Origin of the sequence: Streptomyces odontomachicola, assembly GCF_039605595.1 — a bacterium.
In the GTDB taxonomy this organism is placed as follows: Bacteria; Actinomycetota; Actinomycetes; order Streptomycetales; family Streptomycetaceae; genus Streptomyces.
Genome location: NZ_JBCFOK010000014.1, coordinates 53,295 through 108,918, shown reverse-complemented (window position 1 = coordinate 108,918; position 55,624 = coordinate 53,295). Strand labels below are relative to the sequence as shown.

Annotated in this window: 52 protein-coding genes and 5 pseudogenes (1 of these 57 running past the window's edge); 31 read left to right on the top strand and 26 right to left on the bottom strand. The window is 70.1% G+C overall.

All coding sequences use genetic code 11. The annotated features are described in order from the left end of the window. Positions 1 to 39: the start of an HD domain-containing protein gene (locus ABEE00_RS24665; RefSeq protein WP_345747839.1), read on the bottom strand. The gene continues 636 nt to the left of window position 1, outside the view; 39 of the gene's 675 nt are visible here — the first part of the coding sequence; it begins with the start codon at positions 37 to 39; its stop codon lies off the left edge, out of view. Positions 40 to 110: 71 nt separating this feature from the next. On the opposite strand from ABEE00_RS24665, the gene ABEE00_RS24660 reads away from it, so the two are divergent. Further along, positions 111 to 1,094, top strand: coding sequence for a GlxA family transcriptional regulator (locus ABEE00_RS24660; protein WP_345747838.1), 984 nt, complete (start codon positions 111 to 113; stop codon positions 1,092 to 1,094). 127 nt (positions 1,095 to 1,221) lie between these two features. On the opposite strand, the gene ABEE00_RS24655 is transcribed toward ABEE00_RS24660, so the two are convergent. After that, positions 1,222 to 1,881, bottom strand: a complete 660-nt coding sequence (locus ABEE00_RS24655) for a DUF4360 domain-containing protein (RefSeq protein ID WP_345747837.1) — start codon at positions 1,879 to 1,881, stop codon at positions 1,222 to 1,224. A gap of 927 nt (positions 1,882 to 2,808) precedes the next feature. On the opposite strand from ABEE00_RS24655, the gene ABEE00_RS24650 reads away from it, so the two are divergent. From ABEE00_RS24650 to ABEE00_RS24640, 3 genes are all read left to right on the top strand, one after another. Further along, positions 2,809 to 4,188: an MFS transporter gene (locus ABEE00_RS24650; RefSeq protein WP_345747836.1), complete on the top strand. Its 1,380-nt coding sequence runs from the start codon at positions 2,809 to 2,811 to the stop codon at positions 4,186 to 4,188. Positions 4,189 to 4,623: 435 nt separating this feature from the next. Further along, on the top strand, positions 4,624 to 5,817 hold the full coding sequence (locus ABEE00_RS24645) for a low temperature requirement protein A (RefSeq protein ID WP_345747835.1): 1,194 nt from the start codon (positions 4,624 to 4,626) through the stop codon (positions 5,815 to 5,817). Between the two features lie 266 nt (positions 5,818 to 6,083). Continuing rightward, positions 6,084 to 8,117, top strand: a complete 2,034-nt coding sequence (locus ABEE00_RS24640) for a glycosyltransferase family 2 protein (protein WP_345747834.1) — start codon at positions 6,084 to 6,086, stop codon at positions 8,115 to 8,117. Between the two features lie 84 nt (positions 8,118 to 8,201). Here ABEE00_RS24640 and ABEE00_RS24635 read toward each other — a convergent pair whose 3' ends face one another. Further along, the gene (locus tag ABEE00_RS24635) at positions 8,202 to 8,765 is read right to left on the bottom strand and encodes an alpha/beta fold hydrolase domain-containing protein (RefSeq protein ID WP_345747833.1); all 564 of its coding nucleotides are present in this window, start codon (positions 8,763 to 8,765) and stop codon (positions 8,202 to 8,204) included. A gap of 309 nt (positions 8,766 to 9,074) precedes the next feature. Between ABEE00_RS24635 and ABEE00_RS24630 the strand changes: the two genes are divergently transcribed. Further along, positions 9,075 to 9,236, top strand: a complete 162-nt coding sequence (locus ABEE00_RS24630) for a hypothetical protein (RefSeq protein WP_345747832.1) — start codon at positions 9,075 to 9,077, stop codon at positions 9,234 to 9,236. 155 nt (positions 9,237 to 9,391) lie between these two features. Here ABEE00_RS24630 and ABEE00_RS24625 read toward each other — a convergent pair whose 3' ends face one another. Continuing rightward, positions 9,392 to 9,637, bottom strand: a complete 246-nt coding sequence (locus tag ABEE00_RS24625) for a hypothetical protein (RefSeq protein ID WP_345747831.1) — start codon at positions 9,635 to 9,637, stop codon at positions 9,392 to 9,394. A gap of 440 nt (positions 9,638 to 10,077) precedes the next feature. Then, positions 10,078 to 10,710, bottom strand: a complete 633-nt coding sequence (locus ABEE00_RS24620) for a TetR/AcrR family transcriptional regulator (protein WP_345747830.1) — start codon at positions 10,708 to 10,710, stop codon at positions 10,078 to 10,080. A gap of 144 nt (positions 10,711 to 10,854) precedes the next feature. Here ABEE00_RS24620 and ABEE00_RS24615 point away from each other — a divergent pair, with 144 nt between their 5' ends. The 3 genes from ABEE00_RS24615 to ABEE00_RS24605 all read left to right on the top strand — a co-directional run bounded on the left by ABEE00_RS24615 (position 10,855) and on the right by ABEE00_RS24605 (position 15,175). After that, positions 10,855 to 12,411, top strand: coding sequence for an acyl-CoA synthetase (locus ABEE00_RS24615; RefSeq protein WP_345747829.1), 1,557 nt, complete (start codon positions 10,855 to 10,857; stop codon positions 12,409 to 12,411). Between the two features lie 19 nt (positions 12,412 to 12,430). Continuing rightward, positions 12,431 to 13,633 carry an acyl-CoA dehydrogenase family protein gene (locus tag ABEE00_RS24610; protein ID WP_345747828.1) on the top strand — a complete coding sequence of 401 codons (1,203 nt, stop codon included), beginning with the start codon at positions 12,431 to 12,433 and terminating at the stop codon, positions 13,631 to 13,633. A gap of 177 nt (positions 13,634 to 13,810) precedes the next feature. Then, a complete protein-coding gene (locus ABEE00_RS24605; RefSeq protein WP_345747827.1) occupies positions 13,811 to 15,175 on the top strand; it encodes an MFS transporter in 1,365 nt (454 codons plus the stop codon). 18 nt (positions 15,176 to 15,193) lie between these two features. On the opposite strand, the gene ABEE00_RS24600 is transcribed toward ABEE00_RS24605, so the two are convergent. Next, positions 15,194 to 15,529, bottom strand: coding sequence for a GyrI-like domain-containing protein (locus ABEE00_RS24600; protein WP_345747826.1), 336 nt, complete (start codon positions 15,527 to 15,529; stop codon positions 15,194 to 15,196). Between the two features lie 398 nt (positions 15,530 to 15,927). On the opposite strand from ABEE00_RS24600, the gene ABEE00_RS24595 reads away from it, so the two are divergent. The 5 genes from ABEE00_RS24595 (at position 15,928) to ABEE00_RS24575 (ending at position 20,397) form a co-directional block, all read left to right on the top strand. Next, positions 15,928 to 16,380, top strand: coding sequence for a hypothetical protein (locus tag ABEE00_RS24595; protein WP_345747825.1), 453 nt, complete (start codon positions 15,928 to 15,930; stop codon positions 16,378 to 16,380). A 9-nt stretch (positions 16,381 to 16,389) separates the two neighbouring features. Next, positions 16,390 to 17,580 (top strand): hypothetical protein, encoded by a 1,191-nt coding sequence (locus ABEE00_RS24590; protein WP_345747824.1) that lies wholly within the window; start codon positions 16,390 to 16,392, stop codon positions 17,578 to 17,580. 1,331 nt (positions 17,581 to 18,911) lie between these two features. Beyond that, positions 18,912 to 19,211 (top strand): hypothetical protein, encoded by a 300-nt coding sequence (locus ABEE00_RS24585; protein WP_345747823.1) that lies wholly within the window; start codon positions 18,912 to 18,914, stop codon positions 19,209 to 19,211. A 10-nt stretch (positions 19,212 to 19,221) separates the two neighbouring features. Beyond that, entirely contained in the window at positions 19,222 to 19,521 is a 300-nt protein-coding gene (locus tag ABEE00_RS24580; RefSeq protein ID WP_345747822.1) for a hypothetical protein, read from the top strand. A 255-nt stretch (positions 19,522 to 19,776) separates the two neighbouring features. Beyond that, positions 19,777 to 20,397, top strand: a complete 621-nt coding sequence (locus ABEE00_RS24575) for an isochorismatase family protein (protein WP_345747821.1) — start codon at positions 19,777 to 19,779, stop codon at positions 20,395 to 20,397. A 59-nt stretch (positions 20,398 to 20,456) separates the two neighbouring features. Here the strand turns inward: ABEE00_RS24575 and ABEE00_RS24570 are convergent. Next, a pseudogene (locus ABEE00_RS24570) lies at positions 20,457 to 20,771 on the bottom strand (ABATE domain-containing protein); the annotation flags it as partial. Between the two features lie 213 nt (positions 20,772 to 20,984). Between ABEE00_RS24570 and ABEE00_RS24565 the strand changes: the two are divergent. Further along, the gene (locus tag ABEE00_RS24565) at positions 20,985 to 21,611 is read left to right on the top strand and encodes a LysE family translocator (RefSeq protein WP_345747820.1); all 627 of its coding nucleotides are present in this window, start codon (positions 20,985 to 20,987) and stop codon (positions 21,609 to 21,611) included. Between the two features lie 74 nt (positions 21,612 to 21,685). Here ABEE00_RS24565 and ABEE00_RS24560 read toward each other — a convergent pair whose 3' ends face one another. Next, positions 21,686 to 23,125 (bottom strand): sugar porter family MFS transporter, encoded by a 1,440-nt coding sequence (locus ABEE00_RS24560; protein WP_345747819.1) that lies wholly within the window; start codon positions 23,123 to 23,125, stop codon positions 21,686 to 21,688. A 569-nt stretch (positions 23,126 to 23,694) separates the two neighbouring features. On the opposite strand from ABEE00_RS24560, the gene ABEE00_RS24555 reads away from it, so the two are divergent. Both ABEE00_RS24555 and ABEE00_RS24550 read left to right on the top strand, forming a co-directional pair. Beyond that, complete coding sequence (locus ABEE00_RS24555; RefSeq protein WP_345747818.1) at positions 23,695 to 24,723, top strand: LacI family DNA-binding transcriptional regulator; 1,029 nt, start codon at positions 23,695 to 23,697, stop codon at positions 24,721 to 24,723. An 88-nt stretch (positions 24,724 to 24,811) separates the two neighbouring features. Next, positions 24,812 to 25,634: pseudogene (locus tag ABEE00_RS24550) on the top strand (IS5 family transposase). A gap of 14 nt (positions 25,635 to 25,648) precedes the next feature. On the opposite strand, the pseudogene ABEE00_RS24545 reads toward ABEE00_RS24550, so the two are convergent. The 4 genes and pseudogenes from ABEE00_RS24545 to ABEE00_RS24530 form a co-directional block, all read right to left on the bottom strand. Further along, positions 25,649 to 25,831, bottom strand: a pseudogene (locus ABEE00_RS24545) (NAD-binding protein); the annotation flags it as partial. Between the two features lie 60 nt (positions 25,832 to 25,891). Further along, complete coding sequence (locus ABEE00_RS24540) at positions 25,892 to 27,103, bottom strand: serine hydrolase domain-containing protein (protein ID WP_345747965.1); 1,212 nt, start codon at positions 27,101 to 27,103, stop codon at positions 25,892 to 25,894. A 275-nt stretch (positions 27,104 to 27,378) separates the two neighbouring features. Continuing rightward, complete coding sequence (locus tag ABEE00_RS24535) at positions 27,379 to 28,044, bottom strand: response regulator transcription factor (RefSeq protein ID WP_345747817.1); 666 nt, start codon at positions 28,042 to 28,044, stop codon at positions 27,379 to 27,381. Then, positions 28,037 to 29,236: a sensor histidine kinase gene (locus tag ABEE00_RS24530; RefSeq protein WP_345747816.1), complete on the bottom strand. Its 1,200-nt coding sequence runs from the start codon at positions 29,234 to 29,236 to the stop codon at positions 28,037 to 28,039. The genes ABEE00_RS24535 and ABEE00_RS24530 overlap by 8 nt, the downstream gene beginning before the upstream one ends. A 794-nt stretch (positions 29,237 to 30,030) precedes the next feature. On the opposite strand from ABEE00_RS24530, the gene ABEE00_RS24525 reads away from it, so the two are divergent. Beyond that, positions 30,031 to 31,662, top strand: a complete 1,632-nt coding sequence (locus tag ABEE00_RS24525; protein ID WP_345747815.1) for a glycoside hydrolase family 32 protein — start codon at positions 30,031 to 30,033, stop codon at positions 31,660 to 31,662. A gap of 282 nt (positions 31,663 to 31,944) precedes the next feature. On the opposite strand, the gene ABEE00_RS24520 is transcribed toward ABEE00_RS24525, so the two are convergent. Then, positions 31,945 to 32,550, bottom strand: a complete 606-nt coding sequence (locus ABEE00_RS24520; protein ID WP_345747814.1) for a dihydrofolate reductase family protein — start codon at positions 32,548 to 32,550, stop codon at positions 31,945 to 31,947. Positions 32,551 to 33,092: 542 nt separating this feature from the next. Between ABEE00_RS24520 and ABEE00_RS24515 the strand changes: the two genes are divergently transcribed. The 6 genes from ABEE00_RS24515 to ABEE00_RS24490 all read left to right on the top strand — a co-directional run bounded on the left by ABEE00_RS24515 (position 33,093) and on the right by ABEE00_RS24490 (position 39,043). Beyond that, positions 33,093 to 34,739, top strand: a complete 1,647-nt coding sequence (locus ABEE00_RS24515; protein WP_345747813.1) for a flavin monoamine oxidase family protein — start codon at positions 33,093 to 33,095, stop codon at positions 34,737 to 34,739. 323 nt (positions 34,740 to 35,062) lie between these two features. Next, complete coding sequence (locus ABEE00_RS24510) at positions 35,063 to 35,551, top strand: hypothetical protein (protein WP_345747812.1); 489 nt, start codon at positions 35,063 to 35,065, stop codon at positions 35,549 to 35,551. A gap of 90 nt (positions 35,552 to 35,641) precedes the next feature. Beyond that, positions 35,642 to 36,982: a hypothetical protein gene (locus tag ABEE00_RS24505; RefSeq protein WP_345747811.1), complete on the top strand. Its 1,341-nt coding sequence runs from the start codon at positions 35,642 to 35,644 to the stop codon at positions 36,980 to 36,982. Continuing rightward, positions 36,982 to 37,572 (top strand): hypothetical protein, encoded by a 591-nt coding sequence (locus ABEE00_RS24500; RefSeq protein ID WP_345747810.1) that lies wholly within the window; start codon positions 36,982 to 36,984, stop codon positions 37,570 to 37,572. Before ABEE00_RS24505 ends, ABEE00_RS24500 begins: the two co-directional genes overlap by 1 nt. 18 nt (positions 37,573 to 37,590) lie before the next feature. Continuing rightward, a complete protein-coding gene (locus ABEE00_RS24495) occupies positions 37,591 to 38,319 on the top strand; it encodes an ATP-binding cassette domain-containing protein (RefSeq protein WP_345747809.1) in 729 nt (242 codons plus the stop codon). A gap of 514 nt (positions 38,320 to 38,833) precedes the next feature. After that, the gene (locus ABEE00_RS24490; RefSeq protein ID WP_345747808.1) at positions 38,834 to 39,043 is read left to right on the top strand and encodes a hypothetical protein; all 210 of its coding nucleotides are present in this window, start codon (positions 38,834 to 38,836) and stop codon (positions 39,041 to 39,043) included. Between the two features lie 4 nt (positions 39,044 to 39,047). On the opposite strand, the gene ABEE00_RS24485 is transcribed toward ABEE00_RS24490, so the two are convergent. From ABEE00_RS24485 to ABEE00_RS24465, 5 genes and pseudogenes are all read right to left on the bottom strand, one after another. After that, positions 39,048 to 39,227, bottom strand: coding sequence for a hypothetical protein (locus ABEE00_RS24485; protein ID WP_345747807.1), 180 nt, complete (start codon positions 39,225 to 39,227; stop codon positions 39,048 to 39,050). Between the two features lie 347 nt (positions 39,228 to 39,574). Then, positions 39,575 to 39,805, bottom strand: coding sequence for a hypothetical protein (locus ABEE00_RS24480; RefSeq protein WP_345747806.1), 231 nt, complete (start codon positions 39,803 to 39,805; stop codon positions 39,575 to 39,577). A 26-nt stretch (positions 39,806 to 39,831) separates the two neighbouring features. Beyond that, positions 39,832 to 40,184 (bottom strand): annotated as a pseudogene (locus ABEE00_RS24475) (XRE family transcriptional regulator); the annotation flags it as partial. Positions 40,185 to 40,208: 24 nt separating this feature from the next. Further along, positions 40,209 to 40,649, bottom strand: a complete 441-nt coding sequence (locus ABEE00_RS24470; protein ID WP_345747805.1) for a translationally-controlled tumor protein — start codon at positions 40,647 to 40,649, stop codon at positions 40,209 to 40,211. Positions 40,650 to 40,871: 222 nt separating this feature from the next. Beyond that, a complete protein-coding gene (locus tag ABEE00_RS24465; protein WP_345747804.1) occupies positions 40,872 to 41,363 on the bottom strand; it encodes a hypothetical protein in 492 nt (163 codons plus the stop codon). 131 nt (positions 41,364 to 41,494) lie between these two features. Here ABEE00_RS24465 and ABEE00_RS24460 point away from each other — a divergent pair, with 131 nt between their 5' ends. Further along, positions 41,495 to 41,929, top strand: coding sequence for a hypothetical protein (locus ABEE00_RS24460; RefSeq protein ID WP_345747803.1), 435 nt, complete (start codon positions 41,495 to 41,497; stop codon positions 41,927 to 41,929). A gap of 138 nt (positions 41,930 to 42,067) precedes the next feature. Here the strand turns inward: ABEE00_RS24460 and ABEE00_RS24455 are convergent, their stop codons facing one another. Further along, positions 42,068 to 42,688 (bottom strand): dihydrofolate reductase family protein, encoded by a 621-nt coding sequence (locus tag ABEE00_RS24455; protein ID WP_345747802.1) that lies wholly within the window; start codon positions 42,686 to 42,688, stop codon positions 42,068 to 42,070. A 466-nt stretch (positions 42,689 to 43,154) separates the two neighbouring features. Beyond that, a complete protein-coding gene (locus tag ABEE00_RS24450; protein WP_345747801.1) occupies positions 43,155 to 43,763 on the bottom strand; it encodes a TetR/AcrR family transcriptional regulator in 609 nt (202 codons plus the stop codon). A 91-nt stretch (positions 43,764 to 43,854) separates the two neighbouring features. Between ABEE00_RS24450 and ABEE00_RS24445 the strand changes: the two genes are divergently transcribed. Continuing rightward, positions 43,855 to 44,601 carry an SDR family oxidoreductase gene (locus ABEE00_RS24445; RefSeq protein ID WP_345747800.1) on the top strand — a complete coding sequence of 249 codons (747 nt, stop codon included), beginning with the start codon at positions 43,855 to 43,857 and terminating at the stop codon, positions 44,599 to 44,601. Positions 44,602 to 44,902: 301 nt separating this feature from the next. Here the strand turns inward: ABEE00_RS24445 and ABEE00_RS24440 are convergent, their stop codons facing one another. After that, positions 44,903 to 45,478, bottom strand: a complete 576-nt coding sequence (locus tag ABEE00_RS24440; protein ID WP_345747799.1) for a PadR family transcriptional regulator — start codon at positions 45,476 to 45,478, stop codon at positions 44,903 to 44,905. Positions 45,479 to 45,629: 151 nt separating this feature from the next. On the opposite strand from ABEE00_RS24440, the gene ABEE00_RS24435 reads away from it, so the two are divergent. Next, a complete protein-coding gene (locus ABEE00_RS24435; RefSeq protein ID WP_345747798.1) occupies positions 45,630 to 46,073 on the top strand; it encodes a nuclear transport factor 2 family protein in 444 nt (147 codons plus the stop codon). 16 nt (positions 46,074 to 46,089) lie between these two features. On the opposite strand, the gene ABEE00_RS24430 is transcribed toward ABEE00_RS24435, so the two are convergent. Beyond that, positions 46,090 to 46,296 carry a tautomerase family protein gene (locus tag ABEE00_RS24430; protein ID WP_345747797.1) on the bottom strand — a complete coding sequence of 69 codons (207 nt, stop codon included), beginning with the start codon at positions 46,294 to 46,296 and terminating at the stop codon, positions 46,090 to 46,092. 187 nt (positions 46,297 to 46,483) lie between these two features. On the opposite strand from ABEE00_RS24430, the gene ABEE00_RS24425 reads away from it, so the two are divergent. Beyond that, positions 46,484 to 47,377 (top strand): helix-turn-helix transcriptional regulator, encoded by an 894-nt coding sequence (locus ABEE00_RS24425; protein ID WP_345747796.1) that lies wholly within the window; start codon positions 46,484 to 46,486, stop codon positions 47,375 to 47,377. 44 nt (positions 47,378 to 47,421) lie between these two features. On the opposite strand, the gene ABEE00_RS24420 is transcribed toward ABEE00_RS24425, so the two are convergent. Further along, positions 47,422 to 48,075: a YceI family protein gene (locus ABEE00_RS24420; RefSeq protein WP_345747795.1), complete on the bottom strand. Its 654-nt coding sequence runs from the start codon at positions 48,073 to 48,075 to the stop codon at positions 47,422 to 47,424. 313 nt (positions 48,076 to 48,388) lie between these two features. Further along, a pseudogene (locus tag ABEE00_RS35870) lies at positions 48,389 to 49,276 on the bottom strand (Vgb family protein); the annotation flags it as partial. A 363-nt stretch (positions 49,277 to 49,639) separates the two neighbouring features. Between ABEE00_RS35870 and ABEE00_RS24410 the strand changes: the two are divergent. From ABEE00_RS24410 to ABEE00_RS24400, 3 genes are all read left to right on the top strand, one after another. Continuing rightward, positions 49,640 to 50,668: a polyprenyl synthetase family protein gene (locus ABEE00_RS24410; RefSeq protein ID WP_345747794.1), complete on the top strand. Its 1,029-nt coding sequence runs from the start codon at positions 49,640 to 49,642 to the stop codon at positions 50,666 to 50,668. Between the two features lie 403 nt (positions 50,669 to 51,071). Continuing rightward, a complete protein-coding gene (locus tag ABEE00_RS24405; RefSeq protein ID WP_345747793.1) occupies positions 51,072 to 51,998 on the top strand; it encodes an SAM-dependent methyltransferase in 927 nt (308 codons plus the stop codon). 20 nt (positions 51,999 to 52,018) lie between these two features. Beyond that, positions 52,019 to 52,954: a hypothetical protein gene (locus ABEE00_RS24400; RefSeq protein WP_345747792.1), complete on the top strand. Its 936-nt coding sequence runs from the start codon at positions 52,019 to 52,021 to the stop codon at positions 52,952 to 52,954. A 49-nt stretch (positions 52,955 to 53,003) separates the two neighbouring features. Here ABEE00_RS24400 and ABEE00_RS24395 read toward each other — a convergent pair whose 3' ends face one another. Both ABEE00_RS24395 and ABEE00_RS24390 read right to left on the bottom strand, forming a co-directional pair. Then, positions 53,004 to 53,717, bottom strand: coding sequence for an MSMEG_1061 family FMN-dependent PPOX-type flavoprotein (locus ABEE00_RS24395; RefSeq protein WP_345747791.1), 714 nt, complete (start codon positions 53,715 to 53,717; stop codon positions 53,004 to 53,006). A gap of 59 nt (positions 53,718 to 53,776) precedes the next feature. Further along, complete coding sequence (locus ABEE00_RS24390) at positions 53,777 to 54,820, bottom strand: PDR/VanB family oxidoreductase (RefSeq protein WP_345747790.1); 1,044 nt, start codon at positions 54,818 to 54,820, stop codon at positions 53,777 to 53,779. Between the two features lie 71 nt (positions 54,821 to 54,891). On the opposite strand from ABEE00_RS24390, the gene ABEE00_RS24385 reads away from it, so the two are divergent. Next, positions 54,892 to 55,605, top strand: a complete 714-nt coding sequence (locus ABEE00_RS24385; protein WP_345747789.1) for a TetR/AcrR family transcriptional regulator C-terminal domain-containing protein — start codon at positions 54,892 to 54,894, stop codon at positions 55,603 to 55,605. Positions 55,606 to 55,624: the final 19 nt, after the last annotated feature.

Sequence of the window (55,624 nt, the reverse complement as noted above, 5' to 3'; positions counted from 1 at the left end):
GATCGGAGCGGCGGTCGCCCCGTGGGCAGGTCCTGTCATGTCTTCAGCCTGGCGGCGACCGGCCTGACCTGGTGAGAGGCAAAAATTCCTTACTTCGCTAGAATCTTGCCATGGCAGTCCATCGCGTCGCGGTCCTGGCGCTGGACGGGGTCACCCCGCTCGACCTGGCGATCCCGACGCAGATCTTCACCGCCCGGCCGGAAACCCCGTACGAGATGACCCTGTGCGGGCTGGCGCCGAAGGTGGCCACCACCGCGGGCTTCGGCCTGGTCGCCGACGGGGGTCTGGAGCAGGTGCGTAGTGCCGACACCGTGATCGTGCCGGGATTCGAACCGGTCCCGTCACAGGACGCCGCGCCCGACGCCGTACCGGAATCCGTACCCGAAGCCGTGCTCGACGCACTGGCCGAGGCCCGCGACCGGGGCAGGCGTGTGGTGTCGATCTGCACGGGCGCGTTCGCGCCGGCCGCGGCGGGCGTACTGGACGGGCTGCGCGCCACGACCCACTGGAAGCACATCGACGACTTCGAGCGGGGCTTCCCGGCCGTCACGGTCGAGCGGGACGTGCTCTACGTCGACGAGGGCGACGTGCTCACCTCGGCCGGGGTGTGCTGCGGCATCGACCTGTGCCTGCACATCGTGCGCCGCGACCTGGGCGCTGAGGTGGCCAACGAGATCGCCCGCGGCCTGGTCGCCGCCCCGCACCGGGACGGAGGGCAGGCCCAGTACGTACCGGCTCCCGTCGCGGTGGCCGGCGAGGCGTCGCTGTCCGGTACGCGCGAATGGGCCCTGCACCGGCTCGGCGAACCGCTCACGCTGCGCGTGCTCGCCCGGCACGCGGGCGTTTCGCAGCGCACCTTCATGCGCCGGTTCGCCGAGGAGACGGGTACGACCCCGTTGCAGTGGCTGCTCAACGCCCGGCTCGGCAGGGCGCGGGAACTGCTGGAGACCACCGACCGCTCGGTGGAGCAGGTGGCGCGGGACTGCGGGCTGGGCACGGCGGCCAACCTGCGCCTGCACTTCCGTCGCGCACTGGACACCACCCCCACCGCGTACCGCCGCACCTTCGCACGCTCCCTCAACCGCCAGGCGTGAGGGCCGAGTTCGTACGCGGGCGGCAGCGGCGCACCAGTGCTCAGCGGGTGAAGCGGCGGGCGGCCCGCCTCCCTGGGCCGCCCGCTCCTTCATGCGTGCCGGTCATGCCGCCCGCGCGGGGCCCTCCTCACGCCCGTTGCGGGCACTCCTTCCACTTGAGGCGGTAGACGGTGCTGAGGTCGCCGTCGGTGGAGTCCATGGTCATGAAGCTGGTCGTCTTCGGGTCAGAGGTGCCCGCGTTGACCCGCAGCTCGGTGTTGATGTTGAAGTTGCGCCGCTCCCCGCAGGGCGCGTAGACGATCGTGCCGATCTCGGCGACGTCGCTGGCCTGCCAGTTGTCGCTGTACTGCCCGGTGTACCTGTGGCTCGTCGGCCTCGTCTGCGAGGAGCCCTGGAAGTAGTACGACGCCTTCTGCTCGGCGCTCGCGCCCCGTTCGAGATGGGCGAATCCGCGGTAGTCGGCCGAGGCGATCGCGTACGTGAAGCCCTGCGGGACATGCACGATCAGATTCAGCTGGCAGTTCTTGCGGAAGTCGGTGGGGGAGGCCCCCGCGCCAGCCTTGGCGAGGTAGTCGCTGTAGGTCACGGTGAAGGCGGTGTTGTCCGGGGAGACGGCCACCGCGGCGGTTCCCGCCGGACAGCCGGAGCCGTTGACCGTCGCGACCTCGATCCGCATCTTCTCCGGCGGTACGGAGGAGCGCGGCGCCTGCGCCGTCGCGCTCTGGGCGGAGAGGGTCGAGGCGCATAACGCCGCCAGTGCGGCGCCTGCGAGCAGGGTGCGGGACATGGCTCTCCCATCGTGGTGGAGGAAGCGGCGCCGGGCCCCGGCTGTGGCGGGAGCCCGGGTGGTGAGCCCGAGTCGGGCGCCGGGCCGAACACCCCGGCAGGGAGTACGGGTACGAGGCGGGAGCGTCCTGTGGGCGCCGTGTCCGGCTCGGGCGCCGCGCAGCGTACCGGGGGCGAGCGGCGTACCGGCACACCTCGGCGAGGCCCCGGAGGTCGGCAACTTCCCCTGGCTCGTGCTCAGTTGGCCCCGCCGCGCAGGGGGCTTGCCCTCGTACGCGTCCGTGTGGGCCCCGCATCGCGCGGCGACGCCCCGGCGCCCCCGTGCAAAGGTGCGCCCAGGCCGGGAAGTTGGCTGATCAGGGCGCCGCCGTACCCCCACCCTCGCCCCGCCGGGGTGCAGCGGGCGCGGTGTCGTCCGGGTCTCCTGGCCGTACGAAGGGTGGGGGAGGGGGACGCGGAGGGGGGTGTGGCGGAAGGCGCGCCGGGGGCGGCGTCGGAGTTGCGGGAGCGGAAGACCGGCAACGGGCACGAGCACGCTCTACCGCACGCGTCCGATGCGTCGTACCGCAGCACAGCGGCACACCCGGTAACGGACGTACCCCGCTCACCCCCTCCCGCGACGGCGTCGTCGCAGGGCGCAGATCATGGCGTCGACGAGGCCGGACCACCGCGGACGTCCACCGCCGGCGGCGCGGATGCGGTGGCTGTCGCCGGGCGGGTGGTACGTGGCAGGGCCTGGCATTTGACGGTGATCGGGCACGGCTGACATGTTCTCGGACGCTGCGTTCGAATGCCGGACGCCCTGTCGTGTTCTCGTGACCCGGCGAAGCGGCGGAGCCGTGTGCTCCCTCCCACGCCCGGACCGCGAACCCCGAACCCCGGACCGTCCCCGGCGCAGCCTCTCCTCACCCCCGGACCAGGAATTACCTTGACCCAGACCGCTGTCCCTACCACCGCTGTGCCCGAAGGCGGGACGGCTCCGCTGTCCCCCAAGAAGGCGCGGTTCCTCAAGAAACTCAGTGTCGTGATCGCCGGCGGCATGTTCATCGACGGGTTCATCCTCGGCGGCATCGGTCTGGTGATGCCCGCCATCACGAAGGACCTCGGCCTGTCGGCCACATGGGAGGGCCTCATCGGGGCCTCCGCGCTGATCGGCATCTTCATCGGCGGGCCGCTCGGCGGCTGGCTCGCCGACCGGTTCGGCCGCCGCCCCATGTTCACGGTCGACCTTCTCGTCTTCCTCGCCGGTTCCGTCGCCCAGTTCTTCGTCGGCGAGGCGTGGGAGCTTTTCCTGGTCCGGGTCGTGATGGGCATCGCCATCGGCGCCGACTACTCGATCGGCTGGCCGCTGCTCGCCGAGTTCGCACCGGCGCGGCTGCGCGGAAAGCTGCTGGCCTTCCAGGAGGTCGCCTGGTACATCGGCTATCTCCTCGCCTATTCCGCCGGTTACGCGCTGCAGACCTCGACCTCGGTCGACTGGCACCTCATCCTCGCCCTCAGCACGATTCCCACGGTTCTCGTTCTGCTGCTGCGCCTGGGCATTCCGGAATCCCCGCGCTGGCTCATGAGCCAGGGCAGGACCGAGGAGGCCACGGCGGTGGCGCGGGAATTCATGGAGGAGGCGGAGCAGCGCGACCTGGAGACCCAGACGCCGTCCGAGGCCAAGGGCTTCAGCAGGATCTTCTCGCGTGACCACCTCAAGACCACGGTGTTCATCTGCACCTTCTGGATCTGCAACGTCACCCCGTACTTCGCCATCGGAACGTTCGCACCGAGCGTCCTTGAGCAGATGGGCATCAAGGACGGGCTGACCGGTGCGCTGGCCATCAACGGGGTCGTGGTCATCGGCGCGATCATCTCCGTGCTGCTCGTCGAGCGTGTCGGCCGCCGCAAGCTCGCCGTGCCGCCGTTCTGGATCTGCGCCGTCGCGCTGGCGGTCGTGGGTCTGCTCCCGCACCCCACGGCCGCCGTGATCCTGGTCTGCTTCCTCGTCTTCTCGGTCGCGAACGCGGTATCCACCACGCTCGCGGGCGTCTACCCGGGCGAGGTCTTCCCCACCGGGATCCGCGGAGCCGGCGTCGGCTTCGCCACGGCGGCCTCGCGCGTCGGCGCCGCCGCCGGCACCTTCCTGCTGCCGCTTTCCGTCGGGGCGCTCGGCATGGCGGGCACCGTGCTCATCGCGGCGGCCATCAGCCTCGTCGGCGGCATCGTCTCCCACCGCCTGGCCCCGGAGACGAAGGGGCTGCAGCTCAGCGCGGCCTCCGCCGCCGGTCGCGTGGGCGGCGGCGACGGCGGGTCGTCGCAGTAGCAGGACCGTGCACTGCCGGAGGCTGCTCGGCGGAGCCGCCTCCGGCAGTGCACGCTCTGCGCGCGTGGCGCCAGGGGGTACGCCCTGCGCCGTGGAGGATCCGCCAACGGCGGCAGACACCGGCGCGGCCACCTGCTCGCGGCGCTCGGCCTCGCAGGGCGGCGCGCAGCCGCCCCACCGCGACGGACTCTCCGCTGAACAGCGAGCTGAAGAGGACGCCCACGAGGGCACCCTCGTACGCGGTTCGCCCCGCGCCCGGATCCGCGAGCCGGCCCGCGAAGTCGGCCGTGAGCGCGGCCGCCGCGAACCCGGACGAATTCGAGGGGCCGGCGGAAGGCCCGCTGGCCCGCATGAGTGGGGCCTGAATCCGTACTGCGGCCGGCGTTCCTGCGCGTTGTCCGCAGCGCAAAAGAGAGCGCTGGCTAGCATTCCCGCATGGCTTTCGAGACCATGCGGCGTTCGCTGCTGCGTGAGCGGGCGCACGGGGAGGCTCCCGAGGTCGGCGCCATCGAGCTGTTCTTCGACCTGGTCTACGTGTTCTCCGTGATCCAGCTCTCCGGCGTTCTGCTGGAGCACCGTTCGGGTACGGGCATCGCGCAGGCGGTCGTGTTGTTCGCGGCCGTGTGGTGGGGCTGGAACTACACGGCGTGGGCGATGAATTGGCTGGAGCCGTGCAATGCGGCGGTCCGCGTCCTGACGGCATTCCTGATGCTGGCCGGGCTCGGCATGGCGGTGGCACTGCCGAAGGCATTCGGCGAGGAGGCCGTCCTTTTCGCCGTCTGCTATGTGTGCCTGCAATGGGTGCGGAGTGCCTTCATGGTCTGGGCCTGTCGCGGGCAGGTGCTGGGAGGCAATTACGCGCGCCTGCTCGTCTGGAGCGCGGCGGCCGGAGCGCTGTGGGTGGCGGGTGCCGTACTGCCCCAGGAGCAGCGGCTGTGGTGGTGGATCGCGGCCGTGGTGGTCGACTACGCAGCCCCCATGGTCAACTTCTGGGTGCCGGGCCTGCGTTCGGCGCCCATGCACACCTGGCCGCTGCACCGGGAACACCTCGCGGAGCGCAACCGGCTCGTGTTCATCATCGCGCTGGGCGAATCCATCCTGGTCATGGGCTTCACCCTGGACAAGGTGGAGCTGACAGGGCCCGTGCTCGCGGCCACCGTCGTCGGCTTCGCTGGCCTCGTACTGCTGTGGTGGAACTACTTCGGCTTCCGGATCGTTCAGGAGCGCGAGGAAGACCCCGAAGGGAGTCGGCAGACCGCCATCGCGCGCTCGGGCTTCGCCTACGCGCACGCGATCATGATCGCCGGGGCGATCGTCGTCGCCGTGTCGATCGAGCAGGTGACCCAGCACCCCACCGGCACCGTGGAACCGGCCGTCGCGGGCTGTGTGACCGGAGGGCCGGTGCTCTATCTGCTGGGCAACCTCCTCTACATCTACGCCCGCACCGGCTCCGTCGCGCGCTCCCGGCTGACCGTCGCCGGAGTCCTGGCCCTGCTGGGCGTGTTCGCCGCGACGACCGAGACGCTGTCCCCGCTCGCCCTGGCCGCCCTGGCCGTTGCCTGCATGTTCGCCCTGGCTGTCTTCTCGGGGCGGGTCCCGGTGCGGTGCCGTGCCGCGGCGATGCCTTGATGCCTTGACCCCCTGATGTCCTGACGCGGCCCGCTCCCCGGAAAGTCTGCCTCGTACGTCGTACAACCCTTCGTCCCCTTCGCGGGTCTTCGCATGCGGCAATCCGGATATAGGGCGTCTGCGCACACTTCGGAGCGCCCGCCGTGCGAGGCGCGTTCGCCCGCGCAACACGAAGCCACGAAGTCACGAAGCCACGAAGAAGGGCATGTCCGGTGCGTCCCCATGCACCGATCGCCGCCCACCCCGGCCACACCCAGGAGACACCCATGCCCGCAACTGGCGCCCCCGCGACGCCAGACGTGTCCGTCATCGTCGGCGCGTACAACGCCATGCCGTACCTGCCCCGTTGCCTCGCCTCGCTCGCGGAGCAGAGCATCGGGCACGCGCGGATGGAGATCATCGCCGTCGACGACGGGGCGACGGACGGTACGGGCGCCGAGCTCGACCGCTTCGCCGCTGAGCACGGACCGCTCGTCCAGGTCTTCCACCAGGAGAATTCCGGCGGCCCCTCCGCGCCCCGCAACCTCGCGCTCGACCACGCGCGCGGACGGTACGTCTTCTTCCTCGACGCGGACGACTACCTGGGCCCCGAGGCGCTGGAGCGGATGGTGGCCGCCGCGGACGCCAACGGGACCGACGTCGTGCTCGGCCGCACCGTCGGGGTCGGCGGACGCCGCGCGCCCGACGGCGTGTTCCAGCGCGGCCACCAGCGCACCGACGTCTTCAACTCGCCGGTGTACTGGACGCTCAACCCCATGAAGCTCTTCCGCCGCGAGCTGGTCGAGCGGCACGGGCTGCGCTTTCCCACCCACCACACCGTCGGCGAGGACCAGCACTTCGTCGCCCTCGCCTACCTGCACGCGCAGGGGATATCCGTCGTCGCCGACTACGACTGCCACTACTGGGTGGCGCGTGAGGACGGCGGCAACATCCTCACCACCCACCGCGACCTCCACGAGCGCGTCCAGGTCGTACGCAGCATGCTCGACCTCCTCGAAGAGCACGTGGAACCCGGCTCGGGTCGTGACAAGCTGATGCGCCGTCACCTGGTCGTCGAGCTGCGCGAAGCCCTCGTGCACCTGCACCGCGAGCCGGACCGCGCCGAGCGCGAGAAGGCCCTGGTGCAGCTCAGGGAGACCCTGGAGCGCAGCTACCATCCCCGACTGGCCGCCACCCTGCCCGCGTTGGTGCGGCTGCGCTGCCATCTGGTCGTCCACGGCACGGTGGACGACCTCCACGAGCTCATCGCGTACGAACTGGGCCACGGCACGCTCACCGAGGGCATCACCGTCGCCGACCGCGCGCTCCCCGCGCCCGCGGTCCTGGTCGAGGGGGAGCGCGCCTACGCGCAGTACCCCTTCTTCCGCGACCCGCGGCGCGCCGTCCCCGAGGACTGCTACGACATCACCGAGGAGCTCAAGCCCCGCCACCACCTGGCGGCGGCCGAACTCCACGGCACCGCACTGCGCGTGAGCGGCCACGCCTCCCTGCCGGGCCTCGACGGCGCCGGTTTGCGGGCCGAGTTCGTGCTGCGGGAACACCACCGTGGTACGGAGCACCGGCTGGTCACGAGCCCTGCTCCCGTCCCGTACGACAGCCCCGGCGCGGTCGGGTTCGCCGCGGCCGCGGACCTCCTCGCGCTGCCCGGCGGCGGGCGGCTCGACCACGGGATGTGGGACCTGTATCTCGAGCTCGGGACCGGGCAGTTGACCCGCGAGGCACGTTTGGGCAGCCAACGCGCTCCCGAGATACCCCGTACGCCCGCGACCCACCTGCTCGCGGCGGAGGACGGCCTCCTCCCCGTCACCCTCCACACCACCCCGTACGGGAACCTCACCCTCGACGTCGGCGAGCAGAAGCACGGCGTGCGGAAGTCGCTGCGTCCGACGACGGCTGCCTGGGCCGAGGACCGGCCCGCCACCTTGGAGATCTCCGGGAGCTGCGGGCTCGCCGCACTCCCGCCCGGCGCGCTTCACCTGCGGCTCCGGGACCGGTACGGCACTGTCCGGGATCTCCCGGTGCCCCACGGTGGGGAGTTCACCGTGGCAGTGCCCCTCGACGACCTTCCTGCCGGCGAATGGGCCCTCTTCCTGCACGTCGGCGAGCAGGAAGGGTGGGAGAGCCCCGTACCCGCGCAGCCGGCGCTTCCCGTCGCCCGCTGGCGCCGCGGCTTGGCCCGCTGGTACGCGAAGCCGCTCGCCCCACAGGGCCCGAAGAAGCAGAGGGCGGACGCGCCGCTGACCTTGCGCATCGACCGCGTACGGGTGGGCAAGGCGCTGCTGGCGCGGGTCAGACGCTAGGCGGGGTGGGTCTCGTAGCGAGCTGGTGCCGTTGCTGCGCGAGTGGCGGATGCGGTCACCACGCGGGCCGAGCTTGCGGGAGTGCTACCGGGTGGCGGCGTGGCCGCCCCGCGCGAGCTTCTCCAGGAACTGCCGCTGGCCGTCCAGGAATCCGTCCGCGAAGAGCGAGCGCGGGGAGAAGAGGGCGGTGAGCGTGAGCTTTGCTTCGGACTGCTCGATGCTCTGCTGGAGTAGGGAATGGGACGCGTCCGGGTAGTGCGCGACCCTCAGCGCGCCGCCCGCGCCCAGCACCCTGCGGTAGACGCGCTCCGTATCGGCGGTGTCCACGTTGATGTCGTGGCCGGCGAGGGTCAGCAGGACCGGTACGCCGCGCAGGGCGCTGAGGTCCCGCGTGGCGTCAACGGTGTAGTTCTTGGAGATGAAGCCCCAGCGGTCGGCGGTCATGCCGTGCGCGTCGCCGCCCATCGCCCTGACGTACTCCGCGAAGCCCGCGTGCCGCTCGAGCAGCCGGCGGGTGGCGTCGCTCCGGGCGACCTCCGCCTTGGTGCGGGCCGCTGAAGCATGCTCGGCGCGCAGCTCCGCGAGGAGGTTGTAGCGGCCCTGCCGGAGCCAGTTGACCGCGGGCGAGACGGCGATGACGAAGTTCACCGGCGTCCTGGCGGCGACCTTCGGCAGAACCCAGCCCGCCTGGCTGGCGCCCCAGAGCCCGATACGCGCGCCGTCGATGTCCGGGCGGGCGCGCCCAGGCGATCGCCGCGGCCGCCTCGTCGGCCCGGTCGTCCATGGACTGACCGAGCCCAGTCGCCGGGCGCGCCCGCGACGCCCGGCTTGTCCCAGGACAGGGTGGCGTACCCGGCCTTGGCGTTCGCCTCCCACATGGGCTTGTAGCCGTCGTCGTGAGTGGCGTCGACGGGGCCGTCGCCGTGGACGTAAACGACTCCCGCCGGGGCCGGAGCGGTGACCGTGCGGCCCCAGCCCTGGCCCGGCGCCGAGGCCCGGGAACTCACCGCCCAGTGCTGGGCGGCCCTGCACGAACGCGACCGGGGCGAACCCCGCCCGGCCCTCTTCCGCCGCTACGCCGACATCACCCGGGGAGCAGCGGAGAGGGCCAGGCGCTGAAGGCGGGGCAACGGACCGAGCCTGTGCGCTTCGATCCGTACCGGCCGACGGCTGTTCCGGTCTACGGCGGCAGGAGCCGGGGCGGGTGCTCGCGCTGGAACTGGGGCACTCGCCGCTTCGTGGCGGAGAAGCGCGGGCGTCATCCGGGCAGCGGCCTACGCGCTACTCGGCCCCGTCGCCTCGCTGCGCTGTATGCGGCAGGCGTTCAGGGCGCTCGCGACCGACGCCAGGTGCTCCCGGTGTTCCCGCCGCATGCGCCGCAGGTCACGGAGCAGGCTCCGGAGCATCTGAGTCCCGCCGACGGCCAACAGCACCAACAGCAGCACGTTGCCGTCGATGGCGGAGCCGATCAGCAGGATGGCCAGGCTGAGCCCGTAGACGACCGTCGCCACTCGCATCATGCGAATCCTTCGCCGGGGCGTCGCGGGCCACAGGGCTATGCGGTGTCGTCCGTCGGTCACGGTGCGTGTTCCTCTCCATATGGGACCCCGGTGACCCTAGGCGCCCACCCGCCGCCACAGAAAAACGATCAAGGCGCTCAGCCAGGCGCCCGGCGACCGGCCCCCCGGGCCGGGCCCAACCCGCCGCCCACAGCCCCGCTCACCCCCGAAGCCGCACCCCCATCTTCAAGAACGCCTGCACCAGGGGCGCTCGAGGCGCCGCAGGGGACACCACCTGGGGGCCCAGGCCGGGTCGGTGTACCCGCGCGCCCAGACGAGGTCGGCCAGGGGAGGCGTACTGGTCATGGAACCGCTCCGCTCGTGATCGCTGTCCCCGTGGAGCTCGTTACCGTACACAGTGTTCGGAAATGAGGCCAGGGTGAGCGGAGGCGGGCGCGCTCTCAGGAGGTGAGGTCGACCGCTCCGGGGGCGTCGGAGGGTGCCAGGCCCGTGGCCCACACGCGGCCGTAGACGGACAGGTCGCGCAGGTGGGTGGTGATCTCGGCGGCGCTGTAGCCGGTGTCGTTCTCGACCCACCAGGTGAGCAGGCCGAGGAGTTCGCCGGTCCACGCGCGGGCGACCACGTCGAGGGGGATGCGCGGGGTGACGCCGAGCTCCCGGGTGCGCGCGCGGAAGGAGTCCTCGGCGTGCGCGCAGACCAGGTCGGTGAATTCGCGCAGGGCCCGCCCGTCGCCCTCGCCGCGCAGGATGACCTGGTAGAGGGGTTTCTCCTGCTCGGCGTGCTCGAAGATGTACTTCACCGGCAGCCCGGTGAAGCCCTCGGCGCGCGCCTGCCGGAGCGCGGGCAGGAGGCGTTCGCGGTCCTCGGCGAGGTCCCGTACGGCGCCGATCAGCAGGTCCTCCTTGTCGCGGTAGTGCGCGTAGAAGGTGGCGCGGCCGATGTCGGCGCGCTCGATGATCTCCTCCACGGTGATCGCCTGGAACCCTCTGTCCAGGACCAGTTCGACCAGCGCCTGGCGCAGCGCGGCGCGCGTCCTGCGTACGCGGCGGTCTCCCGCGGGCTTGGTGTCCACTTCGCTTCCTTCGTCTCCCGACCCTGCGGGTCCTGATGGCGTGTCCGGCTCCTGCGAGGCCGTTGACCAGACCCTAACGCTGCCCTTACGTTTCCGAACTCCAAGATAGTTACTGAACAACTCGTTCGGAAACTCGGAGGCGCAATGAACCTCGGGCGCTATGTGCGCAGGTCGGCCCAGCACCATCCCCATGCCGAGGCCGTGGTCTGCGGACCGACCCGGCTGACCTACGCGGAGCTCGACGAGCACAGCGACCGCCTCGCGACCGCGCTGCGCCACAGGGGCCTGGAGCGCGGCGACCGCGTGGCCACCCTCGCCGCCAACCGCGCCGAGCTGGTGGTCACCGAAGTCGCCCTCTACAAGGCGGGGTTGACCCGCGCACCCATCAACGCGCGGCTGGGCACCGCGGAAGTCCACCACCTGCTCACCGAGTCCGGGGCCCGCGTACTGCTCGCCGACGCCGACCACCTGGAGGCGGCCCGCGCCGCGATCCCCGGGGCCAAGGTGGACACGGTGCTGGGATACGACGGGGCCACCGACCTCGGCCCCGGCTACACCGAAACCCTCGCCGCCACAGAACCCGAGCCCGTGGAAGCGGACTGCGCCGAGAGCGACATCGCGGTCCTGCACTTCACCTCGGGATCCACCGGCCGGCTCAAGGCGGCGACCCAGACCTACGGCAACCGGCTGGCGCTGCTGCGCAAATCCGTCATGAGCCCCGCCACCCGCATCGGCCCCGGCGACCGGCAGATCCTCGCGGGCCCGGTCACGCACGCCTCGGGCATGCCGCTGATGGGCATCTTCTTCGCCGGCGGCTGCGCCGTCGTCCTGCCGCGCTGGGACGCCGAGGACTTCCTCGCGACCGTCCAACGCGAGCGCGCCACCCACGCGTTCGTCGTCCCCACCATGGTCAACGCCCTCCTCGCGCTGCCGGACGCCCGCGCGTACGACACCTCCAGCCTGCGCCAGCTCATGTACGGCGCCGCGCCCATGTCACCGGCCCGCATCCGGGCGGCGTGGGAGCTGTTCGGGCCGGTGCTCGCGCAGGGCTTCGGCTGCGGCGAGACCACCTCGGGCGTGCTCTCCCTCTCCACCGAGGACCACCGGCGAGCGATCGAGGACGGCGATGAGGAACTGCTGCTCTCCTGCGGCCGGCCGCTCGCCGAGGCGGAGGTGGAGATCGTGGGCGAGGACGGCACGCCCGTCACCGAGGGGGAGATCGGCGAGATCGCCGTACGCGGCCCCGATGTGGTCCCCGGCTACTACAACGCGCCGGAGTTGACGGCCGAGTCCTTCCGCGAGGGCTGGTTCCACACCGGGGATCTGGCCCGTCGCCGCTCCGACGGCTACGTCTTCATCGTCGACCGCAAGAAGGACATGATCATCTCCGGCGGGTTCAACATCTACGCCGTCGAGGTCGAATCCGTCCTCCACCAGCACCCGCAGGTGTACGAGGCCGCCGTGATCGGCGTCCCCGACGAGCAGTGGGGCGAGGCCGTGCACGCCGTGGTCGTACCCCGCGGCGACGCGCCCCTGGACGGCCCCGAGCTGATCGGCTTCTGCGCCGAGCGGCTGGCCCGCATGAAGAAGCCCCGCTCCGTGGAGTTCGCCGACGCCCTGCCCCACAACCCCAACGGCAAGATCGACCGCCGCGCGCTCCGCGAGCGCCACTGGACCGGCGCCGAGCGCCGCGTCCACTGACCCCCTCCAAGGACCCCTCATGACCTACACCCTCACGCCTTCGTACGAGGACAACTCCCGCCTCCAGGAGCTCGTCGACCGGCTGCGCGCCTATCTGAACGACGAACTCCTCCCGTACGAGCAGGCCCGCGGCATCACCGCCGAGAGCCCCCTGGACCGCGCCACGCTGGAGCACGTGTGGAAGCGCAGCGCGGAACTGGGCTTCTACGGCATCAGCCTCCCGCCCGAACTCGGCGGCCAGGGGCTGGACTTCACCGAGCTGTGCGCGCTCAAGGAGGAACTCACCGCCTCCGGCGCCGCCCTGTCCCACTCGGTACTGGGCGACATGGGAGGCCCGCTGCGCGTCGGCGCGATCGTCAAGTACGCCACCGAGCACCAGCGTGAGACCTATCTGATGCCCGTCATCCGCGGCGAGCGCGCCTGCTGCTTCTCGGTCACCGAGGAGGACGCGGGCTCCGACGTCCGCAGGATGCACACCACCGCGACCTGGGACGGGGAGGCGTACGTGCTCGACGGGCACAAGGTGTTCTCCTCCGCCGCGCCCATCGCGGACTTCGCGATCGTGGTGGCGCGCATGGCCGCGAGCGGCGGGGATGACGGCGCTGAGGAGGGCGGTGCCGAGGAGTCGTACAGCGCCTTCATCGTCGACCTCGACACCCCCGGCGTCCGCGTGCTGGAGGGCGAAGTGCCCATGTCCGGGCAGCAGATGGAGGGCGACCTCGTCTTCGAGGGCTGTCGCGTCCCCGCCGCCAACCTCCTGGGCGAGATCGGCCAGGGGCTGCGCATCGGCATCGGGCGCATCACCCTCAACCGGCTGCTGCACTGCCCCTCGCTGATCGGCGGGGCGCGGCGCGCCTGGGACCTGTCGGTGTCGTGGTCCAAGAGCCGCATCGCCTTCGGGCAGCCGCTGCTCGCCCTCCAGGCCGTCCAGCACAAGCTCGCCGAGATGGCCACCGACCTCTACGCGGCCCGCTCCATGGTCATGGCCGCCGCCGCGCGCGCCGACCGGGGCGAGAACATCGCGGTCGAGGCCAACATGTGCAAGCTCTTCACCTCCGAGGCGTGCTTCCGCGTCGCCGACCAGGCCGTGCAGATCCACGGCAAGGCCGGCCTGACCCGCGGCCACGAGGTCGAGCGGATCTTCCGCACGCTGCGCATGTTCCGGATCGTCACCGGCACCACCGAGATCCACAAGAACGCCGTCGCCAAGGCCCTCGTCTGAGCCGGGCCCTCGTCTGAGCCGGGCCCTCGTCTGAGCCGGGCCCTCGTCCGTGCCGGGCCCGCATCCGACCCGGGTCCTCCGTCCGAGCTCGCGTCCGGCCCAGGTCCCCGCCTGTCCTAGGCCCGCGTCCGGCCCAGGTCGCCGCACGGAGCCAGGCCCTACCCGCAGGAGTCACCCATGGCTTCCCAGCCTTCCGCGCCGCCCGCACGTCTGCCAGGCGACGAGGCAGCCGCCCCTCCCGCGTACCGGCGGGGAAGGGCCTGGCTCATCACCGCCATGATCGTCACCTTCATGGTCGTCAACTTCGCCGACAAGGCCGTCCTCGGCCTCGCCGCCGTACCGATCATGGAAGAACTGCACATCAGCCACGGCACCTACGGACTGATCTCCAGCTCCTTCTTCCTCCTCTTCAGCCTCTCCGGGCTCGTCGTCGGCTTCTTCTCCTCCCGCGTCACCAGCCGCACCCTGCTCTTCGTCATGACGCTGACCTGGGCCCTCGCCCAACTCCCCGTGCTCATCGTGGCCGCCGTCCCCACACTGATCGCGGGACGCGTGCTGCTCGGCGCCGCCGAGGGGCCCGCGGCGTCGATGTCCATGCACGCCCTGTACAAGTGGTTCCCGCCGCACCGGCGCGGCTTCCCCTCGGCGCTCCAGATCAGCGGCGCCGCGCTGGGCACCCTCATCTCCGCGCCCGTACTGACCTGGCTCATCACCGACCACGGCTGGCGCTCCGCCTATCTCGCGCTCGCCGTCGTCAGCGCGGCCTGGGCGCTGATCTGGTGGTACGTCGGCCACGACGGCCCCTTCGACGACACCCGCGCGGCGCCCGAGGGGACGGCGGGGGAGGCGCCTGGGGGGAGTGCGCGGGCCGGCGCCGCGCGGCTGCCGTACCGCAGGCTGCTGTCGGCCGGCACCGTGGTGGGCAGCATCTCCAGTGCCTTCGGCGCCCACTGGGCCCTGTCGCTGAGCCATGCGTGGCTGCCGTCCTACCTGCGTACCGAGCTCGGCATGGCCCCGGGGGTCGCCGCGAGCACCATCAGCGCCGTCGCCGCGCTCAGTTTCGTCCTGCTGCTGACGGTGTCTCCGCTCATGGACCTGCTCAAGTCCCGTGGTGTGAGCAGCCGTTGGTCGAGCGGTGCCGCGCAGGGGATCGCGGTGTGCGTGGCGGGCTGCGCCATGATCGTGTTCCCCTTCGTCGACGCGACCGCGCCGCGGCTGGTGCTGATCGCGATGGCCTTCGCCGTCGGTACCGTCACCGTGCCGCTGCACTACATGACCGCCGCCGAGGTCACGCCGAGCACGCAGCGCGGCGCGCTCTTCGGCATCATCGCCGCCACCGGCACCCTCCCCGGCCTCGTCGCCCCCTCCCTCACGGGCCACCTCATCGACGCGGCCGGTGCGCCGGGGGCCGGCTACACGCACGCGTTCCTGCTGACCGCGGCCGTGATGCTGTGCGCCGGGGTGCTGGCGGTGGTCTGCATACGGCCGGAGCGTGATGCGCGGCGGCTCATGCTCAACTCGGGGGCGGGGCAGGCGAGTTGAGGATCCCTCTGTGCGCCGCTATGCCCCGAGGGCCTCGGCCGGCTGGCGGAGGATGGTCTTGAGCTTCTCCGGAGCGGCCCTGCGCGGATCGCTGAGGTAGATCTCGTGGGGCAGGCCGGTGGGCCGCAGGCCGTGGGCGGCGAGGTAGGTGTGGTGGAGCTCGTGCAGTACGGGCGCTTCGTCGTCGTACGAGCCGAGGTGCAGCACCCGGGCGCTGGGCCCTTCGTGCAGCGTGAAGTGCCGGACCCGGGCGATGGCCGGGAGTTTCTTCTTCACGAGCGCGGTCTGCCGGGCCTCCTCGATCATCTCCCGCGTGATCCAGGAGGGCAGGGTCGTGTACGCGGGCCAGCGCACCGCAACCCGCACCCCGGCACGTACGCCCCGTGCAGAGTCCCAGGCGGTGCTGAGCCGCCACTCGGAGATCGCCTTGCGCGCGGGCGCGGCTGTGGGGGCGGCGTCGCCCCAATCGCACGTGAGACAGGTTGAGTCCGGGGGTGGGTCCCTCTGATGCCAGAGTTCCGACTCGGGCGGCAGAAGACCTCGGCCGCGGACTTGGGCAATGGCTCCCTGTGCTGCGTGACGCGGTGGGTGCTTTGTCTTCTCGGCCGGCATCCCCGCCAGAGGCAGCACCTCCTGGTCAACAGCATCTTGTTAGTGATTCGTACGGCTCGCGTAAGTGGGCTCTCAAGCGGGTGCGCGTGGCTTGTAGCCTTGCCTATTACACAGGTGTAGTTGGCGAGGGGGGTACGGGTGTGACGTGGGGTGAGTGGGAGCAGGCGAAGGCCGCCGCGGGACGGCACGACGCGTCGATGCGGCTGAACAGCGCCCCGGGCGGGGGAGGAAGCTGGGCCGAGAAGTATCACTCGGGCGTGCTGGCGCACTCGGCGCGGGAGAAGAAGCAGGCCGCCTCGTATCTGGAGAAGCACCTGCGCCCGGATGTGCACTCGGCCGGAAAGAAGGCCGACCCCGCCTCCGACGACGTCACCGGGAGCAAGAACCGCACGGGCGAAGGCGAGGGCGCCCTGGCGGGACTGGAGACCCAGGAGGGCGTGCGCTTCTGCGCCGATAAGTGGAGCGCGCAGTTGAAGAACCTGCTGGAGCGACTCGGCAAGGAGCAGGCGGCGCTGCAGGGCGCCAACGCCGCCTACCAGCAGGGCGATCAGTCCGCCGCGGACCTGTTCCGCAGCAAGCTGTCCAAGTACTGAGGGGGAGTCATGGCGCTGACCTACCACGATCTCCTGCGGGCCGATTTGTCCGCGCTCTCGGAGGCGGCCGGGAAGTGGAAGGCCATGGGCAACCGCTTCGACACGCTGCGCCAGCATTACCTGGACAACGTCAAGGTGGCCCTGCGCAAGGGCAACTGGGTCGGCCAGGGCGCCGATGCCTATCAGGACACCTCCGGCCACACGCTGCATGAGTTCACCGCCGCGCGGAACCAGGCCCGCGCCATCGGGAAGCTCCTGGAGGATGCGCACGGTGTCCTGACCGGGTGGAAGCGCAAGGTGGAGGCGGCCCGGGACGAGGCTGTCGAGGCCAAGATGAAGGTCGATCAGGACGGCGTCTGCAGCTACGACTTCAGCAGGTTCACCGACGAGGAGACCCAGGCGATCACCCGGGATCGCAAGGCCCGGGAGGAGACCGAGCGGTCCTGGACGCAGCACATCGCCGGTGTGGTGAAGAAGGCCGCGCACGCCGACCATGAAATCAAGCTGGCCCTCAAGGCCGCCGCCACCGACACCGACCCGCAGGGCGGCCTCTCCGGCTTCAACGGCAAGGCCGTCGGCAGTCTGAAGGAGTTCCACAAGCAGCGCGAGGCAGCGGAAGCGAAGAAGAAAGCAGAGAAAAAGAAGAGCGAGGGAGAGGTCAAGGTATCCATCTCCGCCCTGCGGGGCGTGGCCCGCGGCGTGGAGGCATTCGGGAAGACCAACGGTTCATTCCCTTCCAGGCTGATCAGCGGCGTCGTGGAGGGAGTTTCCGAGGCGACTGGATACAATCAAACACAGGGAGTGTGCTTGAATGCTTCCGCGGGAATGGTTGTAGGCGCAGGCGGTGAAGCTTGCCTGGTTCAAACGCAAAAACCGGACGGCGGGAAACAAATTGCCATGACCACGTCTGGATCGGGTCAGAGTGCCGGAATGAATTTTGGCTACGGCGGCGGAATCGGTGTCCTGAAGAGTAACGCCGACGACTGGAGCCAGCTCAAAGGGAATGCCGCAGATAAGGGGGCGTCCTTGCGCGTCGGCCCCTACGGTGGGTTCCTGAACAATTCCCAGGCGATCGGGACCACGAACTCCAAGGGCGAAGACGTGCAGAACTTCACCGGAGGAATGGGGATGGGCCTGAGTACGGAGATCGGCGGTGGGGGAACAAAAACTACCGGCGTCAAACTGTGGGAAGGGCAGTAGCGGAACAGGAGACGCGATACCGGTGATCTGCGATTGAGCAAGTTCTATTTATGGGGTTTCAGTGTTTTTTGTGGTAATTGGCGTAGCGTTTCTCGTTCTGAGTACTCCGATGGCTTTCAACTTTATGGGTTTCGCAGAAACAACCTTCAATGTCCTTTCCAGGGTCAATCCTACCGCGCCGAATGCAACACATAGATCCCTGCAAGCGGCCGCGGTGATCGGAATCATTGTAGGCGCCGGCCTGCTATTTGGGGGGATCGCAGGGGAGTGACGCAGCTCCTGTGCGCCACCAGGACCGGAATCGGTGCACCTCGCAGACTGTCGTGTCATGAGGTTCGACCTGCGTGGCCCTTCAGAGGTTTCGCCGAGTCTCACTTTCGAAACCGACTCCAAGGTAAATCCCGTTTTCCCTAAGGTGATGCACAGATCGCTGCAAGGTGTGGGTGTGCTGTGGGTCCTGCTGGGAGTCATATTCCTTCTTCCTCAACTTCTTTCCGCTGTTCTGTGAGTGCGAGTCAATAGAGCATTGCGGTTGTCACCTGCTCGAACTCCAGCTCCTTATGGGGCGTGAGCGCCGATGTCGAGTATCCGGGGCGCCTTTTCCCATGGGGTCTCGGCGCCTGCGCTACAGGCAGCTCCGAGCGGGTGGACTAGGCGGTGGAGCGATACGGCAGGTGCCGGTCGCGTGATTCTGTGGTTTCGAGGGCGAGTTGAAGGACTTTGCTTCCGGCCGGATGGGTGCTGGTGAGATTCCAGGTGCCCGCCGCACCTCTCTGGGTGGTGTACCAGCGGGGGCACGTCCGTGTCGGCTCCGAAAGTCTCGTCCGGTATCGAACGGCCGGGCTTGACCGCAACACTGGCCGGGTTGGGGAAGCCAGCCGTCCTCGGCGCACGGCTCGGCCAAGGCGCACAGCACGATCTCCTTCGCGGCTGTCCGGATGACACGGCGTTCGGGCAGTGCATCGCCTTCGCTTCCGGCGGTACCCGCGCCGAGCGCGCCTGGCGTGTGGTTCGCCCACCTCTACGGCGCGTCGCAGCCCAGCACCTCGCGCGCAATGGCCGGCCCCGAGGCTTCGCCTGGGGGCGGCAGTTCGCACCGCACTTGAGTATCCGGGGTCGTCGCCGCGCGAGTCGAGCCTTGGTGGGGCATTGCGAACTGCCGGCGCGCGGATGCTGCTCCGCCTTCACCGGCCCGCCGTCGGTCACTGGCACAGTTTCGAACAGAATTGCCCCGCCGCCCTCGAGAGGCACCCGTGAAAAGCCGTGCACCAACTCCCCCCCCCCCCCCAGGCTCTGCCGTTCACACGAGCGGAAGTGGGGGTGCCGTGGTCATGGACCCGGTCGGATACGCCGATGACGAGGCGCTCGCTGACCACGCCGACGGTGAAGCGCTCCGTTCCGACGGCAACGGAACGCACTCTGTGCGAGGGGTGGACTCCAAGACTCTGGAGTTCTACGTCGACGGGGTGATCAACGAGCGCATACCCAACATCGAACCGAAGTACGGTCTACGAAACGGCCGGGAAGCCTTCTGGGACCCGGCGAAGGAGTCCGTGGTCATGGTGGGCGGAGACGGCGGCAGCGTGTTTACCTCTGAAGAGGGGCACTCCTACTTCGAGGATCTGGAATAAGAGGGGCGGAATGTCCGAGCGAGTCGACCGCAGCGTCAGTATCTCCGAATCGGAGTTCACCAGGATCCTCTTCTTGACGCGCGAGCTTGAGGAGTTCCCCGTCGAACGGCTACAGAGCTTCGGATGCGATGCCGACGAGCTTGAAGGTCTGCTGAACCTGCTCAGGAGTGCCCGTCGAATGTGCACGGAGCATGACGAGGCTGATCGATTCACACTCGTCTTACCGGCCCACCCTGCGGCATCAGACCCGCTGCGCACCGGGTATTCAGCCGATGAACTGCGCGAGGCGCTGGACACCTTGGCGGACTGATGTCGGCGTGCCTCTCCTCGATGATCTGCTTTACGCTCGTATAGCGACTGTGATCTGTCACCCGAACCCAATTAGCCCTGTAAAGGGATGGGGCGCCACGCGAACATCGGGCGCCAAGCGCTAGGCGTGGTGGCGGGGCCGAATTGCGCGTTCCGCTCCTCCCCGTGGCTGCAGGAAAGACAGGGCGCCGAGTCCTTGGCCCGGCGGCCAGCGGCCCGCCGACAGGCGATGGCTTCCACAGAAGGAGAGTCCGAGATGGCCGGCGAGACCCCCGTTCGCCCGAACGACCACCTGCTCAGCCCCGAGAACGCGGCCCTCGTGCTGATCGATTATCAGCCCGAGCAGGTCGGCACGGTGCGGTCGGTGGACCACGACCTGATGATGCTGAACGTCACGGCCGTCGCCCGCGCTGCGACCGCGTACGAGCTGCCGGTCGTGCTGAGCACTGTCGGCGTCGAGATGGGGGCCAACAGCGGCACCATCGAGGCGCTGCGTGCCGAGCTGCCGGGCGTCGAGGAGGTCGACCGGACCACGCTCAACTCCTGGGAGGACGCCGACTTCCGGGCCGCGGTCGAGGCTACCGGCCGCAAGAAGATCATCATGACCGGCCTGTGGACGGAGGTGTGCGTCGCGTTCCCGACGCTGGACATGCTCCGTGAGGGGTACGAGGTCTACCCGGTCGCGGACGCGATCGGCGGGGTGAGCCGGGAGGCGCACGAGAGCGCCATGCGGCGCATGGTGCAGGCCGGCGCTCAGCCGGTGACCGCGATCTCTTTGACCGCCGAGCTGCAGCGCGACTGGGGTCGCGCCGGCGCGGACCGGTTGCGGGGAATTCTGCGCTGGTACTTCCCCGAGCTGCAGAAGCTGACGGCCTGACCAGCCTGACCCCGCCAAGCCGGGCCAGGCGCGGCGGGCCGTCCTCGCGGGAGGCCGGAGACCCGCCTTCCACCGCGAGCATTCCCTGCCTTCTTGGGCCTGTCGCGAGGCAATCCGCACGGTGGTGGCCGTGTGTCCGAGCAGCCATTTCCTGCTGCCACGGCGGTGGCGGTTCGGTGAATCGTCTCCCGGAGTTCCCGTGCGTGGTCGAGCTGGGACCGGGTGCGGGAGCCGACCGCCAGGCCGTGGAGTGCCAGCCAGTCCGCGAGCCGGGATGGCACGGGGTGCGCTCCAGTGTCTTGCCGTGACGCCCCGTCAGAGTCGCCGTGAAGCTGGTGGTCAGCACGTTGCCAAGGCGGAACTCGGGGAAACATGCGGCGGGCATGGAACCACCGTAGCTGGTTCCTGCGGGGAGGCCGAGCGTGGTAGAACCACCATAGGTGGTTCTACTTCGGCATCGGAGATCTCATGGCACCCTCCAAGGTCAGCACCGGGTCCGCGGCCGTCGGCTGCGGCGGCCGCGCGCGGAGTGATCGCTGCCGGCGCTGCGGGGCTCGTGCGCGCCACGCCGGTACGGGAGGCGCCCGATGATGGATCTGACGGTGCTTCCGGGATTCATCGCGGCGATCCTGCTGTTCCTCATTCCGCCCGGCCCCGATATGGCCTACATGCTCGCCGTGGGTCTCGAAGGCGGTCGCCGGGCCGCGCTGAAAGCCATTCTGGGCGTCTGCACAGGCATGAGCATCTACGCCGCAGCCGTCGTCATCGGGATGGGAAAGATCGCCGAGTCGTACCCGCTGGTGCTCGATGCGGTGAGACTGTTCGGCGCGGCGTACCTGCTGTGGCTGGCATGCACGACGGTGCGCAATGCGCGCCGCACGATCAGCGAGCACACCGACATCGCGACAGGCAAATGGTATCTGCGAGGCGTGTTCGTCAGCCTGACGAATCCGAAACTCATGCTGTTCTTCCTCGCGGTGCTCCCGCAGTTCATGGGAAGCGCGGAGAACTATGCCCTGCAGATGGCCATGCTGGGTGCCGTTGACGTTCTCATGGAGATGGTCCTCTACGGAGGCATCGGAGTGCTGGCGGGAGCCTTTCACCGACGCCTCACCGGCACGACGAACGCGGCGACTGTGCTGAATTACATTGCGAGCGCCGTTTACGCCGCGCTGGCGACGACGATCATCGCCGACATCGTCATCGGCTACTGACCCACGCCAGGCTGTGCGACGTCGCGGGGGCGGCGATGCGCCGGACGCCCAACCTCCCCTCGTACGGCCCGGCTTCAAGCAGACGACTTTCGCCTGCGTACGCCCGGCGCGGCACCCGGCGCACCGCTCCCGCGCAGCGCCTGCGCGATGTCCTCCAGGCTGCGGCCCTTCGTCTCGGGGAGGTTGCGGCGCAGGTAGAGGAGGCCGAGGAGGCCGAAGCCCGCGTAGAGCCAGAAGAGTCCGGTGGGGGTCAGGGCGCTGATGGTGGTCAGGACGGTGAGGGAGATGACGAAGTCCAGGCCCCAGTGCGTGACGTTGCCGAAGGAGGACGCCTTGCCGCGCACCGCGGTGGGGAAGATCTCGCTGTTGATGAGCCAGATGCCCAGCCCCAGGCTCGGCGCGAACGCGCCGATGTAGAGGCACAGGCCCGCCACCAGCACCGTCCCGGACGCGGGCTGTCCGCTGCTGCCGAGATAGAGCGCGCCGAGCAGTACGAGGGACAGGACGACGACGGCCGTGCCCCCGAGCAGCAGCGGACGGCGCCCGACGCGGTCGATGAGGAGCAGCGCGGTGCCGGTGGCGAGCATGTTCGCCAGCCCGATTCCGATCGAGGACAGGATCGCCGCCGAACTGCCGAATCCCGCCTGCTGGAGCATCGTGGGCGCGTAGTAGATGACCGCGTTGACGCCGACGAGCTGGTTGGTGGCCGCGACGACCACGCCGAGCAGGATCGCGGGGCGCATGGTCGGACGCAGCAGTTCGCGGTAGCCGGTGCGGGACTCCTGCGCGCTGAGTGACTCGATCTCCTGCAGCTCCTCGTCGGCCTCCCGCGGCGTACGCGTACGCAGCAGAACCGCCCGTGCCTCCTCGCGGCGCCCGCGCTCGAGCAGCCAGCGCGGGCTCTCCGAGAGGCGCTGGACGCCGGCCAGCATGGCCAGCGCGGGGAGGCAGCCGAGGCCGAGCATCCAGCGCCATCCGTGCAGGCCGTCGAAGGCGAAGCCGACGAGGTAGGAGACGAAGATGCCCACGGTGATCATGAGTTGCTGCAGCGAGACGAGTCTGCCGCGGCTGTCCTTGGGGGCTATCTCCGCGATGTAGGCGGGAACGGTGAGCGAGGAGGCGCCGATCGCGAGCCCGAGCAGAACGCGGGCGGTGATCAGTACGCCGACGCCCGGCGCGGCGGCCGAACCGAGGGCGCCGGCCGTGAAGACGGCCGCGGAGCCGAGCAGCGCGCCGCGGCGTCCGATCGCATCGGTGACGGCTCCGCTGACCAGTACCCCGGCGATCGCGCCCAGCAGCAGCGAGGCCACGGTGACCTGCTGCATTCCGGTGGAGAGGCCGAATTCGGGGGTGATGAACAGCAGGGCCGAGGAGATGATCCCGGTGTCGTAGCCGAAGAGGAAGCCGCCCAGCGCGGCGACGGCGGAGGCGCCGAGGACGGCACGGCGCGCGGCGGCGGGTGAGGGCCCGGGGCTCGGGGGAGTGGCCTCGGCGGGGGAGTCGGGCAGGGACATGGCGGCTCGCTTCGGGTGAGGGGCGGTCCTGGGCAGCGGCGTCCGGATTCTGCGGTCCGGCCGGGTGCATGACGCCGGCGCCCACTCCGCGGGCAGGAGGGACGGGCCGCTGCCGCGCCGGTCGGCTCGGCACGGCAGCGAAGGCATGCGGCGCGCAGGGGTGTTGCGCGCATGGGGCGACGGTCGCGCCTGCGGGTGGGCGGGCGCGCCGTACGGGGGCGTGCAGGGTCGTACGAGACAGGTGCCGGGTCGGGCGTGGCCGTACGAGGGCCGCACGTGGTGGTACGAGGTCGTGCTCTCCGTGTGTGCAGTGGTGCAGCGGGCCCACGTCGTCGTGCCGGGTGGTGGGCACGACGACGTGGCCCCGGTGGCCGCCAACTCCCCTTGCGCGGTGGCGAGGTGGAGCTCCGGTCGGGGAAGCGGCCGTCCAGCGAAGGATGGTGGTGCATGGCGCCGTCTCGCGCAAGCGGTTGCGCAAACGCTTGTCTGTCGGTGTGCCACGCGGCGGCCGCCATGCGGCGCCGTTCTGTAGCATCCCCAGGCAGCCGGTTCACGAGGAGTAACAGCGCATGGCAACGATGGCCGACGTCGCACGTCACTCGGGGGTCTCCGTCTCGACGGTGTCCCACGTCCTCAACGGCACGCGCTTCGTGAAGGAGGAGACCCGCACCCAGGTCCTCGAGGCCGTGCGCGCCACCGGCTATGTCGGCAACACCGTGGCCCGCTCCCTGGCCACCTCCAGCACCAAGACCCTCGGCCTGGCCGTGTCCACGGTCACCAACGTGCACTTCGCGCAGCTTCTGTCCACCATCGACGCCACCGCGCGCGCGGCCGGGTACGCCCTGCTCATGGTCGACACCCACGACGATCCCGCCGAGGAGTTCCGCCTCGTGCAGAACCTCCACCAGCGGCGCGTGGACGGCCTGCTGCTCGCCACCGCCGCCGGGCCGCGCGGTCCCTCGCTGCGCTACCTCAAGGAGAGCGGGCTGCCCACCGTGCTCCTCGACCGCTGCGCCAGCCCCGCCTTCGACCAGGTCGGTACGGCGGGTCTGGAGGCCACAGCGCGGCTGGTCGACCATCTCGCGGACTGCGGGCACACGCGCATCGGCATGATCAGTGGGCGGCGCGGCGTACGCACCACAGGCGAGCGTGTACGGGGCTGGCGGCGCGGCATGGAGCGCCGGGGCCTGGAGGCGGGCGACGACCTGGTCGTCTCCGGCAACGGCCAGGCGCTCGCCGCCCAACAGGCCGTCGAGCACCTGCTGTCCATCGAGCGACCGCCCACGGCGCTGGTCGTCGGCAACAACCACATGACCATCGGCGCCCTGCGCGGCCTGCGCCGCATGGGCCGGCAGGTCCCCGGCGACGTGGCGCTCTGCGCCTTCGACCAGCTCGAATGGGCCGACCTCATCGAACCGCGCCTGACGGTGATCGCCCAGCCCCTGGAGCAGATCGGCGCAACGGCCGTACGCCTGCTCCTGGAGCGGATCGCCGATCCGGGCGGGACGCGGCAGACGGTCCTGCTGGAGTCGACTCTGCTGCACGGGGAGTCGTGCGGCTGTGGGGGAGGGGGCGGGGCAACTGCGGGCCGGGAATGAGCAGGTAGGGCCCGTCTTCAAACGTCATCGGATGGTGGATGATGGCGGGGTGATACGTCGCCATGAACTCACCGACTAGGAGTGGGAGTTGCTCGCTCCGCTGCTCCCGCGGGCTGCGACCGTTCGGCCACAAGTGGCGGACAGGCAGGTCATCAACGGGGTGGTCTACAAGATCCGCACAGGCATCTCCTGGCGTGACCTGCCCGAGCGTTACGGTCCGTGCAAGACGGTCTATACGCGCTTTCGCCGGTACGCCCTGGACGGCGTCTTCACCCGCGCCCTGCAGCAGATCCAGGCCCGGGCGGATGCCGCCGGGGACATCGACTGGCTGGTCCAGATCGACTCCACCATCGTCCGTCCCCATCAGCATGCCGCCGCCATCGGCCGAAAAGGGGGAGGCAGCGGCGGGACGAACCAGACGATCACGCCCTCGGCCGATCCCCTGGAGGACTGACCACCAAAGTCCATCTCGCCTGCGATGGCCGAGGGCGCCCGCTCCCCTCCTGCTCACGCCGGGACAGCGGCACGACAGCCCCTGCGCCCGCCCCCTGCTGGAGCGGGTCCGCGTCCCGCGCACGGCTCTTGGCCGCCCACGCTGCCGCCCTGAGCACATCATCGCCGACAAGGCCTACAAATCCCGCGGATTCCGCGCCTACCTGCGACGGCGCGGCATCGCCCACACCATCCCGGAGAAGGGCGACCAGCGTCGCCACCGCCACAACCGCGGCCGCCACGGCGGCAGGCCACCGGCGTTCGACCGGGCCACCTACCGCCGACGCAACGTCGTCGAGCGCTGCTTCAACCGGCTCAAGGGCTTCCGCGGCATCGCCACGAGATACGACAAGACCGCTACCTCATACGCAGCAGCGGTCTCACTCGCCTCGTTCCTACTCTGGACAAGACCCGTTTGAAGACGGGCTCTAGTGACGGTCGGTCCGCAGCGAAGGTGTACACCGTGGGACCGGTGCAGGCCCGCCGAGAACTTCGCCAGCGTCCCGCCGAGCGCACCCAGTAGCGGTGCGATGCCGCGTTCGGCGACCGTGACCTCGATGCCCCGTTCCCGGCAGACAGGGGCGATCTCGGACCCGGTGAGGCTGCCATCGATCACCGTACGCGCGGCGGCGGTCCGACGGGGTGGGGCCCAGTCGGTGATGCCCGGCCGCGACTGTCACTTGCCGGGGCTCTCCGAAGGCAGCGGCTTGTCCAGCATCTGGCAGACCGCCTCGTCGACGAGGGCCTTGTTCGCGGCTGCGGCCGTCTTCTCCTTGATACCGAAGTTCGTGCTCGTCAGGACCGCGACGCTGCGGTGTCCGCCGGCGTCGGTGTAGAACTCACTGGAGTAGCCGGGCAGGCCCCCGGTGTGGCCCCAGACAGTGCCGCAGGGCGCGTTCACCTTCATCAGGCCGAGTCCGTACCCTCCGCCCTCCTCGGGAGCGGCGACGGTGGTGCGCATCTGCTTCATCTGGGCCTCGGGCAGGAGCTTGCCGGACATCAGCGCGGTCAAAAGGCGCTGCCAGTCCCGAGCGGTGGAGACCATGCCTCCCGCCGCCCAGGACCAGCTCGGGTCGATGGCGGCGGTGTCGACGTTGCCCTGGGGGCGTTCGGGCCCGGCGAACCCGACGCCTTCGGGCAGGTCCACGGTCCCGGAGAGGATTTGCCTCAGGCGCCCGGCGTTCGGCTCGTAGCCGGTCACGTGCTGCTTTCCGGCGCTCCAGGCGGCGTTCGTGGCCAGGAAGGAGTCCTTCATCCCCAGCGGCTTGGTGATCTTCTGTGCGATCAGTTCGGCGAGGCTGCTCCCCGTGACCTTCTCCAGGATCAGCCCGAGGGCCAGATAGTTGGCGTTGCTGTAGGAGTACTTCTCACCGGGCCCGGCCGGTGGGTCCTGCTCGGGAGTGATGGCGAGGAGGTCCTCCGGCCGCCAGGTGCGTTCCTTCTGGCCCATGAGGGAGGGCAGAAACTCCGGTGTCAGGAGAAAGTCCCCCAGACCGCTGGTGTGGTTGAGCAGCATCCGGACGGTGACGTCCTTGCCGTCCTGGACCACTCCGGGCAGCAACTTCTCCACCGGGTCGTCCAGGCCGATCCGGTGCTGGGCGACCAGCTGCAGGACGAGGGTCGCGGTGACCGTCTTGGTGTTGGACCCGATCCTGAACTGGTCACCGACGGCGAGCCGGTGATCGTGCTTCGTCCAGGCGGCCTGTCGTGCGATTTCCTCGGGCGCCCCGTCGCCGCGGTCGACCCGGACGGTCACCCCCAGGGAACCCTTGTCCGCCGCCTTCTGCGCGAGGCCGGCCAGCCTCTGGTGGGCCGACGCGGCCGCCGCGCCCTGCGCCGCGTCCGAGCAGCCCATGAGCATCCCGCTCATCCCGGTCGCCAACGCCAATGTCAGCACCCCACGCAGGATCCGGTGGCGAGACGAAGTGTGTACGGGCATGGCAGATTCCCTTCGGCACATGACGGTTGCTCCGTGCGTCGAGGGCCCGGTCGTACGTCCCGCAGTGCGGGTTCGCGGCGGGCCCTGCGCAGGAAGACCATTCAGCCAGCGACGGCCGCCCGGCACATCGATCGATGGCGCGCTTCCAGGCGGGTGCCGACTCACTCCAAGGAATGACGTGGACGGGCGCGGCGTCCCGCTGCCCCTCGTCCCACCGAGGAGGGTCAGGACAGCGTGTTCCTGGCCAACACCGCTGCCTGCGTCCGGCTTTGGCAGCCGGTCTTCGTGAGCATGCGGCTGACATGCGACTTCACCGTGTGCAGACTCACCACTAGCCGCTCGGCAATCTCGGCGTTGCTCAGCCCGTCCCCGACAAGCCGCAGCACGTCGCGCTCCCGCTCGGTGAGTTCTGCCAGCCGGCCCAGCTCCTGGTCGCCGGGCCGTTGGCGGGCGCTCAGATGGCCCTGGATGATCCGGCGGGTCACCACCGGGCTCAGCGCACTGTGTCCGGCCGCCGCCGCCCGCACCGCACTGGTGAGTTCCTCGTACGGGCTGTTCTTCAGGAGAAACCCGGACGCCCCGGCGGCGAGCGCGTCGTCGACGTACTCGTCGAGATCGAACGTCGTCAGCATGAGCGCCTGGCTCCGGCCCGGCCCGAGCATTCCCCGCCGGCCCAGCTCGGCCAGCGCCCACAGACCGTTACGACGCGGCATGCGGATGTCCAGCAGCAGCACGTCCGGCCTCAGCCGCGCGCACACCTCAACGGCTTCCTCGCCGTCCCCGGCGGTGCCTGCCACGGTGAGATCGGCCTGACTGTCCAGGATCGCGCTCAGGCCGGCGCGGATGATCGGCTCGTCGTCCACCACGAGCACGCTGATCTGTTCAGGCACCGGCTTTCTCCAGTGGCATCGTGGCGACGACGCGGAAGCCGCCGTCACCGGTCGGCCCGGCAGCGAGTTCTCCACCCAGCGCGTCCACCCGTTCGCGCATGCTGACCAGGCCGAGCCCGATCCCCGCGCCGGCCGTGCCGCGCCGTAGCCCACGGCTGTTCTCCACCTGCCACCGCAGTCGGCCGTCCGTGTCGTCGACGGTGAGCCGGACTGCCGCCCCGGGCGCGTGCCGGCGAGCGTTGGCCAGTGCTTCCTGCACGACGCGGTACACGACCGTCTGCACCACAGCAGGCAGCGACTCCAGTACGGAGCCCGCCATCTCCATCCGCACCTCCACCGTTCCTCCCGCGGTGCGGTGACTGTCCAGCAGCGTGCCCAGCTCACCAAGTCCAGGCACCGGTTGCAGCGGAGCGGCGTCCGCAGGACTACGGAGCATACGCAGCAGATCACGCAGGTCACCGCTGCTCTGCCGGCCCGCCGCCGCCAACCCGTCGATCTGGGCACGGGCCCAGCCTGGCAGTTCGTCGCCGCGGGCACGCAGGGCCTCCGCGTGCACGACGAGCAGGGTGAGCGAGTGCGCGACCACGTCGTGCATCTCGCGGGCGATCCGCGCCCGCTCCCGCTGTGTGGCATGCGCTGCTTCCAATCGCCGCGCGCGACTCGCCTCGGCCGCCCGCTGCTCGGCCGCGGCGAGCAACGCACGCCGGGAACGTGAAGCGAAACCCATGACCCACGCCAGTGGCATCGGAGCCAGAGCGGCGAGGACGTCCAAACCGCCCCGGAACTCACTGGTACTGGCTGTCATCCGGTTCAGCCACAGGCCGAGCAGACAGATCACGCCGCCGCCGAGCAGCGCCGACGCGGTACGCACCCAACTCGTGCAGTGATTGCCCAAGTTGTAAAGAAGCACGGCGAGCGACACGAAAGCCAGCGGGGTCAGTTTGGCCCCCTCGCCCGCGCTCCCCACCAGCGCCGCCACGAACGCACCGAAGCCCGTGACGAAGGCGGTCGCCGGCAACCGCCGCCGCAGCACCAACACCACCGCGGCCAGCGCCTCGTAGCCGATGAGCGATGCCCACGCCGGCCTTGAGGTGTCGACGTACGGCTGCGACAGCAGCGGCGGCAGAACCGTCAGGGCGACCAGGCCCGCATCAGTGGCCCCTCTGGGCCAGTTGCCGTCGATCACTTTCATCCGCCCGACGCTAAGCGCTCATGTGCCGCTCTTCATCACTCCTAAGTGCCTGTTTTTCGATTCCAGGTTGTGAGTAGCTTTGGGGCCTGGACTGACCGTGTGTTCGAGGACGCAGGGGCCGGAGAGCGAGTGTGCGTAGAGCTGCGGTGAACGGCTGAGGCCGGAGGCACGGCCGGATGCGGTGTACGGCTCAGCAGCCTGTCGTTCCAGGCAGTGGCGCCGGGGCCGCCGATTGCGCAAGCTTTGGTGGCCGCTGAGTTGAGCGGTGCCCGGCCTGGCCAAGTGCCCCGAGTGCGGCGACACGTGGCTGGGCGGTGCGGACCGGCAGTCGAACGCCGTCTACTGCTCGCGGCCGGTGCGTCACGAGGGCCTGGAGGGCCCGGAAGGAAACGTTCCATCGTCCACCATCCGATGACGTTTGAAGACGGGCCCTAGCCCCTCACGTGGGCCCGCGCCCTGCGCGGTGACGACTTCGCGCACGAAGGTTCCGCCGCCGGACACCACCGCTTGACGCCCTGCCGGACACCGCTTCTGGACACCCCGCCGGTCACCTCGTACAGTCTCGGACCATTCGTGCCCGGCCACCTCGCCGGGTTCCTCCGTGTGTTGCGGCCCGCTCTCGTCGGCGGGGGCCGCAGTCAGGGCGCCGTGCCCGCGTGTTCCGGTCTGTCGGGGACCGTGGACGCGGCAGGCGCCGCCACAGCCACCACGACTGTCAGCAGTGCGCAATGCGCGCGGTGTCCACCGAGTGTGCGCCGGCGCGTCGCCGCGCACTGCTGCGGAGGAGAGCCGCCGTGTCCGATCAACTCCCGCACAGCCACCACAGCGCACACCACGCGCAGCTCAGCCGTCGCCGCCTTCTCGCCGCCTCGTGCGCGGTGCTCGGTACGGGTGCACTGGGCGCACTGGGGTCGACCAGTACGCCCGCCGCGGCCGCCGCCGTCACGGGGTCTGCGGGGTACACCGAGCCCTACCGCCCCCAACTGCACTTCTCCCCGGCCCGGAACTGGATGAACGACCCCAACGGGCTCCTTCACCACGACGGGACCTACCACCTCTTCTTCCAGTACAACCCGGAGGGCGCGACCTGGGGAAACATGTCCTGGGGCCACGCCGTCAGCACCGATCTGACCCACTGGCACGAACGCGGCGTCGCCATCCCGGAGGACGACACGGAGATGATCTTCTCCGGGAGCGCCGTCTTCGACCGCGAGAACACCAGCGGCCTGGGCACCGCCGACGACCCGCCGCTCGTCGCCGTCTACACCAGCCACCTCCAGGACGGCAGCCGCCAGCGCCAGTCCCTCGCCTACAGCACCGACGGCGGCGAGAACTGGAGGAAGTACGAGGGCAATCCCGTACTCGACATCGGCGCCAAGGACTTCCGCGACCCGAAGGTCTTCTGGCACGCGGCCACCGGCCGCTGGGTGATGGCCGTGGCGCTGTCCCTCGAGCACACGATCCGCTTCTACGCGTCGCCCGACCTGAAGAACTGGACCCACCTCAGCGACTTCGGCCCGAGCGGAGCGACCGGCGGGATATGGGAGTGCCCCGACCTGTTCGAGCTGCCCGTGGACGGGGACGCGCGGCGCACGCGCTGGGTGCTGATCGTGAACATCAACCCCGGCGGCCCGGCGGGGGGTTCGGCGGGGCAGTACTTCATCGGCGACTTCGACGGCACCGCCTTCACCGCCGACACCGGTGGACCCGGCACCCGCTGGCTCGACCACGGCGCCGACTGCTACGCGGGCGTCACCTACAACGACGCCCCCGAAGGCCGCCGCATCCTCCTCGCCTGGATGAACAACTGGCTCTACGGCGAACGCATCCCGACCGCCCCCTGGCGCAGCGCCATGACCTTCCCGCGCGAACTCGCCCTGCGCAGCGCCTCCGAGGCGGAGGGGAACGCGGTGCTGGTGCAGCAACCCGTCGCCGAACTGGAGGGATTGCGCGGCCGCACGCTCGCGCGGCTGGCGGGCAGGGAGGTCGCCGCGGGCAGCACGCCCCTCCTCGTACGCGACACCGGCCTCTCCTACGAGGTCGAGGCCGAACTCGGCGCGGCGCAGGGCACCCGGCGCTTCGGCCTGGAGATCCGCGCCGGCGGCGGCCATCGCACCCGGGTCGGCTACGACGCGGACAGCGGCGAACTGTACGTGGACCGCACCGCATCCGGCGCCGTCGGCTTCGATGACCACTTCCCCGGTCTGCACCGCGCACCGCTCGCCGTGCCGGAGGGCGGCACGCTGCGCCTTCGCCTCCTCGTGGACGCCTCCTCGGTCGAGGTCTTCGCCCAGGAAGGCCGGGTCTGCCTCACCGACCAGATCTTCCCCGACGACCGGGCCACGGCCCTTCAGGCCTTCGCCGAGGAAGGCCCGGCCCGCATCGAGGCTCTGGTGGTCCGAGAGCTGCATTCGGCGTGGCGCTGAGCCACCCGGAGGGACCGGCGTCCGGGCGTCCCCCGCTTCCTTACGAGGTGGGCGGGCCGCCCGGACGTGCGGGGGGCGTGACGCGCTCGTCCATCCCCGGCGCCCGATCTCGATCACGTTCCTGTCCGGCTCGACCGCTCAGCGGTGCCGCGCCGCCGACTCGTTCCGCCGCGGCAGCGACATCTCGAACGGTGCCGGGCGACCTCGCTATCGGCGCCGTTGCAGTACAGCGCGTGGACCGCCCCGGACGGCACGTCACGGCTCACCGGGGGCGGCGCGGTGTCACGCAGGAGCGCCGAGCGGCGGGTGCTCGAGCACGCGGGGCCTGTACTCGACCACTTGGATGCGGCCGTCGAAGGTGCGGTGGTCGATCATCTCGAGGGCGACGTCCGGATAGCCGTCGTAGATGCGTTCTTCGCCCGTGGCCCCGGTGATCACCGGGAATATCCCGACCCGGAAGCGGTCGACGAGTCCGGCTCGTAGCAGGGACCGGCACAGGCTGAGGCTGCCGATCGTGCTGAGGAGCCCCGAGCCGCTCGACTTCATGGCGCGGACCGCCTCGACGGCGTCGTCGCGGACGAGCGTGGAGTTGGCCCACGTCAGTGGCTCATCGAGGGAGGAGGAGAACACCACCTTGGACGCCCTCGTGAGCCCGTCGACGGACGCCTCTTCCTCGGCCCGGAACTCGTCTTGGCCCTTGGGGACCTCGCCGGCGGCGAAGCCCGACATCAGGCGGTAGGTGTTCGCTCCCATCAGGTAGGTGACTTCGGGCTGCTCGCCGAGCCACGCGAGGTACTCCGGACCCTCCAGGCCCCAGAATCCGGGCCATCCCTCTCCCGATGCGTAGCCGTCGAGGGAGGTGATGAAGTCGACGAGAAGCTCCGACATGACGGGCCTCCTTCCCTAGGGGTGCCACGAGCTTGGACCGACCGGGAGCCACGAACTCATCGGCCGCGCTGTGGGGTAGCGAGGAAACCCATGACGCCGCAGCCGACCCTCTCGTCCAGGAGCGGCGCCGGCCTCCAGTGCGGCGCGGCGGGGCGAGATTATGGTCGCGCTCGCCGAGGGCACGACGGGCGAATCCCCCTCGCCGAAAGCGCCAGGGGCCGCAGTGCTGCCGTGCGGCAAGCCGCACCACAGCACTCAACTGGTAGAACGTCAGCCGGGCAAAGGCTGAGTCGCATGCGCCGAGTCGGCCATACCCGAGGTGGCTGCCTACCCGATCGGCCCACCGCTGATCGGCCGTGCGCCTCAGGACAGTGAAACTCCGCCCCGCGCCGGTCCCGCACACCCGTCCGCACTCGCGCGCGGGTGAACCTCCCCTGCCCATGTGACAACACGGGCAGCGCCGCCCCGTTCCCCAACATCCGCGGTGGTAACCGTGTAGCGCCACGCAGACCTCCGATGGATCCAGCCGAGGAGCGCACGCCATGGAGCAGATCGCCTCCCGTCGCACCGTCCTGCGCACGGCGAGCGCCGCCGTGCTCGCGCAGGCCATGACCGGCGCCATCCCGGCCGCTGCCGCACCTGTGGCAGCCCACCGTCCTCGGCGGCGGCCCCGCAACGGGCAGCGCGTCGCGATCCTCGGTGCCGGCCTTTCCGGGCTGGCGGCCGCCCTGGAGCTGCGCGATGCCGGGTACGACGTACGGATCCTGGAGGCCCTGCCCCGCCCCGGCGGGCGCAGCCTCACCGTCCGCGGGGGCGATGAGGTGACCGAGGTCTGGGATGACGGCAGGCCCCGCACGCAACGGTGCCGGCTCGAGGAGGGGATCTACCTCAATCTCGGCCCGGGCCGGATTCCCCATCACCACCGACGAGTGCTCCACCTGTGCCGGCGGCTCGGCGTCGCACTGGAGCCGTACATCCTGGAGAACTCCGCGACCTGCTACCACACGCCCCGTGCCTTCGACGGCAGGTCTGTCGCACAGCGCCGCATCACCCACGACACCCGCGGCCGCATCGCCGAACTCGCCGCCGAGCGGGTCCGCGAGGGAGGGCGGCACAGCGACGGGCTCGATCGCGGGCAACGGCGGGAGATGCTGGACCTGCTCCGCGCCTTCGGCGACCTCGATGAGGTCACTTCGCGGTACGAGGGATCCACCCGTGCCGGTCTGAGTAAGCCGCTGAGCGTCCATCAGATGCACGAGCCCGCCGCGCCGCTGTCGCTCGGCGAGCTGGTGGAGGGGCAGCACTGGCACAACAGGTTCTACTGGCCGCTCGGCTACGACAGGCAAGGCCCCCTGTTCCAGCCGGTCGGCGGCATGGACATGATCATCAAACGCCTGGTGGGCGCCCTCGGTGACGGTGTGATCAGCTACAGCGCGCCGGTCACCGGCGTCCGGCTGCTGGACGGCGCCGTCCACCTGGCCTGGAGCGAGGACGGCCGGCCCCGCTCCGGGCGGTTCGACCACTGTCTCAGCAGCATTCCGCTGCCACGGCTCGCCGCCCTCGAACTCGAGGGCTTCTCCCGGCCGTACGTCGAGGCCGTACGGCACTGCCGCTACGCCCCCGCCTGCAAGCTCGGCTGGCAGGCCAACAGCCGGTTCTGGGAGGCCGATACGTACGACATCTACGGCGGCATCAGCTGGCTGGACCACGAGATCATGCAGATCTGGTATCCCAGCCACGGCTACTTCTCGGACAAGGGCGCGCTGATCGGCGCCTACAACTACGGCAAGAGGGCTGCCCGTTTTGGCGACCGCAGCCATGCCGAGCGGCTGCGCTGCGCGCGGGAGGCCGGCGCCCGCATCCACCCGGAGTTCCACGACCGGCGGGTCATGCCCGAGGAGCGGGGCATGTCCGTCGCCTGGCACAAGGTGCCCCACCAGGCGGGCGGCTGGGCCGAGTGGAGGGCCGAGGATGAGGAGGACAAGCAGGCCTACGGGGCCCTGCTCTACCCGGAGGGCCGCTTCCACGCCATCGGCTGCCAGCTCTCGCCGCTGCCGAGCTGGCAAGAGGGCGCCCTGATGTCCGTGGAGTGGGTCGTGGAGGTGCTCACCCACCCGAAGCGACACCGGGTCCGCCGACTCGTCCGCCGGGCGCCGGACTCCTGGCGTCTGACCCACACTCCGGACTGATCCGCTTGCCGGGATCGGCACCGTCCGCACTCGCCGGCCGCCGGTTTCGCGTCGAACGACAGTGGTGCCCTTCGGACGCACACCAGGGGGCGGGGGTTGTACACGCGGCCGTCCTTTTTGTAGGACCGTGACCTGCATGTTTTCCATGAGGTGACCTGAACCACAAGATCCCTGTGTGGTTTGGTCCGTACTTTCTTAGGCGGTTCTAATGAACCCCGCCCGCGCTCACCTTCGAGCCCGGGCGCACGAAGAAGGGCGCCCCGCCTATCCCAAAGCCAGGGGCGCCCTTTGCCGCGTTTGCACTACGGCACAGGAAAAAATACATGAGCATCGTCAAGCGCCGCGCCGCCGCCGCATCGGGCCTGGCCGTCGCCGCCATCATGGCCGCCGGTCCCGCCGCGACGGCCGCCGAGCCGCACACCGGCCCGGACGTCCCCACGGCCGTCAGCCAGAAGGCCGCCTCGGGCCTCACCAGCCACCTGGCCGGAGTCGGGTCCGGGTTCGAGTCGAACACGCGGTGGTCGGACTCCAAGTACAACCAGATCAAGTTCACCGGCTGCACAGTCGCCGGAGCCAAGGGCAAGAGTACCCACGTGCAGCTCAAGCGCGACGTGCCGCTGCGCCCGGACCCCACCCCCAACCAGAAGCGGTTCACCGGCTGCTTCAACAGCAAGGGCAGTCACAGTTACCTGACCTCCCACAAGTTGGACAAGGGCACCTACTACTTCCGCATCGCGAAGATCAATGACACGGAGCACACCCGTTACACGAAGCTGAGTGTGAAGACGGTCAACATCAAGACCAAGAAGTAGCGCTCCGCTCCCCATTGCATCCGGGGCGCCCCACGAGACAAGCGGGGCGCCCCGGTCCCTTTTCTCCGCCCTGTGAAACGGAAGCGCTCGATGAAACTCTCCTCGCGGCTGCGCGCGAGCTGTCTGCCGTGGGCCGGCCCCCTTGCCCTGGCCCTGACGGTCTTCTACTATTTCGGCGGGATTCAGGTCGAACTCGACGCCAGTGCCGAGCCGTTGGCCGATGCCCCGAACCTGGTGTCCCACGTGACGGAATACATGTTCGTCCTCGCCTACGCCATCGCGGCCTGCCTGGGCGTGTGGGAGTCGGGACGTCTCAAGGACGCGGGGGTGTGGCAGTCCGTCCCCGCGCGCTCCCGCTACTGCATCGCCTTCGACGCGCTCATACCGCCCGTCCTGGTGTCCTGGTCGCTGTTCCTGGTGCCCTCCGCCATGGTGCTGGTGCACAAGAGCGTGTGGCCCATCTGGGGGCTGGCCCCGATGCTGGGTCTTGGCATGATCCTCTCCGCTGCGTGGGCGGCCATCGGCTTCGCAGCCGGTATGCGCTTCACCCGCCTGATCGCCGCCCCGGTGCTGGCCGCAGGCGTCTTCTACGTCATCGGCTGGTCCGTCACCTACATCCCGTACTGGCCGCGCCATATCTCCGGCATGCTGCCGTCGATGATGTACGGGGAGCGCTACACCCTCCCCACCCTGCTCGCCCACCTCCTCCCCGCCTCCTGTCTCGCGGCGGGCCTTGCCCTGCTGTGGCTGCCGCGGCAAGGCGGGGGACGAGCGTGGCGCATCGGCGCCCGCGTCGCCGCCGCGGCGGTTGCGGCAGCCGGGTTCGCGGGCGCCTACACGATCGTCAAGGACTGGGACCACAGCCCGAGGCTCGCCCACGGCCAGGTCTCCATGCAGTGCTCGGGCACGACACCGCGCGTGTGCATGCCGGAGTCCTCCGCGGCTGAGCGCGCATCCGCGCGCCACCAGATCCGGGACGTCTTCTCCAAGCTGGAGAAGGCGGGCGTACCTGCCCGGAAGCCGCAGGAGATACGTGACACGCTCGGCGACGGCCGCTTCGGCGGACAGGAGGACCACCGCCGCGGCAGGTTGCGGATGCCGCTGACGGAGTCGCAGCAGGCGGGCACCCTGCGGTTCGAGGCGCTGCATGAGGCCGTGAAGTTCCACTACCCGGACGAGGAGACCCGCTCCCCGAACCAGGCCACAGCGCTCTACAGCGCACGCTTGTGGGCCGCGAAGGTCGTCGGAGCCGACCGCGCGGAGCGGGCCGATCAGGGGGAAGCACTCGGCGCCTATTCCGGCAGGGCCGGGAAGATGCGCCGGACGATCGACCGCCGTGTCAGTGCCGTTCTGAACGAGTCCGAAGATGCCCAGGCCGCGTGGTTCCGCGGCCAGATGCGCACCGGCCGGCTGCGTACCGGGAGGTCCTGATGCGCTGGTGGTTCAAAGCACGCGAGATCCACACCACTCTCGCCCTGGGATACGCGCTGTTCTTCCTGCTGGCGGCCTTCACCGTCGGGCACGAGATCGTCCTGCCCTCGTTCCTCAGCGGGGCGACCGCGCCCGTGTCCTTCGCCATGTTCGCTCCCGTCGCGCTGTGCGGGGCACTGCTGAAATCGCTGGACTCGCGCCTGCACGCCGCCGAGGACACCTCCCTGCGCCCCGTGCATCTCCTGGACGTCGCCCTGGCCGCGGCTGTGGTCATCGCCGCCGCCATGACCGGCCTTGCGCTGTGGGCCGCGGGAAGCGGTGACGAGGCACTGGTGATGGGCCGTAACACCGCCTTCCTCACCGGACTGATGCTGTGCGCACGGGCGGTGGTGTCCCAGGTGGCGGCGCTGGTGCCGATCGGCTGGATCCTCCTGGTGATCCTCTTCGGGTACGGGCCGAGCATGCACCCGTATTTCTGGACCGTCCTCGCACGGGGCTCGGCCGACCCCTACGCCCTCACCGGCGCCGCGCTGGCCTTCGCCGCCGGACTCGCCGCCGTGCTGACCGCATCGCACCGCACCCGCACCTGACGCACAAGGGAAACCGTCGTGACGCTGGAACTCAACTCCGTCTCCTACACGTACAACCGCCGCTCCCGGCCGGTTCTGGAACACCTCAGCTACCAGATGGGCGAGGGCCTGACCATCCTCCTCGGCCCCAATGGAGCGGGAAAGTCAACGCTGTTGAAGCTCGCCGCCGGGGTGAATCAGCCGGATTCGGGAACCGTCACCCTCGACGGGCACGCCTCCGGCACACGGGCATACCGGGCGGGGGTGGCGTGGATGCCGCAGCACATCACCGCGATGGCCGCCCTCACCGCCCGCGAACAGGTCGCCTACAGCGGCTGGCTCAAGGGAATGTCCCGCCAGGACGCCTGGAGGGAAGCCTCCCGCGCCCTGGCCCGCGTCGACCTCTCCCAGCAAGCCGGCACCAAGACCCGGAAACTCTCCGGGGGACAGCTGCGCCGCGTGGGCGTCGCCTCCGCGCTCGTCCACGGCGCCCGCGCGCTGCTGTTGGACGAGCCGACCGCGGGCATGGACTCCCGGCAGCGCCGCATCTTCCGCGACCTGCTCAACACCCTGACCGGCCAGGTCCAGGTGCTGCTGTCCACTCACGATGTGGTCGACCTGGCGGAGGACGCCGACCAGGTGACGGTGCTGGACCAGGGCCGCATCGCCTACACCGGAAACACCCGTGGGTTCCTCGAACACGCCCCGCAGGGTACGGCGGAGGGCCGCATGGCAGAGGCGGCCTACGCCGAACTCGCCACCGGATAGACAAACCGGCTCCTCGAGGGGACCTCTGCGGTTGGTGTGGGCGTTCACACGGCGGCACACGGTGTGCCGCAGCCACGGGGGAGGGAGGCCGGCGTATGTGGAGCTGTTGACTGCTCAGATCACCGTGCGTCAGCCCTGTGAAGTGGGCACGTACGAGCGTTCGGGGAGCGGTCGCGAATGGCCGTGTACGGCCCGGTGGCGCGCGCCCTTGCGACCGGTGCTCTTGAAGCGTTGGAGTAGCCGGCGCGCAATCCTCCGCAGGTCCCTGGCTCCCATGGCGGGCAGTCCGTTCCTGTGGAGACCGGCCGCCGCCTCGGTGAACAACCCAGCGTGTGGCGGTCAGTCGAACACCTCGGAGACCTGGATGTGGATCCTGGTAGTGGTCGATGTCCATGAGACAGACTCTGGCGGTCGAGCCATTCGTAGCGGATCACGCAAGAGCCGGGTAGCCCCGGGGCAAGGCTCTCCGCATCCTGCTAGCGTGCTTGGAGATCAACGATCTCAGGGGGGCTGAGTGGGGGTCGTCGAGCCGTCGCAGGCGGAACGGCAGCGGCAGGCGCAGATTCTGCGGTATTGGCGAGCGGTCGAGTACTTCAGTCCGCCGAAGGTGGATCCGGTCGATCAGAAGAAGCACATGTTCCCGGTGGGGGCGCGCAGGCCGCTGCCCTGGGAGCCGGGCTCCGTGATCAGCACCCTGTCCTCCTGCGCGTGGGCCGTCGCATAGACCCTCAACCGCTGGTGATCAGGCCGGCGGTGGCGGGAGAGAGCAGCCAGTGCGCCCCGGGGCCGCATGTGCGATGGGGCAGAGGGATCGAGAGCCACTCGTCCACGGAGTGCACGTCGGCGCGTTCGCTGCCCTCCAAGTGCTGCCAGCTCCCGCTGGGGACGAAGAAGGAAGAAGAAGGCATGCCTGCCGTCCGTCACCACGGCGCCGCAGCTCTCCCCCAACCGTGCGCAGAGCTTCTGCCCTGCCCGGCACGAGACCCGTACGGCGTCCCATTCGCGCCCATCGGGCTCCAGCTCCAGGGCACGGCGCACCGGGGGCTCGGATCCGGTCACCGTGCTGCCCTCTTGTCCGCAGTGGTCTGCAGCGCGTCCTCCACGGCTCGTGCAGCAACTCCGGGTCGATGAGACCCCCTTGGGCACTCCACGGCCGAGCCCAGTGCAGATGGCGGGTGCGGGTGCGCGCGAGCGGCGGGATGTCCAGGCAGGTCGCCTTGCCCAGCAGTGGCACGCCGCAGTACGAGGGGAGCTCTCACGCCAGGGTGACGCCGGGCGGGACCAGCCAGGTGTCCCGGTGGGCGTACGGGCCCCGGATGAGCGCGCCGCTCCCGGAGCCGAGGCGGATCAGCATCCGGGCGGCGAGGTAGGCGGGTACGCGCATGGTGTCTCGGCCGATCCCCGCGGGCTGGGTTACGGAGGTAACGCCGAGCGGAGGGGACCAGCTCTCCTCGCCCTTGGCGGTGTCCCTGGTACCGGCGTACATCCGGCCCAGCAGGATCCGCCTCGGCTACCGTTGACGCGCATCGCCTCGGGCGCCGCCTCGAACGCCTTGTTCAGCGTGGCCAGCGCCGCCTCCGGTGGCCCATCGAGCTGGCAGCCACGAACCTCCTCGATGCGGTGCCGGGCCCGCGGTGGACGGGAGGGGATGGTGGCAGCGTCCGCCGCCGCGGCCTGCCGCACCGATTGCCCGACCGCGTGCAGTTCGACCGCCACCGTGACCGCGTGCGCCCCCACGATGGCCCGGAAGAAGGAGGTCACCGGGTGGTAGTAGCCGATGGGCAGTTGCTGCGCCTTGGCCGAGCCTTGCCCCACCATCCCCATGCGGTACCGGTGTTGCCACGACGTGCAGCCGTGGTCCCGGCCGTCCTTGCTCCGGCTACCGGAACCTAGGTCCGTTGTTCTTTCAGCCCGTGCCTCCAGAAGGTGAAGTAGGTGCTGCCGTCTGCGCGGTAGGCCTTAAGGCCCACCAAACCGTCCGGGTTCTTGCTCATGCCGGTATAGAAGGCGTAGTTCTTGAAGTTGGCGGAGATCTGCTTTGCGTACGCCGAGGCACCCTTCTCGAATGCCGTGACTTCGTCCTGGCCTGCACCCGACGCCGCAAGAAAGATCTTCACCGCCCCCATGTAGTGCTTGAGGTGTGACAGGTAGCTCCTCTTGTCGAACGTGACCGGCTCCAGCCCGAATCGGTGGACGACACTATCCGCGGAATCGTGGCCGTCCACGTCCGGCGGGCAGGCGACCTCGAAGACGACGTCGTCGACGAGTCTCAGCGGAAACTCGTCGCTGAACATGATGTCGTTACTGACGATGTCCCTGTAGGAGATCACTCTGTGTTCCTCTCGGCACTCGGAGCCGCGTTACCGGCCCGGCGGCGTGCTAGCGCAATGGTTCGCAACTCTTCGCAATTGTGTCATGACGTACCGTTAATGACCCCTGATGCGACGGGTTGTGCGGCCGCGCGCCGCTTCGGCCCTCTGTCGTTGCCGCGTCCCAAGAGGTGCACCGTTGGGGGAGGGGCGACTCGCCGTCCCTCTCCCAACGCCTGCTCGTCACGCATCAGCGGGCCAGAACTGGACCAGATAGCGCTCGGCGCCGTGCGGCACTCCGTGATCGGTCAGGGCCTTCACGCGCGACCGGCCTGTGCAGTGGACCCGGATACTCCAGCGCATCTTTTCCGCGCCGAGATACAGGTACTCCTCCATCGCCCCGCCGTAACTCCACACGGCAAGCTCCCCGGAGGGCGAGTACAACTCGGCTTCTTCCTGCGCCTCCCACTCCGTGCTGGTATCCGCCGGCGGCTCGGCGTCCCACACCTCCGCCGTCAGGGGTGCGGTGTGAGTATGACCCTCGCTCTTCACATCGACACGGCAGACATGCGCGGTCAGCATTCCCGCACCGTCCCGCCGCCCGTCCGGATACTCCTCATCCAGAAAATCCTCATCGGACTCCTGAAGCGAGAAGCCGGAAAACTCGACGAATACGTCCATGTCCTGCTGATGCTGTAGCTGTGCCACCGCTGCTCCCCCCTCAATGTTGCCCATGCGCGGCATGCCTGCTCGACCGTATCGATCAGCACGGTAACCGGGCCTCCTCTCCGTCACGTAAGACGCATGTGGCTGATCTGCGGCGCAGGCGACTGGCTGCAACAGGCCACTTGTACAGGGAGGTTGCCGTGGCATTTTCACCCGCACTGATCGCGGATCTCGCTGCCGCAACGCGCACTCTTTACGAGGACGCGGAGCTGGTGCTGATCGAGCAGCTACGGGAGGCGATTGCGCAGGGTCTGGAGGCGCCGGCGTGGGCGACGATCAAGGCGAGGTCGGCGGGTCATCTGCGTGCCGCCGTCGAGGAGATCACAGCGGTGCTGGAGCGGGATGCCGACGGAGCTGTGGCTCGCGCGCTGATGGAGGCGTACGAGCGCGGACGCCAGGCGGCGGTTGCTGAGCTAAGCGATCTGGATGCTGGCGGCCAGCTTCAGGGGCGCCGCGTACTGCCGAACGCACCGGCCGTGGATCGTCTGGCCGCTTCATCGACCGTTCCGGCCGCTCGTGGGAGCCGGCCTCCTACGCGGAGATGGCCGTGCGGTCCGTTGGCGCCCGGAAATTGACAGTTCCTCAGCCTCCAGCTCCAGAGTGGAGGGCTTGCGGAAGGTCTGGCCCTTCGGGCGCCTTGCACTTTGGGCGGGCAGGACTGCCGCATAGCGCTCGATCTGTGCTGAAGTCCGTGGTGCGGTGGTGGGCGTCTTTCAGGGCAGTACGCGGTAGGTCACGTGGGTGACCGAGGTCGCCGCTCGCGATTCCATCTGCTGGAGGTTCAGCGACGGCACGCCGTCGAAGAGCCGCGTACCCGCGCCGAGCGTGAACGGGACGATGTGGAGGCGCAGTTCGTCCATCAGGCCTGCGGCCAGGTACTGATTGACGGTGGTCGCGCCCCCGTGCACCGACACCTCGCGGCCTGCGGCCGCCTCGCGAGCCTGTCGCAGCGCGGACTCGATGCCGTCGGTGACGAAGGAGAACGTGGTGCCGCCGTCCATCGGCTGCGGTTCGCGTGGATGGTGGGTGAGGACGAAGACCGGCGCGTGGTACGGGGGCTTCTCGCCCCACCAGCCCTTCCACTGCCGGTCCCAGGCGCCGCGTACGGGGCCGAACATGTTGCGCCCCATGATGAAGGCGCCGACCGCCGCCAGCCGGTCGAGCTGGGCCTGCCGCTGCTGCGGGCTCTCGAACATCCAGGCGTGCAGCCTGTCGCCCCAGCCATCGCCGCCGTCGTCGCCGAACGGGCGCTGCTCGGTCTGGTTGAGGCCGGCCGCGTACCCGTCGACGGAGATCGAGAGGTCGCAGGTCACCTTGCCCACATGTTCGGTCACTGTGCCGCCCTCCCTCGTGGCCGGCCCTCCGTCGCCCTCGCGGCGGATCGCTGGAGCCGTTCGTCACCGAAACAGACCGTTTCGGGCCCGTGAACTCATCGCAGAACTCATCGCACGGCCCGGACGCCGCCCCCGACGACGCGCAGTCGGGCCGCGGCTTCCCGGCGCTGCGCACGGTGGGCGGTCAGGCTGTGGTGTCGTCGGTGTTCGCCCCCCAACGGCTCGCTCATCCGGCGCCACATGGGCGGGAGCTGATCCGAAGCAGGGGCCTGGACGCCATCGGCGCCCTCGTCATCGCCCTGAGCGAAGTAGGTGAGCAGCCCAGCAGCCAGACCATTCGACTGTGCGAGGAAGTCCAGCGGCATGGTTCCTGGGCGCGGTGTTGGGAGATCTTACGTCTACGTGCTCGGCCGGTGAGCGGCTCCTCGCTCGGGGCGGCGCGGCACGCTCCCGCGGGCACCTGCTGTCAGACGGGCGGCCAGTTCCGCAGTGCCGCGTCGGCCACCCGCTGGAGTTCGGGGCGGGTGGCGCCGCCGGCGGCCTGGACGGCGATGCCGTTCGCCACCGTCATGACGTACCGGGCGAGCTGTTCCGGATCCGCGTCGGGCGGCAGGTCGCCCTCGTCGACGGCCTGCTGGAAGCGGTTACGGAGGCGGGCGCGGCCGTCGTCGCGCCAGGCGATCAGGGCGTCCTGGGCCGCCCGGCCGGAGTCGCCGGCGGCCAGCGAGCCCTGTACGCCGAGGCACCCGGCGGGGCAGCCGGGGCGGGTGGTCGCGTTGACCGAGCCGGCGAGGAAGGCCGTGGCCACCTGGCGGGCACTCGGTTCCTCCAGTGCGCGGGCCGCATAGGCGGCGGGGCCTTCGGTGTAGCGCTCCAGGGCCTTGCGGAACAGCTCCTCCTTGTTGCCGAAGGCCGCGTACATGCTCTTGCGGGTGATGCCCATGGCCTGGGTCAGGTCGGTCAGGCTGGCGCCTTCGTACCCCTGCTCCCAGAAGACCCTCATCGCCCGCTCCAGGGCCTCGTCGGCGTCGAAGCCTCGCGGTCGGCCGAGAGGCGCTTTCCGGCTGATCTCCACGGCTTCACCCTACCTCTCGATACCGATCGGTGCGGAAGTGCTACGGTTCAGTTCTGCACCGATCGGTATCTAAATTTGAGGAGTTCAAGCAGTGGGACAGCTGGAAGGCAAGACCGCCGTTGTCACCGGCGGAAGCAGCGGAATCGGCCTGGCCGCCGCGGCGCGGCTGGCGTCCGAGGGCGCCCATGTGTTCATCACCGGCCGGCGCAAGGACGCGCTCGACGAGGCCGTCGAGACGATCGGTGACTCCGTCACCGCGGTGCCGGGTGACATAGCCGAGCCGGGCGACCTGGACCGGCTGTACGGGGCGATTCGTGAGCGTGGCCGGGGCCTGGACGTGCTCTTCGCCAACGCGGGCATGGCCACGCTCGGACCGCTGGAAGAGGCCACCGGGGAACAGTTCGACCAGATCTTCGACATCAATGTCCGGGGCGTACTAGGCACCGTGCAGAAGGCGCTGCCGCTGCTCAACGACGGCGCCTCGGTGATCTTCAACGACTCCATCCGCGCCGACGACGGCCGGGAGGGCTTCGGCCTGTACGCGGCGTCGAAGGCCGCGGTCCGGTCCCTCGCGCGGACCTGGGCCAACGAGCTGAAGGGCAGGGGCATCCGGGTCAACACTGTTGCCCCGGGCGCGATCGACACCCCCGGAGTCGACATCGCCATTGGCGAGGGAGACACGGACGCCGTCAAGGCACAACTCGCGGCGGGGGTCCCGGTCGGCCGCAGGGGACGCCCGGAGGAGGTCGCCGCCGCCGTGGCCTTCCTCGCCTCCGCGGACAGCAGCTTCATGCTCGGCACCACCCTGCACGTCAACGGCGGTGAGAACCAGTTCTGACCGGGCTACGCGGAGTCCCGGACTGTCGCGGGCGAGACGTCGCCCGCGACAGTCCGCCCGGCCGAAACCAACACCCCCGCAACACGGCCAGGTTGGACACGGAGCGCAAAACCGCCCCAACCTGGCGGGGCAGCCCAGGGCCCCCGAAGTCACCTCGTACGACGGGGTTCGCCGGCAAGGAAGCCGAAACGCTGAGGTCGCCGGTGAGACGGCCTCGTACGGCGAGGGGGCGTGCGGGAGGGCGGTCGCCGGCGGATTACGTGTGTGGTGCGGCGCGTTCCTGACCGCGGGCTGCGTGGTCTCAGCGGTCTGCGCTGGCCGCGGCGGCGCGCTGGTCGAGGATGCGCAGGGCCGTCTCGCCCCACTGGAGGTTCTCGCGCTCGAAGGCCATGCCGCGCAGCAACGTCAGGTACGGCCCGACCCGTTCGGCCTGTGCGCAGTGCTCGTCCTCCGTACGGCCGTCGAGGAGGCGCTCCTTGAGGCGTTCGTACCGTGCGAGTTTGGCGGCGGCCCACTCCCTGCGCTCGGCGATCGCCGCCCGTACGGCCGCGAGGTCGCCGACGTCCGCGCACTGCACCTTGACCAGGAGCTCGTCGCGGATCGTCGTCGGCTTGCCCGGTGGTTCGGCGACGTAGGTGCGCACCGTTTCCCTGCCGGCCTCGGTGAGCGAGAAGAGCCGCTTGTTCGGCCGGCGCTCCTGCTCGACGACCCGGGCGGCGATGAGGCCCTCGCGCTCCATGCGCTCGAGTTCACGGTAGAGCTGCTGCGGGGTGGCCATCCAGAAGTTCGCGACGGAGGCGTCGAAGCTCTTGGCCAGGTCGTATCCGGACGCCTCTCCTTCGAGGAGCGCGGCCATCACAGCGTTGCGCAGTGCCATGGCCGCACCGTATCGCCTCGTTGATTAGTCATCGATGTGACTGTTGCGACTCTCCTCGCGCCCTTCTCCGTGCGCGAGGGGGTGGACAGTCCGCGCAGCGTGAACCTAGCCTCCGATGCACCTAATCAACTAATTGACTACAGGTGATGTCGTGCATCCCTTCCGCCAGGCCGTCGAGAACCGCGACGAGGCCGCCATCGAGGACCTCCTCGCCGAGAACGTCGTCTTCACCAGCCCCGTCGCGTTCAAGCCGTACCCGGGCAAGGCGATCACCGCGGCGATCCTGCGCGGCGTGATGCGGGTCTTCGAGGACTTCGCCTACCTCCGCGAGATCGCGAACCCCGACGGCCGCGACCACGCCCTCGTCTTCACGGCCACGGTGGACGGGCGGCAGATCCAGGGCTGCGACTTCCTCCACTTCGACGAGGTGGGGAAGATCGACGACTTCACCGTCATGGTCCGCCCCCTGTCCGCGGCCACGGCGCTCGCCGAGGCGATGGGCGCCCAGTTCGACCGGATCGCAGCCGAGGCCGCGGAGGCCGCCGAGACAGTGGAGACCGGGGAGACCGAGGAGGCTCAGCGGTCCGGAGCGTGACGGCCGGGCGGCGTGCTCAACTGCGGCCCAGCATCTGCGCGTTGAGGATCGTTCCGCCCAGGCTCCAGCCGCCGTCGGCGACCTCTTCGAGGAGTACGAGGGTGGTGGAGCGGGCGCGCTCCCCGTACACCTCGGCGAAGGCGTCGGTCACCGCGTCCTGCAGCTTCTTCTTGGACTCGGCGGTGAGCGTGTCGGCGGGGACCTTGAGGTTGGCGAAGGGCATGAGGTCTTCCTTTGCGGTGGCTTTTCGGGTGGTCGACGGGTGTGTACGAGCCGATGACGCGGTGTGATCCGGCGCGGGCACGGCCTGCATGCCCTCAACGCTGCGGCGCTTTCGGCCTGCGTACCAGGGGATCTCATCCCCCCTGTCGGCCGCCCGTCGGCGGACGGCCATCGCGCAGACTGGGCGCGTGGGCTCTACGAGATACACCGCTTCTGCGAAACACACCGCTTCTGCGAAATATGGGGAACTCGGCGCGTTCCTGCGCTCGCGCCGTGAGCGGATACGTCCCGAGCACGTCGGTCTCGTCGCAGGGCCGCGCCGCCGCGTCCCGGGGCTGCGCCGCGACGAGGTGGCGCAGCTCGCCGGCGCCTCGGTCGACTACTACACCGAGCTCGAACGGGGCGCGGGCTCCCAGCCCTCGGAGCAGATGCTCGCGGCGCTGGCACGCGCGCTGCGCCTGACCTCGGACGAGCGCGACTACCTCTACCGCCTCGCCGACCGCCCGCTGCCCGCGCACGGCGGGCCCGCGACGCACGTACACCCCGGCATGACGGACCTGCTCACCCGGCTGACCTCGACCCCGGCGCAGGTCATCACGGACCTGCACGTCACCCTCGTACAGAATCCGCTGGCCGTCGCCCTGCTCGGCGACCACTCGGTCTTCCGCGGGAAGGACAGGAGCTTCGTCCACCGCTGGTTCACGGACGCGGGCGCGCGCGGCCTGTATCCCGAGGAGGACCACGACGCGCAGTCCCGCGCGTTCGTCGCCGATCTGCGGGCCGCCGCGGCGCGCCGCGACGCGAAGGACCCCGAGGTCCGCGGCCTGATCGCCGAACTCGGCGAGCGCTCACCCGAGTTCGCGGCGCTGTGGGCCCAGCACGAGGTGAGGGTCCGCCGGGACGACACCAAGCGCATCAATCACCCCTCGCTCGGCACGCTGGAGGTCAACTGCCTCCACCTCCTCAGCGAGGACGGCGGGCAGCGGCTGCTGTGGTTCACCCCCGCCCTGGGTACGGACAGCGCCGAGAAACTGGACCTGCTCAAGGTGATCGGAACACAGCTCACCGACAGCCCGAGCTGACGGGAGCCGTCACAGCCGTCACTGCCGTCAGCCCCGTCAGGGGGTCAGTTCATCGACGGCGTACGGATGGCGGCGATGTCGAACTGGAGGCGGACCTTCTCGCTCACCATGCTGCCGCCCTGGGCCAGCCGCGCGTTGTAGTTCAGGCCCCAGTCGGAGCGGTCGATGGTGGTGGTGCCGTCGAAGCCGACCCGCTCGTCGCCGAAGGCGTCGGTGACGTGGCCGATGTAGGTGAGCTCCAGCAGCACGGGGCGGGTGACGTCCCTGATCGTGAGGTCACCGGTCATGCGGTAGAGGTCCGTGCCGGCGAGTTCGACACCGGTGCTGGCGAAGGTCATGCGCGGGTACTGCGCGGCGTCCAGGAAGTCGCGGCCGGTCAGGTGGGCGTCGCGCTGCGGCTCGCCGGAGTCGACGCTGGCGGTGGCCAGCGCGATGCGGGCGTGGGAGCGCGCGGGGTCGTGGCCGTCGAAGTAGAGCCTGCTCTCGTACTCCGTGAAGGCGCCCCGCACGGTGGTGACCATGGCGTGCCGCACGGAGAAGCCGATCCGGCTGTGCGCGGAGTCGATCATCCACTCGCCGGTCAGCCCCGCGAGGCCCGGGTCGGCGTGGAGGCCGCGGGACTGTTCGGGGACGCGGGCCGCAGCGGGCACATCCTCCGTCGCGCGCCGGGAGGGCGAGCTGCGTTTGAAAAGGTTCATGATCACTTACCTACGTGTCAGTACGGTCCCGCCGCAAGCCCCGTTCAGTGGCCGGACACCGTCTGACCTGCGCATTCCTCGATCGCCGGTTCAGTTCGGCACAATCTCCGCCCGTCATTCAACGATGCTTCACCGCCCTTCACCGCGGGCGTACGAACCCGAAGGCGCGGGCGCGGGGCCGCACGCCTCACCCGCGCCCGTCGTCGTACGGGGTCCCCGCGCCCGCCGTCGTACGGGGTCGGGCTGCACCTGTCCCTGTGCGCGCGGCTCTTCGGCTGTCACTTTCCTGATGTGCCGCAGGCGTGTGTGGGGCGAGACGGGCGAGCGCTCCCACCTCCAGAGCGGTCCACAGCGCGCCGTCCGGGCCCTGGGCGATGCCGTGCGGTTCCGAGGAGGGGGTGGGGAGGTCGTATTCGTGGATGCGGCCGTCAAGGGTGATCCGTCCGATGCGGTTGGCGGCCCATTCGGTGAACCAGCAGTTTCCGTCGGCGCCGACGGCGATGGCGTGCGGGCGGGACGCGGGGTCGGGCAGGGCGTATTCGTCGATCGTCCCGCCCGGGGTGATCCTTCCGATCCGGCCGGCGCCGATCTCGACGAACCACAGGGCGCCGTCGGCGCCGGCGGTGATGCCGACCGGGGCGCCGGCGGGTGTGGGCAGCGGATGGACGCTGACGGTGCCGTCGCAGGCGAGGGCGCCGATCGCGTTCGCCTGGTTCATCGTGAACCACAAGCGCTCGTCCGGGCCGACGGCGATGGCCGAAGGAAAGGCCCCCGAGAGGGGCAGGGGGAATTCGGTGACGTGGCCGTCGGTCGTGATGCGACCGATGCGGTCGGCGTTGGTTTCGGTGAACCACAGCGCGTCATCAGGGCCCGCCACGATCCCGAACGGCCCGGCGTCCGGCGTCGGCAGCGGGAAGGAGGCGGTGTCTCCCGTGGTGGTGATGCGCCCGATGCGGTGCCCGCGGTACTCGGTGAACCACAGGGCGCCGTCGGGCCCCGCCGCGATGACCGACGGCCCGCCGGAAGCCGATTCCAGCGGGTAGGAGGCGATGTCGCCGTCGGAGGTGACCCTCCCGATCCGTCCGTGATGGACCATCGTGAACCACATCGCGCCGTCAGGACCGGCGGCGATTCCGTAGGGCCCGGCCGCGCGGTCGGAGACGGGGAGTTCCGTGAGGGAAACGGTCGGGCGACGCGTCATGGGAGGTTCCTCGGGCAGCGGGCCGGGCTGGGGGAGGGGATACGCCTGCGGATGCTAGCCGGGCACATGTCCTCGTGCTCGTGGATATTCGGGCTGCGCGGGTGCGCGGTTGCACGGGCTGCTGTGCGAACGCCGACGGCGGCATCGCGGCGCTGCCCTGACGGAAACCGCGCTCGCACACGGGCGGCAACTCCCCGTAAAGCCGCGCTCGTTGGGGCGCATATGCCAAGGGGTTCCCTCGCCCGTGCCCCAGTGCGCCTTGCCGCGCGCACTTGCCACGTCGTGGCGTGGAGAGCACGGTCACAGTGTTGCCCTGCCCGCTATGGCCCCGCGACGCGAGGTGGCTGAAGGGTGTGAGGTCGGATGTCGGCGCCTGCAGTGGAGTCCCTGGAACGCACCGGTCACGAGGTGTTGGAGCGGGCACGGCGGCGGGTGCAGCCGCTGTTGGAGGAGCAGGTGAGCCTCCGCCTCTCGGCGCTGGGCGGTGTGGCCGCGTACCACCTGGGCTGGCAGGAGGCCGACGGCGCGCGCTCGCAGGCCGGGTGCGGGAAGACCGTGCGCCCGGCGCTGTGCTTCGCGGCGGCCGAGGCGGTCGGCGCGTCAGCCGACGCGGCCCGTACGGAGGCGGCGGCGGTGCAGCTCGTGCACGACTTCTCCCTCTTGCACGACGACCTCATCGACGGCGACCGCACGCGTCGCCACCGCCCGGCCGTGTGGGCGTCGTTCGGTCTGCCGGCCGGGGTGCTGTGCGGGGACGCGCTGGTGGCGACCGCGCTGGCCGCCGTCGCCTCCGCCTCGGGGGAGGCGGCCGGGTTCCTCGCCGAGACGGTGGTGGAACTGGTCGAGGGCGAGGCGCTGGACGTGGCGTTCGAGCAGCGCGCCCGCGTATCTCCCCAGGAGTACGTGGCGATGGCGGGGGCGAAGACGGGCGCGCTGATGGGCTGCGCCTGCCGCCTCGGCGCGCTGGCCGGGGGAGCGGACCGGCTTCGGGCTGCGCAGTTGGCCGCCTTCGGGCGTGAGCTGGGAGTGGCCTTCCAGATCGCCGACGATCTCCTGGGCCTGTACGGAGAGGAGGCGGCGACCGGCAAGCCCGTGGGCTCCGACCTGGCCTCCCGTAAGAAGTCCCTGCCCATCCTGGCCGCGCTGGCCGCCGACACCTCCTCGGGGCGCGAACTGGCCGCCCTCTACGGCCAGTCGGGGCCGATGAGCGAGGCGGACGTCGCGCACGCGGCCCGCCTTGTCCACGCGGCGGGCGGCGTCGACATCGCGCGGCGGTACGCCGCTGATGCCCTCCGCCGTGCCCGTACGGCCCTCGACGAGGCGCGGCCCACCGCGCACGGGCGCGAGCACCTGACGGCCCTGGCCCATGTGCTCACCCACCGCGATCGGTGAGCCGGGCGTGCGGTACGGGAGCGGCGAGCGGCGCGGAGTGAGCCGCCTCCGTGGCGCCGCTCGGGCGCGCGCTGGTGCGGTGCGCGCTGGTGCCGATCAGGCATCAGGGGCATAGGGAGTACGAGGGAACCGCCGGCCCTACACCCCGGCAGACGGGCCCCTGGGTACGTCCGGGTACGTCGCCGAGGCCCTCCCCGGTCGGGGCCCCGATCAGGCCCCACCTCATCCAGACCGCACTGGCGCCCCAACAGGCAGGTGGCCACCTATGGCCCGCGTTATGACTGCGGCATACGCCGCGAAGGCCCGGCGGGAAGCGCCCAGCTCTTTCGGAGCGCCAACAGCGCACCCACACCCAGGAGTTCATGCGCAACCGCAATGCACGACAACAACCACAGGGGTTCACATGCTTGAGACGCCGAGCGGCGGAACGGAATCGATCCACGTGATCAACCCTCTCCACGCCGACCCGTATCAGCCGAGGATCGAGCGGATATACGACGATCCCCCGGAGATGTGGCAGGACATCATCGGCCCGGAATTGTGGTTCCAGTTCGGAATCTACGATGCACGGGCCACGCAGCCCGAACCGCTCGACGATGTCGGCCGCCGCCATCTGGCACGCCAACTGGAACTCGCCGCGGACTCCTTGGGGCCCGTACGTGACGTCCGGAACATTCTGGAGATCGGCTTCGGGTGGGGCATCTCTCTCGTCCATCTGGCCCGGTCCTTTCCGGCGTGCATGCGACTGGACGGAATCAACATCAGCCGCCCGCAGGCCGAGTGCGCCAGCCGACGCATGCACGATCACGGGCTGTCCGACCGCGTACGCCTCTACCTCGGCAGCGCCCTGGACGCCGACCTGCTGCCCCACGTACCGGAGGGCTACGACCTCGTCCTGGCGCGCGGGGTCATCACCCACTTCAGCCCGGCCGTCACCCAGGCCGTCCTGGGCACTCTCGCGTCCCGGATGCACCCGGGAGCCACCGTCGTCATCTCCGAGAACCTCTACAACGTCCCCTTGCAGGAGTACACCTCGGCCATCCCGGACGAAGAGGACCGGCTGGCCTGCGGCCATCGCAAGACGCCTCAAGGTCTCACCGAAATCATGGAATCCAGCGGACTGGCCGTACGGGATGTGCGGAAGCTTCCCAGCAATGAGGAGTCCATTCGCTGGCTGGCGCACATCAGAGGCAACATCGACCGCCACTTCGGGCCTCGCCCGCCTGCCGTCATGCGGGAACTCCGCAAGCACGCCGAGAACTGGAGCATCGCCCTGCGCAAAGACCACGTGTCGGTCTACAGCATCATCGCGCAGCGCGGGGAAGCGTGATGGGGAAGGGAGCACACACCATGTCCGCCGACCTTCTGGAACCGTACCGGCCGCACATGACCCGGCCACAGGAATACGTTCTCGCCCAGGCATTGCTCGATTGGACACAGGCGCGATGTGTCTGCCGGCGCGATGCCGACTGGCACGCCAAGCGGGCCTTTTCCGCGACGGTCTTCGCCATCGAGTGCCGACCGGCGGACGCGACATGGCAGGAGAGCCTGCCGGCGGGGAAATACCTCGTCTTCTTCTTCAATGCCGACGACGGGTCGACCGACGAACTCGCCCAGCTCACCGAGCAGTTGCGCAGGGGGAGCGCGACCACGGCCGGCGAACTCGGCTGCCTCTACCGCGGACTGCTGGCCGACCTCCACGCCCGGCAGCTGGACACGTCCCGGCTGGAGGCCGACATCGCGCGCATCTGCGCGACGGCCGACACCGAGGACCAGCATGATCCGGCGACGATGACGGAGAGCCAGTTCAGCGCCGTGCGGCAGATCAGCGTGCACGGGCCCGCGTACATCGGCCTGTGGGCGCTCCTGCGAGGGCTGCGCCTCTCCGGCGCCGAGGGGCTCGTCTCCCAGGCCATCGAGGCGATCTACCTGGCCAACGACCTGGCCTCCTGGAAGAAGGAGTCCGTACCCGGCGCCGAGAGCGCCTGCCGCACCTCCAACTTCGTCCTCTTCCACGCCGCGCGCTCCGCGGGAGGGATACCCGCGGCCTGCGACGCCGCCGTGACCCGCTACAACCACCTCACCGACACCTTCGCCACACTCCGGCCCTCACCCCTGGTGGCCCTGCTGGCCGGCATCGTGGACGGCAACCTGCGCGGCCACCGCCGCCTGACGAGCACGCGCTACCACGGCGCCGAGCAGTACCTGCGGCGCCTGCACCGCATCAGCGCGCGCCCCGCGCCCCGTTCACCAGCCTCGATGACGTACGGACCCTCGATGGCGTAAAGGCCCTCGACGACGTAAGGACGGAGGCGGCGGGGACCGTGCGGCGGTGTCAGTACAGGTCGTTCTTGTAGTGGTCGTCGATGACCTCGTGCAGGCCGTCGGCGAGGGGGCCGAGGCTGTCGGCCATCTTCGCGGCGTTCTCCGCGATCGACAGGGTGTAGAAGTCGCCGCTGACCAGGACGGCTTCCGCCAGTCCGCGGGGGTCGCCGTCCCACAGCCCTGCCCGGATGACCGCCTTGCCGCACTGCCCGAACACCTCGCGGACGCGCACGATCGTCGCGAGCACGGCCGGTTTGCCGTCCGCGCTGAGCATGTCGAGCAGCTCCGGGTCGTCGGTGACGAACGCGTCGCCGTTGACCCGGATCACCTCGCGCACGCCGGGGACGAAGAAGACGAGCCCGACCGCCGGGTTGCGGGTGATGTTCTCGAAGCTGTCGGCGAGCTTGTTGCCAGGACGGTCGGGTATGGCGAGCGTCCAGGGGTCGAGGATGCGTACGGAGCCGGGCGGGTCGCCCTTGGGGCTGGTGTCGAGCTGCCCGTCGGCGCCGACGGTGGCCATGCAGAAGAAGGGGCTGTGGGCGATGAACCGGATGGAGAACTCGCCCAATCGGGAGTCCTTCTTCTCCGCGATGAAGCGCGGCGGGTATCCGATGACCTCGCGGATGCGGTCCATGGTCACCGGGGTGTAGGCGTCGGCGGCGGTGGCGGTCGGTGTGTCCGCCGCGGTGCCGGCCGGTGCGTCGATGGTGGGAGCTGTGCTCATGACGTGCCGTCCTTTCCCTCGTAATACTCGTGGGGCTTCGTGCGGGGAGGCCCTCGTGGTCACAGGTCGAGGACGAGGCGCGGGGTGCAGGCGCGCGATACGCAGACGAACATCCGGTCGCCCGCCTCCCGCTCGTCCGCGGAGAGGATCTCGTCGCGGTGATCGGGCACCCCCTCCAGCACGGTCGTCTCGCAGGAGCCGCACAGCCCGGAGCGGCAGGAGGCCGGCACCCGGATTCCGGCGTCTTCGAGGCCGTCGAGGATGCTGCGGCCCGCGGGCACGGCGACGGTCGTACCGGAGGCGCGGCATTCGACGTCGACGGGCTTGTCGTCGGCGGGCGCCTTGGGGCGGGCCTTGAACCGTTCGATGTGCAGGGTGTCCTGGGGCCAGTGCGCCACGGCCTCGTCGAGCGCGCTCAGCAGTGACGCCGGGCCGCAGGCGTACACCTTCGCTCCGGGCTCGACCTCGGCGAAGAGTGAGTCCAGGGGCATGCGGCCGACGGTGTCGGCAGGGTAGAGGCTCACCCTCGACCCGTAGTGCCGCAGTTCGTCGAGGAACGGCATCGAGGCCGCGGTGCGACCGCCGTACAGCAGCCGCCAGGGCGTGCCCTCGCTCTCCGCCTGACGGATCATCGGCAGGATCGGCGTGATCCCGATGCCGCCCGCCACGAACACGTACGAAGCGGCCGGCCGGAAGGCGAAGTTGCTGCGCGGTCCCTTGAGACGGAGGCGCTGCCCGGGGCGCAGGAAGGCGTGGAGGTATTCGGAGCCGCCGCGGCTGGCGCGCTCACGCCGTACGCCGATCCGGTACGAGCTCTCCTCGCCGGTCGGGCCGCACAGGGAGTACTGGCGCTGGATCCCGGTCGGCAGCACGAGGTCCACGTGCGCCCCGGGCTCCCACGGCGGCAGCGGCCCGCCCCCGGCCCTGTCGAGCTGGAGCGAGACGACGCCGTCGGCCTCCCAGCGCAACTGCCGGACGGTGACGTCGAATCCGCTGGAGGATGCGGCGGGCTCGCGGGCGGCGGCGGGCTGCGGGCCGGAATCGGCCTTGGCGGGGGCGGCAGGGGCGGTGGGAGCAGCGGAGGTGGAGGCGGAAGAAGGCATCTCGTTCCCTGACTCAAAGTGTTAACAGCGTTATCAACGAGTGCGCGCACGCTACTGCTAACATCGTTAACATGTCAATCGAGGGGACCGAGGGTGCGGAGCGCGGCCGCACCACGCTGGCCACCGCGCGGGCCGACAGGGCGGTGCGCGAGGCGCTCGCGCTGGTGGACGAGGGCGGCCTGGAGACGCTCACGATGCGCCGTCTTGCCGACCGGCTCGGCGTGCATCTGCCGACGCTCTACCGGCTGTTCGCCGGCAAGGACGCGCTGGTGGACGAGATGGCCGAGGCGATCCTCGCCCGCGCGCTGCCCGCCGCCGCGTACGACGGCGACGCCGGATGGGCGGACCGCGTCAGGGGCCTGGCCGCGAGCCTGCGCGCGGCCTTGCTGGCCCAGCGCGACGGGGCGCGCATCGTGGGCGGCAACTACGCGGCCAAGCGCAACAACCTGACCTACATCGACACCCTCGTCGGCTGCGTGCGCGACGCCGGTCTCCCGCGCGACCACGGCCTGTGGGCCGCCGGAGCGGTCTTCTGCTACGTGCTGGGGGAGACCCTCGAGGAGCAGGGCGCCGGGGGAGGGGAGTCCGACACCCTCGCCGACGTCGTACGCGCCGGCGGCTATCCGCACCTGGCGGAGGGCCCGGTCGACTCGATGCTCGACTTCGACGCGCGCTTCACCTTCGGGCTCGAACTCCTGCTGGGTGGCATCGGATCCGTAGCGGGGGCGGCTTCGCCCCAGGCCGGTGCGTCCGGGGAGAGCGGGGGCGGCGGGGTCGGCGCCTGACGGTCGGGGCCTGACCGCT

What these genes read in the sequence shown, in the direction of transcription:
- ABEE00_RS24660 (WP_345747838.1), top strand. Translation starts at nt 111, where the DNA reads ATGGCAGTCCATCGCGTCGCGGTCCTGGCGCTGGACGGGGTCACCCCG.
- ABEE00_RS24655 (WP_345747837.1), bottom strand. Translation starts at nt 1,881, where the DNA reads ATGTCCCGCACCCTGCTCGCAGGCGCCGCACTGGCGGCGTTATGCGCC.
- ABEE00_RS24645 (WP_345747835.1), top strand. Translation starts at nt 4,624, where the DNA reads ATGGCTTTCGAGACCATGCGGCGTTCGCTGCTGCGTGAGCGGGCGCAC.
- ABEE00_RS24640 (WP_345747834.1), top strand. Translation starts at nt 6,084, where the DNA reads ATGCCCGCAACTGGCGCCCCCGCGACGCCAGACGTGTCCGTCATCGTC.
- ABEE00_RS24625 (WP_345747831.1), bottom strand. Translation starts at nt 9,637, where the DNA reads ATGATGCGAGTGGCGACGGTCGTCTACGGGCTCAGCCTGGCCATCCTG.
- ABEE00_RS24615 (WP_345747829.1), top strand. Translation starts at nt 10,855, where the DNA reads ATGAACCTCGGGCGCTATGTGCGCAGGTCGGCCCAGCACCATCCCCAT.
- ABEE00_RS24610 (WP_345747828.1), top strand. Translation starts at nt 12,431, where the DNA reads ATGACCTACACCCTCACGCCTTCGTACGAGGACAACTCCCGCCTCCAG.
- ABEE00_RS24605 (WP_345747827.1), top strand. Translation starts at nt 13,811, where the DNA reads ATGGCTTCCCAGCCTTCCGCGCCGCCCGCACGTCTGCCAGGCGACGAG.
- ABEE00_RS24590 (WP_345747824.1), top strand. Translation starts at nt 16,390, where the DNA reads ATGGCGCTGACCTACCACGATCTCCTGCGGGCCGATTTGTCCGCGCTC.
- ABEE00_RS24585 (WP_345747823.1), top strand. Translation starts at nt 18,912, where the DNA reads ATGGACCCGGTCGGATACGCCGATGACGAGGCGCTCGCTGACCACGCC.
- ABEE00_RS24580 (WP_345747822.1), top strand. Translation starts at nt 19,222, where the DNA reads ATGTCCGAGCGAGTCGACCGCAGCGTCAGTATCTCCGAATCGGAGTTC.
- ABEE00_RS24575 (WP_345747821.1), top strand. Translation starts at nt 19,777, where the DNA reads ATGGCCGGCGAGACCCCCGTTCGCCCGAACGACCACCTGCTCAGCCCC.
- ABEE00_RS24565 (WP_345747820.1), top strand. Translation starts at nt 20,985, where the DNA reads ATGATGGATCTGACGGTGCTTCCGGGATTCATCGCGGCGATCCTGCTG.
- ABEE00_RS24560 (WP_345747819.1), bottom strand. Translation starts at nt 23,125, where the DNA reads ATGTCCCTGCCCGACTCCCCCGCCGAGGCCACTCCCCCGAGCCCCGGG.
- ABEE00_RS24555 (WP_345747818.1), top strand. Translation starts at nt 23,695, where the DNA reads ATGGCAACGATGGCCGACGTCGCACGTCACTCGGGGGTCTCCGTCTCG.
- ABEE00_RS24530 (WP_345747816.1), bottom strand. Translation starts at nt 29,236, where the DNA reads ATGAAAGTGATCGACGGCAACTGGCCCAGAGGGGCCACTGATGCGGGC.
- ABEE00_RS24520 (WP_345747814.1), bottom strand. Translation starts at nt 32,550, where the DNA reads ATGTCGGAGCTTCTCGTCGACTTCATCACCTCCCTCGACGGCTACGCA.
- ABEE00_RS24515 (WP_345747813.1), top strand. Translation starts at nt 33,093, where the DNA reads ATGGAGCAGATCGCCTCCCGTCGCACCGTCCTGCGCACGGCGAGCGCC.
- ABEE00_RS24510 (WP_345747812.1), top strand. Translation starts at nt 35,063, where the DNA reads ATGAGCATCGTCAAGCGCCGCGCCGCCGCCGCATCGGGCCTGGCCGTC.
- ABEE00_RS24505 (WP_345747811.1), top strand. Translation starts at nt 35,642, where the DNA reads ATGAAACTCTCCTCGCGGCTGCGCGCGAGCTGTCTGCCGTGGGCCGGC.
- ABEE00_RS24500 (WP_345747810.1), top strand. Translation starts at nt 36,982, where the DNA reads ATGCGCTGGTGGTTCAAAGCACGCGAGATCCACACCACTCTCGCCCTG.
- ABEE00_RS24485 (WP_345747807.1), bottom strand. Translation starts at nt 39,227, where the DNA reads ATGCCTTCTTCTTCCTTCTTCGTCCCCAGCGGGAGCTGGCAGCACTTG.
- ABEE00_RS24480 (WP_345747806.1), bottom strand. Translation starts at nt 39,805, where the DNA reads ATGTACGCCGGTACCAGGGACACCGCCAAGGGCGAGGAGAGCTGGTCC.
- ABEE00_RS24465 (WP_345747804.1), bottom strand. Translation starts at nt 41,363, where the DNA reads ATGGGCAACATTGAGGGGGGAGCAGCGGTGGCACAGCTACAGCATCAG.
- ABEE00_RS24440 (WP_345747799.1), bottom strand. Translation starts at nt 45,478, where the DNA reads ATGGCACTGCGCAACGCTGTGATGGCCGCGCTCCTCGAAGGAGAGGCG.
- ABEE00_RS24430 (WP_345747797.1), bottom strand. Translation starts at nt 46,296, where the DNA reads ATGCCCTTCGCCAACCTCAAGGTCCCCGCCGACACGCTCACCGCCGAG.
- ABEE00_RS24420 (WP_345747795.1), bottom strand. Translation starts at nt 48,075, where the DNA reads ATGAACCTTTTCAAACGCAGCTCGCCCTCCCGGCGCGCGACGGAGGAT.
- ABEE00_RS24410 (WP_345747794.1), top strand. Translation starts at nt 49,640, where the DNA reads ATGTCGGCGCCTGCAGTGGAGTCCCTGGAACGCACCGGTCACGAGGTG.
- ABEE00_RS24405 (WP_345747793.1), top strand. Translation starts at nt 51,072, where the DNA reads ATGCTTGAGACGCCGAGCGGCGGAACGGAATCGATCCACGTGATCAAC.
- ABEE00_RS24400 (WP_345747792.1), top strand. Translation starts at nt 52,019, where the DNA reads ATGTCCGCCGACCTTCTGGAACCGTACCGGCCGCACATGACCCGGCCA.
- ABEE00_RS24395 (WP_345747791.1), bottom strand. Translation starts at nt 53,717, where the DNA reads ATGAGCACAGCTCCCACCATCGACGCACCGGCCGGCACCGCGGCGGAC.
- ABEE00_RS24390 (WP_345747790.1), bottom strand. Translation starts at nt 54,820, where the DNA reads ATGCCTTCTTCCGCCTCCACCTCCGCTGCTCCCACCGCCCCTGCCGCC.
- ABEE00_RS24385 (WP_345747789.1), top strand. Translation starts at nt 54,892, where the DNA reads ATGTCAATCGAGGGGACCGAGGGTGCGGAGCGCGGCCGCACCACGCTG.